At 65.6% G+C, this 56,747-nt stretch carries 50 protein-coding genes and 2 tRNA genes (2 of these 52 only partly in view); 13 read left to right on the top strand and 39 right to left on the bottom strand.

Annotated elements, in window-relative coordinates:
* Positions 1-732: the 3' end of a polysaccharide biosynthesis protein gene (locus ACWCIA_RS00535; protein WP_454159959.1), read on the top strand. The gene continues 1,182 nt to the left of window position 1, outside the view; 732 of the gene's 1,914 nt are visible here — the last part of the coding sequence; its start codon lies beyond the left edge, outside the window; it ends in the stop codon at positions 730-732.
* Between the two features lie 249 nt (positions 733-981).
* Here the strand turns inward: ACWCIA_RS00535 and ACWCIA_RS00530 are convergent, their stop codons facing one another.
* The 3 genes from ACWCIA_RS00530 to ACWCIA_RS00520 all read right to left on the bottom strand — a co-directional run bounded on the left by ACWCIA_RS00530 (position 982) and on the right by ACWCIA_RS00520 (position 4,453).
* A complete protein-coding gene (locus ACWCIA_RS00530) occupies positions 982-1,125 on the bottom strand; it encodes a hypothetical protein (protein WP_454159957.1) in 144 nt (47 codons plus the stop codon).
* Between the two features lie 45 nt (positions 1,126-1,170).
* Complete coding sequence (locus ACWCIA_RS00525) at positions 1,171-2,301, bottom strand: polysaccharide biosynthesis/export family protein (protein WP_454159955.1); 1,131 nt, start codon at positions 2,299-2,301, stop codon at positions 1,171-1,173.
* A 178-nt stretch (positions 2,302-2,479) separates the two neighbouring features.
* Entirely contained in the window at positions 2,480-4,453 is a 1,974-nt protein-coding gene (locus ACWCIA_RS00520) for a TonB family protein (protein WP_454159953.1), read from the bottom strand.
* Between the two features lie 136 nt (positions 4,454-4,589).
* On the opposite strand from ACWCIA_RS00520, the gene ACWCIA_RS00515 reads away from it, so the two are divergent.
* Positions 4,590-5,870, top strand: a complete 1,281-nt coding sequence (locus ACWCIA_RS00515; RefSeq protein ID WP_454159951.1) for a family 1 glycosylhydrolase — start codon at positions 4,590-4,592, stop codon at positions 5,868-5,870.
* A 2-nt stretch (positions 5,871-5,872) separates the two neighbouring features.
* Here ACWCIA_RS00515 and ACWCIA_RS00510 read toward each other — a convergent pair whose 3' ends face one another.
* The gene (locus ACWCIA_RS00510; protein ID WP_454159949.1) at positions 5,873-6,829 is read right to left on the bottom strand and encodes an MBL fold metallo-hydrolase; all 957 of its coding nucleotides are present in this window, start codon (positions 6,827-6,829) and stop codon (positions 5,873-5,875) included.
* 217 nt (positions 6,830-7,046) lie between these two features.
* On the opposite strand from ACWCIA_RS00510, the gene ACWCIA_RS00505 reads away from it, so the two are divergent.
* Positions 7,047-8,147 carry a M28 family peptidase gene (locus ACWCIA_RS00505; protein WP_454159947.1) on the top strand — a complete coding sequence of 367 codons (1,101 nt, stop codon included), beginning with the start codon at positions 7,047-7,049 and terminating at the stop codon, positions 8,145-8,147.
* Between the two features lie 139 nt (positions 8,148-8,286).
* Entirely contained in the window at positions 8,287-8,745 is a 459-nt protein-coding gene (locus tag ACWCIA_RS00500) for a hypothetical protein (RefSeq protein ID WP_454159945.1), read from the top strand.
* Between the two features lie 52 nt (positions 8,746-8,797).
* Here ACWCIA_RS00500 and ACWCIA_RS00495 read toward each other — a convergent pair.
* From ACWCIA_RS00495 to ACWCIA_RS00470, 6 genes are all read right to left on the bottom strand, one after another.
* A tRNA-Arg gene (locus ACWCIA_RS00495) sits at positions 8,798-8,874 on the bottom strand.
* Between the two features lie 66 nt (positions 8,875-8,940).
* A tRNA-Pro gene (locus tag ACWCIA_RS00490) sits at positions 8,941-9,017 on the bottom strand.
* A gap of 78 nt (positions 9,018-9,095) precedes the next feature.
* Positions 9,096-10,433 carry a phosphoglucosamine mutase gene (glmM, locus tag ACWCIA_RS00485; protein ID WP_454159943.1) on the bottom strand — a complete coding sequence of 446 codons (1,338 nt, stop codon included), beginning with the start codon at positions 10,431-10,433 and terminating at the stop codon, positions 9,096-9,098.
* 23 nt (positions 10,434-10,456) lie between these two features.
* Positions 10,457-11,293 carry a dihydropteroate synthase gene (gene folP / locus ACWCIA_RS00480; protein WP_454159942.1) on the bottom strand — a complete coding sequence of 279 codons (837 nt, stop codon included), beginning with the start codon at positions 11,291-11,293 and terminating at the stop codon, positions 10,457-10,459.
* Positions 11,294-11,465: 172 nt separating this feature from the next.
* Positions 11,466-13,352: an ATP-dependent zinc metalloprotease FtsH gene (ftsH, locus tag ACWCIA_RS00475; protein WP_454159940.1), complete on the bottom strand. Its 1,887-nt coding sequence runs from the start codon at positions 13,350-13,352 to the stop codon at positions 11,466-11,468.
* A 238-nt stretch (positions 13,353-13,590) separates the two neighbouring features.
* On the bottom strand, positions 13,591-14,238 hold the full coding sequence (locus tag ACWCIA_RS00470) for an RlmE family RNA methyltransferase (protein WP_454159938.1): 648 nt from the start codon (positions 14,236-14,238) through the stop codon (positions 13,591-13,593).
* Between the two features lie 42 nt (positions 14,239-14,280).
* On the opposite strand from ACWCIA_RS00470, the gene yhbY reads away from it, so the two are divergent.
* Entirely contained in the window at positions 14,281-14,751 is a 471-nt protein-coding gene (yhbY, locus tag ACWCIA_RS00465) for a ribosome assembly RNA-binding protein YhbY (protein WP_454159936.1), read from the top strand.
* Positions 14,752-14,924: 173 nt separating this feature from the next.
* On the opposite strand, the gene ACWCIA_RS00460 is transcribed toward yhbY, so the two are convergent.
* From ACWCIA_RS00460 to alr, 16 genes are all read right to left on the bottom strand, one after another.
* Complete coding sequence (locus ACWCIA_RS00460) at positions 14,925-15,383, bottom strand: DUF4149 domain-containing protein (RefSeq protein ID WP_454159934.1); 459 nt, start codon at positions 15,381-15,383, stop codon at positions 14,925-14,927.
* Entirely contained in the window at positions 15,383-15,862 is a 480-nt protein-coding gene (gene greA, locus ACWCIA_RS00455; protein WP_454159932.1) for a transcription elongation factor GreA, read from the bottom strand. Before greA ends, ACWCIA_RS00460 begins: the two co-directional genes overlap by 1 nt.
* Positions 15,863-16,074: 212 nt before the next feature.
* Positions 16,075-19,305, bottom strand: a complete 3,231-nt coding sequence (gene carB / locus ACWCIA_RS00450; RefSeq protein ID WP_454159930.1) for a carbamoyl-phosphate synthase large subunit — start codon at positions 19,303-19,305, stop codon at positions 16,075-16,077.
* Positions 19,306-20,469 carry a glutamine-hydrolyzing carbamoyl-phosphate synthase small subunit gene (gene carA, locus ACWCIA_RS00445; RefSeq protein WP_454159928.1) on the bottom strand — a complete coding sequence of 388 codons (1,164 nt, stop codon included), beginning with the start codon at positions 20,467-20,469 and terminating at the stop codon, positions 19,306-19,308. It lies immediately after the preceding gene.
* Between the two features lie 319 nt (positions 20,470-20,788).
* A complete protein-coding gene (locus tag ACWCIA_RS00440; protein WP_454159927.1) occupies positions 20,789-21,196 on the bottom strand; it encodes a GlcG/HbpS family heme-binding protein in 408 nt (135 codons plus the stop codon).
* 17 nt (positions 21,197-21,213) lie between these two features.
* Entirely contained in the window at positions 21,214-22,131 is a 918-nt protein-coding gene (locus tag ACWCIA_RS00435; RefSeq protein ID WP_454159925.1) for a patatin-like phospholipase family protein, read from the bottom strand.
* A gap of 65 nt (positions 22,132-22,196) precedes the next feature.
* Entirely contained in the window at positions 22,197-23,489 is a 1,293-nt protein-coding gene (gene phoR / locus ACWCIA_RS00430; protein WP_454159923.1) for a phosphate regulon sensor histidine kinase PhoR, read from the bottom strand.
* A gap of 61 nt (positions 23,490-23,550) precedes the next feature.
* A complete protein-coding gene (locus ACWCIA_RS00425; protein ID WP_454159921.1) occupies positions 23,551-24,234 on the bottom strand; it encodes a response regulator in 684 nt (227 codons plus the stop codon).
* Positions 24,235-24,239: 5 nt separating this feature from the next.
* Entirely contained in the window at positions 24,240-24,932 is a 693-nt protein-coding gene (gene phoU, locus ACWCIA_RS00420; protein WP_454159919.1) for a phosphate signaling complex protein PhoU, read from the bottom strand.
* A 25-nt stretch (positions 24,933-24,957) separates the two neighbouring features.
* Positions 24,958-25,758 (bottom strand): phosphate ABC transporter ATP-binding protein PstB, encoded by an 801-nt coding sequence (gene pstB, locus ACWCIA_RS00415; protein WP_454159918.1) that lies wholly within the window; start codon positions 25,756-25,758, stop codon positions 24,958-24,960.
* A gap of 27 nt (positions 25,759-25,785) precedes the next feature.
* The gene (pstA, locus tag ACWCIA_RS00410) at positions 25,786-26,643 is read right to left on the bottom strand and encodes a phosphate ABC transporter permease PstA (protein ID WP_454159916.1); all 858 of its coding nucleotides are present in this window, start codon (positions 26,641-26,643) and stop codon (positions 25,786-25,788) included.
* Positions 26,640-27,656, bottom strand: coding sequence for a phosphate ABC transporter permease subunit PstC (pstC, locus tag ACWCIA_RS00405; RefSeq protein WP_454159914.1), 1,017 nt, complete (start codon positions 27,654-27,656; stop codon positions 26,640-26,642). Before pstC ends, pstA begins: the two co-directional genes overlap by 4 nt.
* 85 nt (positions 27,657-27,741) lie before the next feature.
* Positions 27,742-28,773: a phosphate ABC transporter substrate-binding protein PstS gene (gene pstS / locus ACWCIA_RS00400; RefSeq protein WP_454160553.1), complete on the bottom strand. Its 1,032-nt coding sequence runs from the start codon at positions 28,771-28,773 to the stop codon at positions 27,742-27,744.
* A gap of 619 nt (positions 28,774-29,392) precedes the next feature.
* Positions 29,393-29,713 carry a PilZ domain-containing protein gene (locus ACWCIA_RS00395; RefSeq protein ID WP_454159912.1) on the bottom strand — a complete coding sequence of 107 codons (321 nt, stop codon included), beginning with the start codon at positions 29,711-29,713 and terminating at the stop codon, positions 29,393-29,395.
* Between the two features lie 78 nt (positions 29,714-29,791).
* A complete protein-coding gene (radA, locus tag ACWCIA_RS00390; protein WP_454159910.1) occupies positions 29,792-31,171 on the bottom strand; it encodes a DNA repair protein RadA in 1,380 nt (459 codons plus the stop codon).
* Positions 31,164-32,273, bottom strand: coding sequence for an alanine racemase (alr, locus tag ACWCIA_RS00385; RefSeq protein WP_454159908.1), 1,110 nt, complete (start codon positions 32,271-32,273; stop codon positions 31,164-31,166). Before alr ends, radA begins: the two co-directional genes overlap by 8 nt.
* A gap of 161 nt (positions 32,274-32,434) precedes the next feature.
* Between alr and lplT the strand changes: the two genes are divergently transcribed.
* Complete coding sequence (gene lplT, locus ACWCIA_RS00380) at positions 32,435-33,697, top strand: lysophospholipid transporter LplT (RefSeq protein WP_454159906.1); 1,263 nt, start codon at positions 32,435-32,437, stop codon at positions 33,695-33,697.
* A gap of 79 nt (positions 33,698-33,776) precedes the next feature.
* Here lplT and ACWCIA_RS00375 read toward each other — a convergent pair whose 3' ends face one another.
* Genes ACWCIA_RS00375 through tsaB form a run of 4 tightly spaced genes read right to left on the bottom strand, consistent with a single transcriptional unit; the run spans position 33,777 to position 36,880 of the window.
* Complete coding sequence (locus tag ACWCIA_RS00375) at positions 33,777-34,760, bottom strand: DUF1853 family protein (protein ID WP_454159904.1); 984 nt, start codon at positions 34,758-34,760, stop codon at positions 33,777-33,779.
* On the bottom strand, positions 34,741-35,658 hold the full coding sequence (locus ACWCIA_RS00370) for a uracil-DNA glycosylase (RefSeq protein WP_454159902.1): 918 nt from the start codon (positions 35,656-35,658) through the stop codon (positions 34,741-34,743). Before ACWCIA_RS00370 ends, ACWCIA_RS00375 begins: the two co-directional genes overlap by 20 nt.
* Complete coding sequence (gene rimI, locus ACWCIA_RS00365; protein ID WP_454159901.1) at positions 35,655-36,137, bottom strand: ribosomal protein S18-alanine N-acetyltransferase; 483 nt, start codon at positions 36,135-36,137, stop codon at positions 35,655-35,657. Before rimI ends, ACWCIA_RS00370 begins: the two co-directional genes overlap by 4 nt.
* Positions 36,134-36,880, bottom strand: coding sequence for a tRNA (adenosine(37)-N6)-threonylcarbamoyltransferase complex dimerization subunit type 1 TsaB (gene tsaB, locus ACWCIA_RS00360; RefSeq protein WP_454159900.1), 747 nt, complete (start codon positions 36,878-36,880; stop codon positions 36,134-36,136). The genes rimI and tsaB overlap by 4 nt, the downstream gene beginning before the upstream one ends.
* A gap of 106 nt (positions 36,881-36,986) precedes the next feature.
* Here tsaB and ACWCIA_RS00355 point away from each other — a divergent pair, with 106 nt between their 5' ends.
* A complete protein-coding gene (locus ACWCIA_RS00355; protein WP_454159898.1) occupies positions 36,987-37,412 on the top strand; it encodes a thioredoxin family protein in 426 nt (141 codons plus the stop codon).
* A gap of 27 nt (positions 37,413-37,439) precedes the next feature.
* Here the strand turns inward: ACWCIA_RS00355 and ACWCIA_RS00350 are convergent, their stop codons facing one another.
* The 4 genes from ACWCIA_RS00350 to ACWCIA_RS00335 all read right to left on the bottom strand — a co-directional run bounded on the left by ACWCIA_RS00350 (position 37,440) and on the right by ACWCIA_RS00335 (position 43,915).
* A complete protein-coding gene (locus tag ACWCIA_RS00350) occupies positions 37,440-39,719 on the bottom strand; it encodes a molybdopterin cofactor-binding domain-containing protein (protein ID WP_454160551.1) in 2,280 nt (759 codons plus the stop codon).
* A 55-nt stretch (positions 39,720-39,774) separates the two neighbouring features.
* Positions 39,775-42,867 carry an EAL domain-containing protein gene (locus tag ACWCIA_RS00345; protein ID WP_454159896.1) on the bottom strand — a complete coding sequence of 1,031 codons (3,093 nt, stop codon included), beginning with the start codon at positions 42,865-42,867 and terminating at the stop codon, positions 39,775-39,777.
* A 279-nt stretch (positions 42,868-43,146) separates the two neighbouring features.
* Entirely contained in the window at positions 43,147-43,368 is a 222-nt protein-coding gene (locus tag ACWCIA_RS00340; protein ID WP_454159894.1) for a DUF1289 domain-containing protein, read from the bottom strand.
* Positions 43,349-43,915 carry a DUF1415 domain-containing protein gene (locus tag ACWCIA_RS00335; protein WP_454159892.1) on the bottom strand — a complete coding sequence of 189 codons (567 nt, stop codon included), beginning with the start codon at positions 43,913-43,915 and terminating at the stop codon, positions 43,349-43,351. The genes ACWCIA_RS00340 and ACWCIA_RS00335 overlap by 20 nt, the downstream gene beginning before the upstream one ends.
* 460 nt (positions 43,916-44,375) lie before the next feature.
* Between ACWCIA_RS00335 and ACWCIA_RS00330 the strand changes: the two genes are divergently transcribed.
* Both ACWCIA_RS00330 and ACWCIA_RS00325 read left to right on the top strand, forming a co-directional pair.
* Complete coding sequence (locus ACWCIA_RS00330; RefSeq protein ID WP_454159890.1) at positions 44,376-45,686, top strand: transglycosylase SLT domain-containing protein; 1,311 nt, start codon at positions 44,376-44,378, stop codon at positions 45,684-45,686.
* Positions 45,687-46,113: 427 nt separating this feature from the next.
* Entirely contained in the window at positions 46,114-47,589 is a 1,476-nt protein-coding gene (locus ACWCIA_RS00325; protein ID WP_454159888.1) for a DEAD/DEAH box helicase, read from the top strand.
* A 51-nt stretch (positions 47,590-47,640) separates the two neighbouring features.
* Here ACWCIA_RS00325 and ACWCIA_RS00320 read toward each other — a convergent pair whose 3' ends face one another.
* Positions 47,641-47,868 carry a hypothetical protein gene (locus ACWCIA_RS00320; protein ID WP_454159886.1) on the bottom strand — a complete coding sequence of 76 codons (228 nt, stop codon included), beginning with the start codon at positions 47,866-47,868 and terminating at the stop codon, positions 47,641-47,643.
* A 248-nt stretch (positions 47,869-48,116) separates the two neighbouring features.
* Here ACWCIA_RS00320 and senB point away from each other — a divergent pair, with 248 nt between their 5' ends.
* From senB to ACWCIA_RS00305, 3 genes are all read left to right on the top strand, one after another.
* A complete protein-coding gene (senB, locus tag ACWCIA_RS00315; RefSeq protein ID WP_454159884.1) occupies positions 48,117-49,082 on the top strand; it encodes a selenoneine biosynthesis selenosugar synthase SenB in 966 nt (321 codons plus the stop codon).
* A gap of 27 nt (positions 49,083-49,109) precedes the next feature.
* Entirely contained in the window at positions 49,110-50,165 is a 1,056-nt protein-coding gene (selD, locus tag ACWCIA_RS00310) for a selenide, water dikinase SelD (protein ID WP_454159882.1), read from the top strand.
* Between the two features lie 153 nt (positions 50,166-50,318).
* Positions 50,319-51,464 (top strand): GGDEF domain-containing protein, encoded by a 1,146-nt coding sequence (locus tag ACWCIA_RS00305; protein WP_454159880.1) that lies wholly within the window; start codon positions 50,319-50,321, stop codon positions 51,462-51,464.
* Positions 51,465-51,470: 6 nt separating this feature from the next.
* Here ACWCIA_RS00305 and ACWCIA_RS00300 read toward each other — a convergent pair whose 3' ends face one another.
* Positions 51,471-51,626 carry a hypothetical protein gene (locus ACWCIA_RS00300; protein ID WP_454159878.1) on the bottom strand — a complete coding sequence of 52 codons (156 nt, stop codon included), beginning with the start codon at positions 51,624-51,626 and terminating at the stop codon, positions 51,471-51,473.
* Between the two features lie 238 nt (positions 51,627-51,864).
* Between ACWCIA_RS00300 and ACWCIA_RS00295 the strand changes: the two genes are divergently transcribed.
* On the top strand, positions 51,865-53,673 hold the full coding sequence (locus tag ACWCIA_RS00295; RefSeq protein ID WP_454159876.1) for a DUF885 domain-containing protein: 1,809 nt from the start codon (positions 51,865-51,867) through the stop codon (positions 53,671-53,673).
* 14 nt (positions 53,674-53,687) lie between these two features.
* On the opposite strand, the gene ACWCIA_RS00290 is transcribed toward ACWCIA_RS00295, so the two are convergent.
* The 3 genes in view from ACWCIA_RS00290 to egtD are tightly spaced (at most 53 nt apart) and all read right to left on the bottom strand, a layout consistent with a single transcriptional unit that may run on beyond the window.
* Positions 53,688-54,623 carry a YihY/virulence factor BrkB family protein gene (locus tag ACWCIA_RS00290; protein WP_454160549.1) on the bottom strand — a complete coding sequence of 312 codons (936 nt, stop codon included), beginning with the start codon at positions 54,621-54,623 and terminating at the stop codon, positions 53,688-53,690.
* A gap of 53 nt (positions 54,624-54,676) precedes the next feature.
* On the bottom strand, positions 54,677-55,915 hold the full coding sequence (gene egtB / locus ACWCIA_RS00285; RefSeq protein WP_454159874.1) for an ergothioneine biosynthesis protein EgtB: 1,239 nt from the start codon (positions 55,913-55,915) through the stop codon (positions 54,677-54,679).
* Between the two features lie 11 nt (positions 55,916-55,926).
* Positions 55,927-56,747, bottom strand: the 3' portion of a protein-coding gene (gene egtD / locus ACWCIA_RS00280; protein ID WP_454159873.1) for an L-histidine N(alpha)-methyltransferase. It continues 91 nt past the right edge of the window; 821 of the gene's 912 nt are visible here — the last part of the coding sequence; its start codon lies off the right edge, out of view — the gene reads right to left on this strand; it ends in the stop codon at positions 55,927-55,929.

Raw genomic sequence — 56,747 nt, 5'->3', positions numbered from 1 at the left:
TGCGTGCTCATTTCAAGCGACAAGGCGGTGCGCCCGACCAACATCATGGGCGCCAGCAAGCGCATCGCCGAGCTGATCTTCCAGGCCGCCGCCGCCAAGCACGGCACCAAGACCACCTTTTGCATGGTCCGCTTCGGCAACGTGCTCGGTTCCTCGGGCTCGGTGATTCCGCTGTTCCAGCGCCAGATTGCAAAAGGCGGGCCGCTGACCATCACCCACCCGGAAGTGTCGCGCTATTTCATGCTCATCCCCGAGGCTGCCCAGCTCGTCATCCAGGCCGGCGCCATGGCCAAAGGCGGCGACGTGTTCGTGCTCGACATGGGCGAGCCGGTCCGCATCGTCGAACTGGCGCGCACCCTGCTGGCCATGTCGGGCCTGACCGAGAAAACGCCGCAGAACCCGGACGGCGACATCGAAGTCAAGTTCGTCGGCCTGTTCCCGGGCGAAAAGCTGCACGAGGAATTGCTGACCGACGGCACCGTGTTCCCCAGCGAGCATCCCCGCATCATGCGCATGAAGGAAAACGCGCTGCGCCCGAGCGTGCTGGAAACCTGCATCACCTGCCTGATGATGGCCTGCGAAACCCACGAGCGCGCCATGATCGAATCGATGGTGAAGGCCATCGTCAGCGAGTACACGCCCCAGATCCCGAGCGCCGCGCCCGCCCAGGTACCCGAACCCGAACCTGCCCGGCTCAGCCTCATCAATAAATTCGTGCCGTTCCGAATCTAAGCGGCCACTCCTAAGCGTATGAAAAAAACTCCAGGGCAAGGCGCATCGTCGAAGAAAGTACGTTAGTACGGCAAGACGAAGGCAACGCAGCCATGGAGAATTTTTTTCAAACGCTTGTAGCACCCACTCCACCACTACTCCACTGTTGGCGAGGATACACATGCGCGACGAACACCAATCGGCCCACCTGCAGCAGCTCACTGCCAAACTGCGCGACCGCACCGCGGTCATCGGCATCATCGGACTCGGCTACAGGGTGTTGAAATGCCCTTTCAGGTCGACCGTGGGCTCGTCGGCGGCGGAGAGCGGCGGACGCGGGTCGAACGGCACACTGAGAACCGGCGGGCTGTGCACCACATGGGTCAGCTGATGGTTGTCGGCGGGTTTGGTCATGGTAGCTCCGGTGGCTCAGGGGCGCTTGGGGACGCTTGGGGACGCTCAGGGACGATTCGTGACGCCGACTGCGGAGGTGAGCGCTCCCGGGAACAGCAGGCTCAGGTGACGGTTCCAGTTCGCCAGCGGCGAGGCGGCGACGTAGACGACGTCCTTCGGGCGCAGTTCGAAGGCTTCGGCCATGGCCAGCGATCCGGTCAGGCGCGCGTCGAGCTGGAACACGCGGGTACGCTCGGGCGTCTTGCGCACGACATAGATCTGGCGCGCGTCGCCGCTCAGCGGGCTGATGCCGCCCGTTTCGCCTAGCGCTTCGTTGAGCGTGAGACGGCCGTTGTGCATGGTGAGGGCCCGGGGCGTGACGACCTCGCCGGAGACGAAGACCTTGCTTTCGTCGCGCGAATGCACGCGGACCACGTCGCCGGGTGCCAGCATGATATTGCCGGGGTTGATGCCTTTCTGGACGAGGTCGCGCAGGTTGATGCTGTAGCGCGCGTCGCCCCGCTCGAGCGCGATGCGGCTCTGGTCGGCCGTGGGCAGCAGGCCGCCGGCGCGGTTCAGCGCTTCGACCAGCGTCATCGGGATGTCGTTGATCGCCTGCAGGCCGGGCTGCTTGACTTCGCCGTCGATGTAGACGCGTTTGCTGCGGTAGGCCTGCACGCGCAGGGTGATGTTGGGGCTCTGGATGTAGCGCGCCAGCTTTTGCGTCAGCAGTGCGCGGGCGCCCTCCTCGGTCAGCCCCTCGACCGGCAGCAGCCCGGCGAAGGGAAACTGGATGCGTCCCTGGTGGTCGACGACGAAGCCCGGCTGCGGCGCATTGGCAGCTGCCGCGACATTGGAGCCGGCCGCATCGGCCGCGGCGGTGGCGGCCGTCATGCCGCCGCCGGCAAGCTCGGGATGGTCCCAGACGACGATCGAGAGAACGTCGCCGCGCCCGATCGTGTAGGGAGACGGATTGGTCACGATCAGTTTCGACAGGTTCTGCTCGCCCTGCCGGGCCATGGCCTGCTTCTCGGCCGCGATCAGGCGTTCCGTGATCATTTCGGTGGGCGGCGGCGGTTCGGCGGTACCGCCCACCGTTTCGGAGCGGAACTGCAGGCCGGTAGTGCAACCTGCGAGCGCCAATGCACATGCCGCGGCGATCCAGCCGCGGCGCAAAATTTCTTTTGGAAAATTCATGAGCTTGCCTGTGAAATGGGCTGCCGTTTTACGGCTGACCAAGTCAGCGTACGGTGTCCGTCGTCCGCGGCTTTGGCGCATATCAAACGGCAAGCTCAGGCAAATTGCGCCTGCCCCACAGGGCAAGCGTACCCCAAGTTATTAATTTCCTAACGTAAAAGAACGGCCTGGAGCACCGTCAGCGCACTTCCTCCAGCAGCTTCAGGCTTTCCTCAAAACGCCAGATGCGGCGGATCTCGATCACATCGAAACGGGCCGCCACATTCGGCGGGAAGGCGGCGTAACGTGCGTTCAGGCGGACGATGCGGCGCACCGCCTCGTCGGTATCGGCGCGTCCGCTCGAGCGCACGATAGTGACGTCGTCGACGCTGCCGTCGCTGCGCACGGCAACGCTGACGAGCGGGCTCGATTGCGCGGGCTCGCCGGATAGGCGCATCTGGATGAGCGCGGCATTGCGTTCGATTTTCTGACGGAAGCTGTCCACGTACAGGCGCAGCGGCACATCGCGCTCGGCCGTGTCGACGACGCGGCGGCGCGCGTCGAAGGCCTGCGCCGGACGCAGGGCTGCGGGCGGCGCACCGGGGAGGTCGATTCCGCGCATCAGCTCGCGGGCACGGTTTCCTGCGTTGCTGCCGAGCATATCTCGCGGCAGCGTACCGCCGCCGCCGGAACCCGGACCCGCGCCAGGGCCCATCCCGGTGCCAGCCACCGGACCCGGCATGCCGGCTGCTTCCCCGCCCTGCCTGTGCCCGGGACTGCCCGCCAGCGCCGCCTGCCGTGCACGCTCCATGCGCGCTGCCTCTTCCGCTTCCTGCTGCCGGGCCAGCGCCTCGGCGCGCCGGTGTTCGGCCAAGGCCTGCTCCGCCTGTTGCCGGGCCAGCGCTTGCGCACGGCGCTCGCGTTCCGCCTCGATCTCCGCCTGCTGCCGCGCCAGCTGCTCGGCGCGCTGGCGCGCCGCTTCCTCGTCGATGCGACGCTGGCGTTCGGTTTCGATGGCAAGGCGTCGCGCAGCCTCGTCGATGTCGCGCTGGCGTTCCGCGGCGAGCTGGCGGGCACGCTCCTCGGCGGCCAGGCGCTCGGCGGCAAGCGCCGCGGCCTCGCGCGTCCGCCGCTCCTCATCGGCCCGCTGCTGCGCCAGCAGGCGCGCCCGGCTTGCTTCCTCGTTTGCGGCCTGGGCCTTGCGCTCGGCCAGCAGCCGCTCCTGCTCCTGTGCCGCGACTCGTAACTGCTCGGCCTGCTGCGCCGCTTCCAGAGCCTGCTGCCGGGCCGCTGTGCGCTCAGCCTCGCGCTCAATTTTACGTTCCGCCGCCAGGCGCTGCGCCTCGTCCAGCCGTTGACGCTCCTGATCTGCGCGCAGGCGGTCCTGCTCGGCCCGCTGCGCAGCCAGCTGTTCCTCCTGGCGCAAGCCCTCGTCAGCCTGCCGCGCCTGATCTTCTTCATCCCGACGTCGCGCCTGCGCTTCCTGCGCCAGCCGCTGCGCGGCAAGCCTCTCCGCTTCGGCCTGCGCCAGGCGCGCCTCTTCCTCGACGATGCGCTCGCGTTCCCGCGCCTGCTCCTCTTCTTGCGCGAGCCGGTCCGCCTCCTCGGCAAGCTGCTCGTCATTAGCCTGCTCGGCCTGGGCGACTTCGACCTCTTCAGGCACATCGGGCTGAACATCGGGCACCGGCTCGACCGGCACCTCGGCCAGCGGAACCTTGAAAATTGCGTCGGGATCGTTCTCCTGGGCGATGACGGGCGTAGCCGCCTCACGCAGCGGCGCGGGCGGACGTGCAGTGCGCCGACGCCGGGCCGCGGGCTGGGAAGCGGGTTGCGCGGGTGCAGGCGGCGGCGCGATGGGGACCGGGTCGAGCAGGCGGAAGCCGGAGCCGGGAACAGGCCGGTCCGGCAACGCCGGCGGCGGGTTGCCTGCGATGGGGGGCACAGGTACAAGCTCAGGCGCCGGCAGCGGCGGCACAAGAGCCGGGTCAAGCGGCGGCAACGGCAGCGGCGTCAGGCTTACGGTGATCGGTCCGGCGCTGCCTGCGAGCTTCCCGGGCACACCAAAATGGATGGCCAGGATCAGCGCATGCAGCGCCATCGAGACGAGCAGGCCGATCCCCAGGCGGCGGTTTGCAAGGTCGGGCGCGTGCGAACGGGCTGAAGCGGACGGCATGCTGGCGGGCCTGGTATGGATGAGTTGACAGCATAACGTTTACTTAACAGGCGCAAGCGCACGCTAGCAATCCTGGCGCACGTGGACAATACTGGTGGAGCCTATTGGAGACAGCGCGGCCCATGGAGGTGTGCATATGCATCCAGGTTTCATTTTTGCGACAGGTATCGAGAACAGCAATCCGACGATTGAGGGCGGCCGCGTCCGCATGGATGAGTTGGAGAAATGCGGCCATTACCGTCATTGGCAACTCGATTTCGACCTCGTCCAGGAACTCGGCCTGCGCGTGCTGCGCTACGGTCCGCCGCTGCACCGGACCCTGCTCGGACCCGGGCGTTTCGACTGGGAGTTTGCCGACCTGGCATTCAATGACCTGCGCCGCAGGAATATCGCCCCCATCGTGGACCTCTGCCATTTCGGCGTACCCGACTGGATCGGCAATTTCCAGAACCCGGATTTCCCCGAGCTCTTCGCCGATTACGCCAGCGCCTTTGCCCAGCGCTATCCCTGGGTGCAGCTCTACACGCCGATCAACGAGATGTGGATCTGCGCGGTATTTTCGACGCTCTACGGATGGTGGAACGAACAGTTGCGTACCGACGCTGCGTTCGTGACCGCGATCAAACACCTGGTCAGGGCAAATATCCTGGCGATGCACGCCATCCTGAAAGTCCGGCCCGACGCCTTGTTCATCCAGAGCGAATCGACCGAATACTTCCACGCCGAGTCGCCCGAGGCCATCGGTCCGGCCGAGGTCAACAACGCGCACCGCTTCCTCGCGCTCGACCTGAACTACGGGCGCCGCGTCGATTCCGACATGTACGAATACCTGCTCGACAACGGGATGAAGCGGGAGGAATACCATTTCTTCCTCCAGCACAACCTCAAGCACCACTGCATCATGGGGAACGACTACTACCAGACCAACGAGCATTACGTCTCGGCGGACGGGATGACGCGCGCCGCCGGTGAAATCTTCGGCTACGCGGTCATTACCCACCAGTACTACAACCGCTACCGGCTGCCGGTGATGCACACGGAAACCAACCTGTGCCAGGGGCCGCTGGGCGACGAGGCGGTGCACTGGCTGAAGAAGGAATGGGCGAACGTGCTGCGGGTGCGCAACAACGGTGTGCCGCTGATCGGCTTCACCTGGTACTCGCTGACCGACCAGGTCGACTGGGACAGCGCGCTGCGCGCCAACAACGGCAACGTCAACGCCCTCGGCCTGTTCGACCTCGACCGAAAGATCCGGCCGGTCGGCACGGCCTACAGGGAACTCGTCAGGGCCTGGGAAGCCGTGCTGCCGACCAAGAGCATCTGCCTGCAGGTGCCGGTCGTGATGCCGCATGAATTCGGCGGCGAGGTGACATCGATCGATCCGGAGTCACCCGCAAGCGGCGCGATACAAGGATAGCGTTATGGGGTGGCCGGCTTGCGCGGCGTGAACGTATAAGTGTCGCCGTGCGCCAGGTAGACGACCCCCTCCTCCAGGCCGGCCGCTTTCACTTCGCGCGCGAAATCGGCGAGCGGCGACTTGAAGACGTCGTAATCGTTGTAGTGGATCGGAATGGTTTTCTTGGGCTTGACGATCTGCATCATCTGCACCCCATCCTTGCCGTCCATGGTGACCTTGAACACGCCGAGGATGCGGGTACCGCCCAGGTGCAGCAGGGCCAGGTCGATGCCGGGGAAACGCTGCGGGATGCTGCGGATGTCGTCATAGACGAGCGTGTCGCCGCTGATGTACATGCGGTAGTCGGGCGTATCGGCATTTGCTCCGAAGTCGAGCACGCTGCCCATCACCTTCGGCAGCAGGACCGACACCCCGGCGGCGCCATGGCGGCCCGGCACGGATGTGACGCGCAGCTTGGTGCTGCCTTTCGTCACTTCCAGGCGATCCCATTCGCTCAGGGCGAATCGCTGGCGGAACCCGAGGCGCTTGAGCTTTTCGCCGGCCTCGCGCGTCGAGACGATGGGCGTATTGCGGTTCAGGCGTTCCTGTACCAGCTTGTCGAAGTGGTCGTCGTGCATGTGCGACAGGATGACCAGATCGATCGGGGGTAGCTTGTCGAATTCGATGGCGGGATTGGTCTGGCGTTGCGAGGTCAGGCCGTAGCCGAGGTGGACGTGGTCGCCCTTGTGCAGGAAATTCGGGTCGGTAAGGATGGTCAGGCCCGCGTAGCGGATCAGTACCGTGGCCGTGCCGATGAACTGGACCGTACCAGTGTCTTCGGCTGCAGGGGTCTCGCTGCCTGCCAGCTTGAGCGTAAAAGTATCGCCCTGCGTAGCTGTTTGCGCCAGGGCATTGCCGATGGACGCCATACCGAGCGCGGCCAGCAATGCCGCGCCTCCCAGCCAACGATGAACACGCATACAGACTCCGTTATGGTCGAGCCCGCCAAGCGGACCTTTGTGATGTCAGAACATTATCATGGGCCTCAGGTCTACGGCGTTCGTTTGCAAAAATACAAGAACAATGAGTAGCCCGCCAGGCCAGGCCCAGCAATTTCCCCCGCAGTGCGCCAGGGACGGCGCTATACTTTCCCGGCTTTGCTACTTGATCAACTTTCGAACGCTCACGCGAATGCCCATGCCCCTGACCCGACGCCCCCTGCCACGCGCCACCCGAGCCATCCACGCACTGCTTGGCCTGTCCCTTGCCCTCCCCCTCGCCTGCAGCGCCGCCGCCGTGCCGCCCGAGGCTGCACCGGTGCTCGAGCGTATCTCGGCCGCTTCGATGCGCGGCAACCTGTCCTTCCTGGCCTCGGACGCACTGGAAGGCCGCGGCACGCCTTCGCGCGGCCTCGACATTGCCGCGGAGTTCATCGCCTCGCAGTTCCGCGCCGCAGGCCTGGAACCGCTTGGCGACGACGGCTATTTCCAGACGGCCGACTGGAACCTGATCGATCCGAAACGCAGCAAGACGGCGCCAGCCCAGGCGGCGGCACCGGTGAAGGTACGCAACGTGGTGGGCATCCTGCGCGGCTCCGACCCTGTCCTGAAAGACAGCTATATCCTGGTCACCGCGCACTATGATCACGTGGGCCTGAAGCCCGGCCAGGGCGACGGCATCTTCAACGGCGCCAACGACGACGGCAGCGGCACCGTGTCGGTCATCGAATTGGCGAAAGCCTTCGCGTCGAACAAGGTGCGCCCGAAGCGCAGCATCGTCTTCATGACCGTCTTCGGCGAGGAGCACGGACTGGTCGGCTCGCGCTATTACGGCAAGAATCCGCTGGTCCCGATCGAGAAGACGATTGCCGGCATCAACCTCGAGCAGGTCGGCCGCACCGACGACAACGAGGGCGCCCAGGTGCGCGCCTTCGGCGTGACCGGCTTCGATTTCTCCGACGTGGGCGCCATCCTGAAAGCGGCCGGCGACGACACCGGCATCCGCGTCTGGAAGCACCCGGTCAACAGCGACAAGTATTTCGCGCACAGCGACAACCAAGCACTGGCCGACCAGGGTATCCCCTCCCACACCGTCAGCGTCGCCTACGCCTTCCCGGACTACCACGGCGCCGGCGACCACTGGGACAAAATCGACTACGAGAACATGGCGCTGGTCGACCGCACCGTCGCGCTGGCCATCTGGAAGATCGCCAACGGCACGGAGACGCCGAAGTGGAACGTGCAGAATCCGAAGGCCTCGAAATACCTCGGGATCTGGCAGCAGCGCAACACGAAATAAGGCAGCACCCGGGGGCGCCCCGGCGCCTCCGCCCTTCCCTGAAACACTCTTGCCGAAAGTTCCCGAACTGCGACCTGGCGAACGGAACAACCTCCTGAAGCCATCGACAATAGGAGAAACGAACCAAGGCGAGGCCAGGATGAAGACCGTACGACTGACATTCAAGACCGAAGTACCAGCACCCGTCGCGGACGTCTGGTCATGGTCGACTTCCATCCGCGGCATCAAGTCGGAGATGTGGCCTATCCTGAAGATCACTTTTCCCAAGGGGATGACGGGGATCGACAAGGACACGACGCTGGCCAAACCGCTGTGCCGCTGCCAGTTCCTGCTGCTGGGCGTGGTGCCGATCGACATGTCGAAGCTGACCTTCGTCGAATTCGAGCCGGGCCACCGCTTCGTCGAGCAATCCCCGTTGCTGTCGATGCGCTTCTGGCGCCACGAGCGTGTCGTCACGCCGTCGGCAGACGGCGAGGCCGGCACGACGGTCACCGACAACCTGGAGTTCTCGCCGCGCTTCGGGACGCCGATGGTGCGCTTCTTCATGAAGAAGTTTTTCGAGCACAGGCATGAGGTGCTGGCGCGCTCGTTTCGCTAGCGCGAACGGTCTGCAGGGCAATCAGCTGGAAGGGTGCGGCACGTGAGGTGCGTGGCCTGCCCAGCTGGGTTCGAACCAGCGACCCTCAGCTTAGAAGGCTGATGCTCTATCCAACTGAGCTATGGGCAGTCGACGCCGGCGAAACTGCCGGCAGAATGGAAAACGGGCCGTCGAAGACGGCCCGTTTGTAATGCGTGGTCGGAGTACAAGGATTCGAACCTTGGACCCCCTGGTCCCAAACCAGGTGCGCTACCGGGCTGCGCTACACTCCGAATGCCTTCATCATACTCGCCAAGCGGGGGCGCGTCAATGTGCGCACCGCCCTCACCGCGAGGATTGGTGCTTCAGGCTCAGGCTGCGAGCTTGTCGGCGATGCGGCGCGCCATGCTTTCGGCCATCTCCGCGTTCTTGGCCTCGACCATCACGCGGATCAGCGGCTCGGTACCCGAGGCGCGGATCAGGACGCGGCCGTTGTCGCCGAGCTCGCGCTCGACCGCTTCCTTCTCGGCCATCATGGCCGAATCCTTGGTCCAGTCGAACCCGGGGGCAACGCGCTTGTTGATCAGGGTTTGCGGATAAAGGGTCAGCGCGCCGCAGCAGGCTTCGAGCGACTTCCCGCTGCGCTTGAGTGCGGACAGCACTTGCAGCGCGGACACGATGCCATCGCCGGTCGTGTGCTTGTCGAGTGCCAGCAGGTGGCCCGAGCCTTCGCCGCCGAACAGCCAGCCGCGCTCCTGCATCACTTCCAGCACGTAACGGTCGCCAACTTTCGCGCGGGCGAAACCGATGCCCATTTCCTTGAACGCCACTTCGAGGGCCATGTTGGTCATCAGCGTGCCGACGGCGCCGGCCACCGGGCCGGTCGACATGCGGTCGCGCACCATGATGTAGAGCAGTTCGTCGCCGTTGTAGACGCGGCCGGTGGCGTCGACCATGATCAGGCGGTCGGCGTCGCCGTCGAGCGCGATGCCGAGGTCGGCCTTGTGCTCGACGACGGCGGCGGACAGCGCCTTCGGTGCGGTGGCGCCGAAGCCGGCGTTGATGTTGAAGCCGTCCGGCGTGGCACCGATCGAGATGACTTCCGCGCCGAGTTCGTGGAAGACGTGCGGTGCGATGTTGTAGGCGGCGCCGTGTGCGCTGTCGACGACGATCTTCAGGCCGCGCAGGTCCAGTTCGTTCGGGAAAGTGCTCTTGCAGAACTCGATGTAGCGGCCCTGGGCGTCGCGCAGGCGCGTGGCGCGGCCGAGCTTATCGGACGGGACGCAATCCATCGGCTGGTCGATCGCTTCTTCGATCGACAGCTCGACGCTGTCGGGCAGCTTGGTGCCATGTTCGGAGAAGAACTTGATGCCGTTGTCCTGGAAAGGATTGTGCGATGCCGAAATCACGACGCCGGCCTGCAGGCGCAGCGCGCGCGTCAGGTAAGCGATCGCCGGGGTCGGCATCGGGCCGGCCAGCATCACGTCGACGCCGGCGGCGGAGAAACCGGCTTCCAGCGCCGCTTCAAGCATGTAGCCGGAGATGCGGGTGTCTTTGCCGATCAGAACGGTCGGACGGGTGCCCGTGGCATTGTCCTTGGCCAGCACCTTGCCGGCCGCGTAGCCCAGGCGCATGACGAAGTCAGGCGTGATTGGAGACATGCCAACCTGACCACGGATGCCATCCGTACCGAAATATTTACGTGCCATGCTTCTTCTCTTTTATTGTGGGTTTAATCAATGGTGGCCGCGCGCCAGACCTTCAGCGCGTCGACCGTCTCTGCAACATCATGCACTCGTACAATTTTAGCGCCATGCGCGAAAGCAGCCAACGCGCCTGCGATGCTACCCGGCAAGCGCTCTTCCACTGGGCGTCCAGTAACGGCGCCGATCATGGATTTGCGCGACAGGCCGATCAGGACAGGCAGGCCCAATTCGTCGCCAATCCGGCCTGTCGCGCGCAGCAAGGCATAGTTTTGCTCGACGGTCTTGCCGAAGCCGAGCCCGGGATCGACGCAGATCCGCTCGCGCTCGATGCCGGCCGCCGTCAAGGCGGCGACGCGCTCGCGCAGGAAATCGATGACTTCACGCACCACGTCGGTGTACACGGGCTGGGCCTGCATGTCCTGGGGCGTGCCCTGCATGTGCATCACGCACAGCCCGCAATCGCTCCCCTGCACCGCTTCGATGGCGCCTGGCGCACGGAAGCCGTTGATGTCGTTGATCATGTCCGCGCCGGCAATGATCGCCTCGCGCATCACGGCGGGCTTGCAGGTGTCGACCGACAGCGCGCGGCCCAGGCCCTGCAGCGCATACAGGGCCGGCATCACGCGGCGCAGCTCTTCTTCGAGCGGAACGGAAGGCGAGCCCGGACGGGTCGATTCGCCGCCGATGTCGATCAGGTCGACGCCACCCGCGACCATCTGCTCGGCATGGGAGACGGCAAACTCGAGCGCACCATAGCGGCCGCCATCGGAGAAGGAATCGGGCGTGACATTCAGGATGCCCATGACGAGCGGTCGCTGCTCCAGCCGGAAGCTGAAACGTCCACATTGCAGGAGTTGACGCATAAATAGGAAAGCGGTTGGAGGTAAAGGCAGGCACGGGGCGCAGCGCTCAGGGACCCCGGACAAATCGTGGGGGACGCTGTTAACGAGCAAAAGGCATCCGCAGGGATGCCTTTTGCTCAGTGATGCTACGTGAACGACACGTGCCGGAACTCAGGAAGTTTCAAGCAGTGCGTCAGGCCGGTGCCGGGGCGTTGGTCGCCACGCCGCCCGAACCGCTGTCGCCAGGCGGGTTGCGCTTGGTCAGCAGGCCCGCTTTCGGCGCCTTCGGCTCGCGGCCGGCCATGATGTCGTTGATCTGCTCGGAATCGATGGTTTCCCAGTCGAGCAGCGCCTTGGTCATCATTTCGACCTTGTCGCGGTTCTCTTCCAGCAGGCGGCGCGCCAGCGCGTACTGCGTGTCGAGGATCGCACGGATTTCCGCATCGACCTTCTGCTGCGTCGCTTCCGAGATGGTCTTGGTGGCGCCGCCGAAGAAGCCTTCGTTCTCGCTGTCTTCGTAGACCATCACGCCCATGCTCTCGGACATGCCGAAGCGGGTCACCATCGAGCGCGCCAGCTTGGTGGCACGCGAGAAGTCGTTCGAGGCGCCGGTCGACATCTGGCCGACGAAGATTTCCTCGGCAATACGGCCGCCGAACAGGATCGAGATCTCTTCCAGCATCTTGTCCTTGTAACCCGACAGCGCGTCGTGCTCGGGCAGCTGCCAGGTCAGGCCCAGCGCGTAACCGCGCGGCATGATCGTGACCTTGTGCACCGGATCGGCCTTCGGCAGCAGCTTGGCGATGACCGCGTGGCCCGACTCGTGGTAGGCCGTGTTGCGGCGCTCTTCCTCCCGCATGACCATCGACTTGCGCTCCGGCCCCATGTAGATCTTGTCCTTGGCGTCCTCGAAGTCGCCCATCTCGACCAGGCGCTTGTTGCGGCGTGCCGCGAACAGGGCGGCCTCGTTCACCAGGTTGGCGAGGTCGGCGCCCGAGAAGCCCGGGGTACCGCGCGCCAGGATGTCGGCCTTGACGTCGGCGCCGATCGGCACCTTGCGCATGTGCACGTTCAGGATCTGTTCGCGGCCGCGGATGTCCGGCAGGCCCACCATCACCTGGCGGTCGAAACGGCCCGGACGCAGCAGCGCCTTGTCCAGCACGTCGGCGCGGTTGGTCGCGGCGATCACGATGACGCCCGAGGTGGCTTCGAAGCCGTCCATCTCGACCAGCAGCTGGTTCAGCGTCTGCTCGCGTTCGTCGTTGCCGCCGCCCATGCCGGCGCCGCGGTGACGGCCGACCGCGTCGATCTCGTCGATGAAGATGATGCAGGGCGAATGCTTCTTCGCGTTCTCGAACATGTCGCGCACGCGGGAGGCGCCGACGCCGACGAACATCTCGACGAAGTCGGAACCGGAGATCGAGAAGAACGGCACTTTCGCTTCGCCGGCGATGGCACGCGCCAGCAGGGTCTTACCGGTGCCCGGAGGACCGACCATCAGCACGCCGCGCGGGATGCGGCCGCCGAGTTTCTGGAACTTGGTCGGGTCTTTCAGGAAGTCGACGATTTCGCTGACTTCTTCTTTCGCTTCGTCGCAACCGGCGACGTCGGCGAAGGTGACGCTGTTGTTCGTTTCATCGAGCATGCGCGCCTTGGACTTGCCGAACGAGAACGCCCCGCCCTTGCCGCCGCCCTGCATCTGGCGCATGAAGAAGACCCAGACGCCGATGAGCAGAAGCATCGGGAACCAGGAGATGAAGACTTGCTGCAGGAACGATGGCTCTTCCGGCGGCTTCACGTCGAAGCGCACGCCGTTTTCGCGCAGGTCGCCGATCAGGCCGCGGTCGAGGATGGTCGCGGTGGCGCGCACCTTGGTGTCGTCCGAGCGCGTGGCCGTGATGTTCTGGCCCTCGATGACCACATCCTTGATGCGGCGCGCTTTCACATCGTCGAGCAGCTCGGAATAAGCGATGGTCTTGCTGCCACCGGCAGGGCTATGGTTGTCGAACTGCTTGAACAGCATGAACAACAGCAGTGCGACTACCACCCAGATGGCAGATTTGGAAAACATATTATTCACGAAAACTCCTCCGATGCGGATCGCACCAATACTGATTTGAGACTGCAGATTTTACTCGGGATTTTACTCGCAACGAGCGGGCCGTGCTACGCACAGGCCGACATGATGCCATATTGCCACTTTCCACCCCATTTCTGGAGGCGTTCACGACATTTCAACACCTGTTGCAGGGCATCACGCCGTCCATGTGCGGCTGCGATCTCAAATATCAAGGGCCGCGTTGGATAAGGACGCCGATTTATTCCACTGGATTCTTCAGACCACGCCCAAGCAGGAAAATTTCCGACGACTTGTCTCGGCTCGCTTTCGGTTTGATTTGCTTGACGGTCTTGAATTCGGTGCGGAACTTCTCGACGATCTGGGTAAAGCCCATATCCTTGAAGCACTTCACCAACAATGCTCCCGGCGGCTTTAAATGCATTTGAGAAAACTCAATCGCGAGATCGATCAAATGTTCCATCCGCGCAGCGTCCGCCGTCGGAATCCCTGACAGATTGGGCGCCATGTCGGAGAGCACGAGGTCGGCCTTGCGGCCTTCCAGCACGCCGGCTAGTTGGTCTAGTACAACATCTTCGCGGAAGTCGCCCTGGATGTAATGCACATCGGCGACCGGCTCCATCGGCAGGATGTCGAGGCCGATGATGGTGCCGTTGATGCCGCCGCCTTCCTTGCCGGCCAGCTTGCGCCGCGTGTACTGGGCCCAGCTGCCGGGCGTGCAGCCGAGGTCGACGATGACCTGGCCCGGCTTGATGAGTTTTTCCGCTTCGTCGATTTCTTTCAGCTTGTAGGCGGCGCGTGCGCGGAACCCGTCTTTTTGCGCCTGTTTCACGTACGGGTCGTTAATATGGTCGTGTAACCAGTTTTTGTTTAATTTGTTCTTGGCCATTCGCGTAGAATACTGCTTTTATAGGTACATCAAAAAATTATTATGCTTACACTTACTCCCGTCGAGCGCAGCGCACTGCGCGCGGAAGCCCATGGTCTGAAACCTGTGGTCATGATCGGCGAATCGGGCCTGACTGAGTCCGTGATGAAGGAAATCGCGGCCAGCCTCGACGCGCACGGCCTGATCAAGGTCCGCGTGTTCGGCGACGAGCGCGAAGAGCGCGTCGCCATGTACGAACAGATCTGCGAAGAACTCGGCGCCGCGCCGGTCCAGCACATCGGCAAGCTGCTGGTCCTGTACCGCCCGAAAAAGGAAGTCGTCAAGGAACGCAGCAGCAAGGCCGGCAAGGGCATGCGCGAAGTCACCATCGTCAAGGCCAGCGCCAGCGGCACCAAGAAGCCGAGCGTCACCAAGGTCATGATCAAGGGGAACGAGCGGGTCACCGCCGGCGGCAACATCAAGCGCGCGAAACCGCGCCAGGCCAGCACCAAGAAGAATGCGCTGAACAAGTAAGCGCTACGTACAGCGATCAAAAAACCGAAGCGAGTCTTCGGTTTTTTTTGATCTGTCGATTTGGCCGAATACGGCGCGGCATCCTTCGCCGCGGTTCTGGCTGTCAGACGGCGTGGGCAGTGGGGATGGCTAAATGCCGGCACCACGAATGCCCACCCTACCCGCACCCGCCATCAGCGCGACTTCACCAGCAGCACCGCCGCCAGTACGCTCTCGATCAGGTGGAACAGCTGCGACACCCCATGCATGATTGCGAACTGCGTCCACAGCGGCGAGGCGCGCACGCCCGCCGGGCCGGCCGCTTCGCGCAGCGCGACCATCGCCGGCTGCAGGCCGACATACATCACCAGCGCGCAGGCCAGCATGGCCAGCACCAGCAGGTTCAGGAAACGCTTGCGGCCCGCCTGCAGGTCGGGCGAAACACGCACCAGCACCAGCATCAGCGCCGCGCAGGCAAAGCTGATCCAGGCCAGGCGGCGCAGGAACGCGCCGACGATGTCGCCCGCCACCGGCCCGCCCACGCTGGCAAACACCGCCGGCGCGGCGATGTAGCCCAGCACCCACAGCGCACCGGCCCACAGGCCGGCGACCAAGAGGCGAGCACCCGGCAGGCGGCCGGCGAGCGCGCCCATCAGACGTAACGCACTTCGAGGATTTCGTATTCGCGCGGGCCGGACGGCGCCTGCACTTCGACCACGTCGCCGGCAAACTTGCCGATCAGGGCGCGCGCAATCGGCGAGGTCACCGACACCTTGTTCAGCTTGATGTCCGCTTCGTCGAGGCCGACGATCTGGTAGCTCACCTTCTGGCCCGACTCCAGGTCCTCGAGGTCGACGGTGGACGCGAAGACCACGCGGCCTTCGGCGTCGAGCGTGGCCGGGTCGATGATCTGGGCGGCACTCAGCTTGCCTTCGAGTTCGGCGATGCGGCCCTCGACGAAGGCCTGGCGCTCCTTGGCCGCGTCGTATTCCGCGTTCTCCGACAGGTCGCCGTGCGAGCGCGCTTCGGCGATCGCGTCGATGACGATGCGGCGCTCCTTGGTCTTGAGCTGGTGCAGCTCTTCTTTCAGGAGTTGGGCGCCGTACTTGGTCAGTGGGATCGTGTTGTTCATTTCTCTGCTTTTACAAAACTGAAAACCTGCCGCAAGCGGTTGCATGCGGCTGCATGCGGCCCATGGCAGGTTCCCTGGTTATCGGTGGACGCCCCAAGCGTGGACGTACCAAGTGAAAACCACAGAGGCGCACGACGCAAGCCGCGCGAGCTCTGTGGTTTGACGGTACTGCTAATGCTTATCTACTGCTTACTTGGTGCTGCTTGCTGCGCCTAGTTTAAGGCGTTATGCAGCCCTTGTAAATCGTAGACCCGAATCGCGTCCAGATGGCGCATGCCCTGGATCGCCGCTTCGGCGCCGGCGATGGTCGTGTAGGTCACCACGCGCGAGGCCAGGGCCGAGGTGCGGATGGTGCGCGAGTCGACGATCGCACTGCGCTTTTCCTCGACCGTGTTGATGACCATTTCGATCTCGTGGTTCTTGATCATGTCGACCACGTGCGGACGGCCTTCGATCACCTTGTTCACGGCCAGCACCGGCAGGCCCGCGGCCGCGATGACGGCGGCCGTGCCCTTGGTCGCCGCCAGCGTGAAGCCGAGGGCCACCAGGTCGCGCGCCACCTGCACCGCGCGCGGCTTGTCGGAGGCCTTCACCGACAGGAACACGCGGCCCGAGGTCGGCAGCTTGATGCCGGCGCCGATCTGCGATTTGACGAAGGCTTCGCCGAAGGTTTCGCCCACACCCATCACTTCGCCGGTCGACTTCATTTCCGGTCCGAGGATGGTGTCGACACCCGGGAACTTCACGAACGGGAACACGGCTTCCTTGACGCTGTAGAACGGCGGCGTCACCTCTTGCGTGACGCCCTGGGCGGCCAGGCTCTGGCCGACCATGCAGCGCGCCGCGACTTTCGCCAACTGGATGCCGGTAGCCTTCGACACGAACGGCACGGTACGCGAAGCGCGCGGGTTCACTTCCAGCACGAACACGGTATCGACCGTCTTGCCGTCGACTTCCTTCTGCTGGATCGCGAACTGCACGTTCATCAGGCCGACCACGTTCAGGCCCTTCGCCATCAGCGCGGTCTGGCGCTTGAGTTCGTCGATCGTCTCTTGCGAGAGCGAATACGGCGGCAGCGAGCAGGCCGAATCGCCCGAGTGCACGCCGGCCTGTTCGATGTGCTCCATCACGCCGCCGATGAAGGTGGTCTCGCCGTCCGAGATGCAGTCGACGTCGACTTCGATGGCGTCGTTCAGGAAGCGGTCAAGCAGCACCGGCGAATCGTTCGAGACCTTCACCGCTTCGCGCATGTAGCGCTCGAGGTCGCGCTGCTCGTGGACGATTTCCATGGCGCGGCCGCCCAGCACGTAGGACGGGCGCACGACCAGCGGGTAACCGATTTCCTGGGCCAGTTCGAGGGCCTCGGCTTCGGTGCGCGCGGTGCGGTTCGGCGGCTGGCGCAGGTTCAGCTGCTGCAGCATCTGCTGGAAGCGCTCGCGGTCTTCGGCCGCGTCGATCATGTCGGGCGAGGTGCCGACGATCGGCACGCCGTTCGCCTCGAGGTCCAGCGCCAGCTTCAGCGGCGTCTGGCCGCCGTACTGCACGATCACGCCGACCGGCTTTTCCAGGTCGACGATTTCCAGCACGTCTTCCAGCGTCAGCGATTCGAAGTACAGGCGGTCCGAGGTATCGTAGTCGGTCGACACGGTCTCCGGATTGCAGTTGACCATGATGGTCTCGTAGCCGTCTTCGCGCATGGCGAGGGCCGCGTGCACGCAGCAGTAGTCGAACTCGATGCCCTGGCCGATGCGGTTCGGGCCACCGCCCAGCACCATGATCTTCTTCTTGTCGGTCGGCGCCGCCTCGCATTCCTCGTCGTAGGTCGAGTACATGTAGGCGGTGTCGGTCGAGAACTCGGCGGCGCAGGTGTCGACGCGCTTGTAGACCGGGCGGATGCCCAGCGCGTGGCGGCGCTCGCGCACCGCGGCTTGCGTCGTGTGCATCAGGAAGGCCATGCGCGCGTCCGAGAAGCCCTTCTGCTTCAACTTGTACAGCGTCGGCTTGTCGAGGTTCTCGAGCTTCTGGTGATCCAGCCACAGTTCGATGTCGACGATTTCCTTGATCTGGATGAGGAACCACGGATCGATCCTGGTCAGCGCGTGCACTTCTTCCAGGGTGAAGCCCTGGGCAAAGGCGTCGCCCACGTACCAGATGCGCTCAGGGCCCGGCTCGCCGAGTTCTTCTTCGATGACTTCGCGGTCGCGGGTCTTTTCGTTCAGGCCGTCCACGCCCACTTCCAGGCCGCGCAGGGCCTTCTGGAAGGATTCCTGGAAGGTGCGGCCCATGGCCATGACTTCACCGACCGACTTCATCTGGGTGGTCAGGTGCTTGTCGGCGGCCGGGAATTTTTCGAAGGCGAAGCGCGGGATCTTGGTGACGACGTAGTCGATCGACGGCTCAAACGAGGCCGGGGTCGCGCCGCCGGTGATCTCGTTGCGCAGTTCGTCCAGCGTGAAGCCGACGGCCAGCTTGGCCGCCACCTTGGCGATCGGGAAGCCGGTCGCTTTCGAGGCCAGCGCCGAGGAGCGCGAGACGCGCGGATTCATCTCGATGACGATCATGCGGCCGTCGTTCGGGTTGATCGCGAACTGCACGTTCGAGCCGCCGGTGTCGACGCCGATTTCGCGCAGCACCGCGATCGACGCGTTGCGCATGATCTGGTATTCCTTGTCGGTCAGCGTCTGGGCCGGCGCGACCGTGATCGAATCGCCGGTGTGCACGCCCATCGGATCCAGGTTCTCGATCGAGCAGATGATGATGCAGTTGTCGGCCTTGTCGCGCACGACTTCCATCTCGTACTCTTTCCAGCCGAGCAGCGACTCTTCGATCAGCAGCTCGTTGGTCGGCGAGGCTTCCAGGCCGCGCTTGCAGATGGCCTCGAATTCCTCTTCGTTGTAGGCGATGCCGCCGCCGCTGCCGCCCATCGTGAACGAAGGACGGATGATGGTCGGGAAGCCCAGCTCGCGCTGCACGGCGCGTGCCTCGTCCATGCTGTGCGCCACGCCCGAGCGTGCCGAACCCAGGCCGATCTTGGTCATCGCGTCCTTGAACTTGGAGCGGTCCTCGGCCTTGTCGATCGCTTCCGGCGAGGCGCCGATCAGTTCGACCTTGTACTTGTCGAGGATGCCGTGGCGGTGCAGGTCGAGCGCGCAGTTGAGCGCGGTCTGGCCGCCCATGGTCGGCAGGATCGCGTCCGGACGCTCCTTCTCGATGATCGCTTCGACGACCTTCCAGGTGATCGGCTCGATGTAGGTGACGTCGGCCATTTCCGGGTCGGTCATGATGGTCGCCGGGTTGCTGTTGACCAGGATGACTTTATAACCCTCGTCGCGCAGGGCCTTGCAGGCTTGCGCGCCCGAGTAATCGAATTCGGCCGCCTGGCCGATGATGATCGGACCGGCGCCGATGATCAGGATGCTTTTGATATCACTACGCTTTGGCATTTATTTCTTCTCCTGCGCTTGCATCAGGCCGATGAAGCGGTCAAACAGATAGGCGACGTCGGTCGGGCCAGGGGACGCTTCCGGGTGGCCCTGGAAGCAGAAGGCCGGCTTGTCGGTACGGGCGAAGCCCTGCAGCGAACCGTCGAACAGCGACACGTGGGTCACGCGGCAGTTGGCCGGCAGGGTTTCCGGATCGACGGCGAAACCGTGGTTCTGCGAGGTGATGAGCACCTTCTTCGAGTCCAGGTCCTGCACCGGGTGGTTGGCGCCGTGGTGGCCGAACTTCATCTTCATCGTCTTCGCACCGGAGGCGAGCGCCATGATCTGGTGGCCGAGGCAGATGCCGAAGGTCGGGTAGCCCTCTTCGATCAGTTCGGCGGTGGCCTTGATCGCGTAGTCGCAAGGCTCCGGGTCGCCCGGGCCGTTGGCGAGGAAGATGCCGTCCGGGTTCAGGGCGCGCGCATCTGCGGCGGTGGCCTGGGCCGGCAACACGGTCACCTTGCAGCCGCGCTCGGCCAGCATGCGCAGGATGTTGCGCTTGACGCCGTAGTCGAAGGCGACGACGTGGTACTGGGGATTGTCCTGCTTGCCGAAGCCCTCGCCCAGCTTCCATTCGGTCTCGGTGAACTCGTACGGCTCCTTGACCGAGACGACCTTCGCCAGGTCCATGCCGGCCAGGCCGGGGAAGGAACGCGCCAGTTCCAGCGCCTGCGCTTCGGATGGCTGGTTGCCCTGGGTGCCGGTCAGGATGGCGCCGGCCTGGGCGCCCTTCTCGCGCAGCAGGCGGGTGAGCTTACGCGTGTCGATGCCGGAGATGGCCACGACGTTCTCGGCCTTCAGGTAATCGGACAGGGATTGGGTGGAGCGGAAGTTCGATGCGATGAGCGGCAGGTCACGGATGATCAGGCCTGCGGCGTGGACTTTGCTCGCCTCGACGTCGGCGCCGTTGACGCCATAGTTGCCGATGTGCGGGTACGTCAGGGTGACGATCTGACGCGAATAGCTGGGGTCGGTCAGGATTTCCTGGTAGCCGGTAATGGCGGTATTGAACACCACTTCACCGGTCGTGTGGCCGGCGGCACCGATGGAAACACCTCGAAAAATCGTTCCGTCTGCGAGGGCCAGGATGGCCGGGACGGCTGGGCCAGAAAAAAATGGCGGCAAGGGTAACTCCCAATAAAGTTACCGTAGCTGCGCCACGTCAGACCGGCATCCAAAACCTGCGCACGCGTTAAGCGTTCATAGGGTGGAAGTCGTTTTTGAATGAGGAATGGATGGTAGGCGCTACGGCAAGTAAATGAATGGCTAAACCTCTCAATTATAGCGCGGAATACGCTTTGCGGCAATGCACCATCGGCGCTTAGCGGGGCAACATGCTGTTTTTTGCTTACCGATGAGCAGAACTATCCGCGCCCGAATTGACTTGCAGCGGCCATCATACGACGCCTGAACGCGTGCATGGCGCACGCGTTCAAGCAGCGCATCAGGCCCCCAGCGCGGCGATACCCGCCTTGGCGATCTGCGCATCCTCATTCGACTTTACGCCCGACACCCCGACTGCGCCAATGACGTGGCCGTCGACGATGATCGGCACGCCGCCCTCGAGCATGCCCTGGATCGCCGGCGCCGACAGGAAGGACACGCGGCCACCGTTGATGACGTCCTCGTAGACCTTCGATTCGCGCCGGCCCAGCGCGGCCGTGTTGGCCTTGGCCGGGGCGATGTGGCTCGACACGGGCGGCGCGCCGTCCAGGCGCTGCAGCCACAGCAGGTGGCCGCCGTCGTCGACGATGGCGAACGTCACCGCCCAGTTGTTCTTGAGCGCTTCGGCTTCGGCGCCGGCCGCGATGATCTTCACGTCGTCCAGGGTCAGCATCGGTTTGGTTTTCATGGTTTTCTCCTGTGGCGTTATGGCTGTTGTTTGGCCTTGAGTTTGGCTTTGATTTGAGGCATGACTGCGGCGGCGGCCTGCTCGCCGGCCAGGATCGCCAGGTTGCGGCCGTTGAAGTCGGCGCTGCCCATCTTGCCCAGCGCCGGCGTGATGACGATGTCGGCGTCCTTCAGTTCGAAGTGGTTGATGCGCTGGCCCATGATGCTGAAGGTCTGCATCAGCACGTCGAGCGAACTGTTGGTGGCTTGGGTGTCGGCCTGGGTCGAGATGTTGACCGCGATGATGAAGTCGGCCCCCATCTCGCGCACGAATTTCACGGGCACGGGCGCCACCAGGCCGCCGTCGACATAGGTCTTGGCGCCGATTTTAACGGGCTGGAACACACTTGGCACGCTCGACGAGGCACGCACCGCCAGGCCCGCATTGCCCTTGTTGAACAGGACCGATTCGCCGGTCTTGAGGTCGGTGGCGACGGCGCCGAAGCGGATCTTGAAGCGCTCCATCGGCACGTTGTTGACCGCCTTGTTGACGTAGTTCTGCAGGGCCTCGCCCTTGAGCACGCCCGAGGATTTGGAAAACAGCGGCAGCGCCCAGTCGGAGATGGTCGCCTCGTCCATGTCCATGGCGGTACGCTGCAGCGTGAAGCCGTTGTAGCCCGACGCGTAGAGCGCGCCGACCACCGAACCAGCGCTGGTGCCGACCACGATCTCGGGATGGATGCCCTGCGCCTCGAGCGCCTTGATGACCCCGATGTGGGCGAAGCCGCGCGCGGCGCCGCCACCCAGGGCCAGGCCGATCTTGACCTTTTTGGGAGGCGGTGGCGGGGCCTGGACGGCGACCGGGGCTGGAGCGGGAGGCGGCGTGGAGCCGCAGCCGGAAATAGCAACCCCGGCCAGTGCGGCAAGGGCTATGAGAGAAGTGCGTCGAGAGAACATGGTCGGGAGTGGGTGGAGAATCCCCGATTGTAACGCGCATCGATGCGCCGTGGATGAGGCCGGGCTTAGCCCGGCAGCGAGGTATTCGGCAGCACCGCCGTAAAGCTGCTCCCCTCCCCCGGCGTCGAGCTGATCTTCAGGCGGCCGCCATGGCGCAGCAGCACGTGCTTGACGATCGCCAGGCCCAGCCCGGTGCCCTGGGTGTCGCGCGAGCGGCTCTTGTCGACGCGGTAGAAGCGCTCGGTCAGGCGCGAGATGTGCTGGGGGTCGATGCCGATGCCGGAGTCCGTCACCGAGAACTGCAGGTCCGATTCCGATCGATGCCAGGCCAGCACGATCCTGCCGCCCTCCGGCGAATAGCGCACCGCATTCGAGGCCAGGTTGGCAAACGCGCTGCGCAATTCCTCCATGCTGCCCATGACGTCGGGGCCGTCCACCTGCACCTCGATCTGGTGCCGGCCGCCCGACAGCGCGCGCGCCTCGAGCGCCACCGATTCGACCAGCGCCGCGATATCGACCCGCTCGCGCCGCAGCGGGAACTCGTCGGACTCCAGGCGCGACAGCGTCAGCATGTCCTCGATCAGGCGCTGCATGCGCTGGCCTTGCTCCGTCATCAGCTTCAGGTGCGCTTCGCGAGTGGCCGCGTCCATGCAAGGGTCCGACATCGCGATCTCCAGGAAACCGACGATCACCGTCAGCGGCGTGCGCAGTTCGTGCGAGGCGTTGGCGATGAAGTCGCGGCGCATGGCCTCGATGCGCTCGGTGTCGGTGGCGTCGTGCGTGACCAGGATCTGGCGCCGGTTCTCGAAGGGGATGATGCGGCATTCGATCTTGCGGCCGCGCAGCGAGAGCGTCAGCGGCTGCTCGTAGCGCCCGAGGATGATGTAGTCGATGAAGTCGGGATGGCGCACCAGGTTCGTCACCCGCAGGCCCTTGTCGCGCTCGAGCGTCAGGCCCAGGTGGCGTTCGGCCGCCGGGTTGCACCACTCGAGGAACAGCACGTCGTCCATGATCGCCACGCCTTCGGGCAGCAGGCGCATCGCCTGGCGAAAGCGCGCCAGCCATTCGGTCAGCTCGTTCTGGTTGCGCTCGTCCTCGCGGCGCAGGCGGTACAGGCGCGCGAAGACGTCGGTCCAGGCGCCCCAGCCGTCGGGCAGGCGGTTCGATGCCGGATCATCGAGCCACTGGCCCAGCTGGTGCAGGTAGGACAGCTGGACGAACAGCGCGACGATCGCGCCGGCCAGGGCCAGGGCCAGGCCGGCGATCGGTCCGCCCAGCCACCAGGCAAAGGCGGCGGCCACGAACACGGTGGCCAGGCGCAGCAGCGCCGGCACCCAGAACAGCAATTTGGGATTCATCGAAACCTGATTTTGTTGTTTAGAGCGTCGAACGCAGCCATGGCGCTTGTGTTCGGCGCTCTTATTTTTCGGAGAGCATGTAGCCGACGCTGCGCACGGTGCGGATCAGCCCTTCGGCGCCCTTCAACGCCTTCCTCAGGCGCAGCACGTGCACGTCCACCGTGCGCTCCTCGATGACGGCGTGGTCGCCCCATACTTTATCGAGCAGCTGGGCGCGCGAGAACACGCGCTCGCGGTGCGCCAGCAGGAATTTCAGGAGCTTGTATTCGGCGTTGCCGATGTCGACCCCGTTGCCGTCGATGGTGACCGTGCAGCTGGCCGGGTCGAGCACCACGCTGCCGGCGCGCAGCGGCGCCTCGGCCAGGTGCGGGCTTTTCCGGCGCAGCAGCGCGCGCGACCTGGCCAGCAGTTCGCGCGGCGAGAACGGCTTGGTGACGTAATCGTCCGCGCCCGTGTTCAGTCCCGCCAGCTTGTCCTCTTCCATGCTTTTGGCGGTCAGCATGATGACCGGGATGTCCTGGAAATCGCGGTCGGCGCGCAGGCGCGAGAGCAGGCGCAGGCCGCTCTGGTCGGGCAGCATCCAGTCCAGCAGCAGCAGGTCGGGCTTGCCGTGGCTGATGCTGTCCCAGGCCGCCGCCGTGCTGCCGACCGAGGTGATTCCCCACCCCGCCTCGCGCAGCGAATAGCTCACCAGCTCGACGATCGCGGGCTCGTCTTCCACTACCAGTACGCGCGTCGTGTGCATGGGGTTCAGCCTTCCTGCACGGTCGGTTTGCTGTGGCGGATGTCGCGTCCCTCAACCACGTAGATCACGTATTCGGCGATGTTCTTCGCATGGTCGCCGATGCGTTCGATGGCTTTCGCCACCCACAGCGTGTCCAGCGCCGAGGAGATCGTGCGCGGGTCTTCCATCATGAAGGTGATCAGGTTGCGCAGGATGGTGCGGAACTCGTGGTCGATGAGCTCGTCGCCGGCGATGATTTGCAGCGCCTGCTTGCCGTCGAGGCGCGCGAAGGCGTCCAGCGAGTCGTGCAGCAGGTCGGCGGTGCTCTTGCCGATCGAGCGGATCATGTCGTAGTGGGCGAAGCTGGTCGCGCCGCGCTCGTGCAGGCTCTTCGCGGTGCGCGCGATCTTGCTGGCCTCGTCGCCGATGCGTTCCAGGTCGGTGATGACCTTGATGGTGGCCATCACGGTGCGCAGGTCGTTGGCGGTCGGCTGGCGCTTGACGATCAGGTGGCTGCAGGCGTCGTCGAGCTGCACTTCGAGCTGGTTGACCGCGTGGTCGTCGGCCATCACCTTGTCGGCCTTGGCGGAGTCGCCGACGCGGAAGCAGTTCAGGGCCTCCTCGAACTGGGTTTCCACCATGCCGCCCATCAGGAGCACTTTCGAGCGGATCGCTTCGAGTTCGTTGTCGTACTGCTTGGAAGAGTGTTCGCCAATCATGGTGCTTTCCCTAGTTATTCTGTAATTAACCGAAACGACCGGTGATGTAATCCTGAGTCTCTTTTTTTGCCGGGTTCATGAACAGCTGGTCCGTCTCGCCGAATTCCACCAGTTCGCCCAGGTACATGTAGGCAGTGTAATCCGAGCAGCGCGCAGCCTGCTGCATGTTGTGGGTCACGATGGTGATCGTGTAATCCTGCTTCAGTTCGCTGATCAGTTCCTCGATCTTCGCCGTCGAGATCGGGTCGAGCGCCGAAGTCGGCTCGTCGAGCAGCAGCACGTCGGGCTTCACCGCCACGCCGCGCGCGATGCACAGGCGTTGCTGCTGGCCGCCGGAGAGCGACAGGCCGCTCTTGTTCAGCTTGTCCTTCGCCTCTTCCCACAGCGCCGCCTTCTTCAGGGCCCATTCGACGCGCTCGTCCATCTCGCCCTTCGAGAGGTTTTCGTAGAGGCGCACGCCGAAGGCGATATTGTCGTAGATCGACATCGGGAACGGGGTCGGCTTCTGGAACACCATGCCGATCTTCGCGCGCAGCATGTTGACATCGACGCCGGGCTCGAGGATGTTGCGGCCGCGGTAGACGATCGAGCCTTCCGCGCGCTGCCCCGGGTACAAATCGTACATGCGGTTCAGGGTGCGCAGCAGGGTCGACTTGCCGCAGCCCGACGGGCCGATGAAGGCGGTCACCTGCTTCTCGTGGATGTCGAGCGAGACCTTCTTCAGGCTCTGGGTCTTGCCGTAGTAGAAATCAAGGCCCGAGATTTCGATGGTCTTGTTTTTCTGCGCGGCGGCCGCTGGACTCATGGTTGGCATCGGTTGGGTCATGGATCGGTCGTGATTCGTCAGTATGGATTAACGCGGGGTCTTCTGGGTGAAGACGGTACGCGACAGGATGTTCAGGAACAGCACGGTGAAGGTCACCAGCAGCGCGCCACCCCAGGCCAGCGAGCGCCAGTCGTCGTAGGGGCTCATCGCGTAGGTGTAGATCACGACCGGCAGGTTGGCCATCGGCGCATTCATGTCAGTGCTGAAGAACTGGTTGTTCAGGGAGGTGAACAGCAGCGGCGCGGTCTCGCCCGAGATGCGGGCCAGGGCCAGCAGCACGCCGGTCACGACGCCCGCCTTGACGGCGCGCAGGCGCACCAGCATTGCCACCTTCCAGCGCGGCGCGCCGAGGGCAAAGGCGGCTTCGAGCAGGCTGTTGGGCACCAGGCGCAGCATGTTGTCGGTCGAGCGCACCACCACCGGCACCGCGATCAGCGACAGCGCCAGGCTGCCGGCCCAGCCGGAGAAGTGGCCGGCATTGGCGACGTAGAGGGCGTAGACGAACAGGCCGATCACGATCGACGGGGCCGACAGCATGATGTCGGTGACGAAGCGCGTGACCTGGGCAAACTTGTTGCCCTCGCCGTACTCTGCCAGGTAGATGCCGGCGAGGATGCCGACCGGGGTGCTGATCAGGGTCGACAGGCCGACCATCAGCAGGCTGCCGACGATGGCGTTGCGCAGGCCGCCGGGGCTGCCCGGGGCCGGGGTGTCGGCGCTGAACATCGAACCGGACAGCGCTCCAAAACCGTTGACCAGCAGGGTGAACAGAATCCAGGCCAGGAAGGCCAGGCCGATGGCCATGGCGCATACCGACAGCACGATGCCGATGCGGTGCGCCAGCAGGCGCCGGCGGTACACAGGGTTCTTGACGACGCCCTTCATTTCACACCTTCCTTGCGGGACATGCCCAGCAACATCAATTTGGCAGCCGCCAGCACCACCAGGGTGATCGCGAACAGGATCAGGCCGAGGGCGAACAGCGAGGACGAGTGCAGGCCCGGGGTCGCTTCGGCGAATTCGTTGGCCAGGGTCGAGGAGATCGAGTTACCCGGCATGAAGAGCGAGGACGACAGCTCGTGGGCGTTACCGATGACGAAGGTGACCGCCATCGTTTCGCCCAGCGCCCGGCCCAGGCCCAGCATCACGCCGCCGACCACGCCGTTGCGGGTGTAGGGCAGCACGACCTTGCGCACCACTTCCCACTTGGTGCAGCCCAGGCCATAGGCCGATTCCTTGAGCACGCTCGGGACGATCTCGAACACGTCACGCATCACCGAGGAAATGAAAGGGATGATCATCACGGCCAGGATCAGGCCGGCGGTGAGGATGCCCATGCCCATCATCGGGCCCTGGAACAGCTGGCCGATGATGGGCAGCTCGCCCAGGGTGCTCTGCAGCAGCGGCTGCACGTGGTCGGCGAACAGGGGCGCGAACACGAACAGGCCCCACATGCCGTAGATGATCGAGGGCACGCCGGCCAGCAGCTCGACCGCGGTGCCCATCGGGCGGCGCAGCCAGGCCGGGCAGATTTCGGTGAGGAAGAGCGCGATGCCGAAGCTGATCGGGAAAGCGACCAGCAGCGCGATGACGGAAGTGGCAACCGTGCCCCAGATCGCGATCAGGGCGCCGTAGCGGTCTTCGACCGGGTCCCATTCGGCGCTGGTGAGGAAGCCGGGGCCGAATTCCTTGAGCGCGGGCGCGGCGCCGATGGCCAGCGAGACGATGATGCCGACCAGGGCCAGCAGCACCGTCACCGCGAACAGCAGCGTGATCTTATGGAAGAGGAAGTCCTGGATGCGCTGGTTGCGCATGGTCTTGCGCAAGGCGGCCTGGCTGGGGTCAAGCACGGCCGCGCCGGCCGGTTCCTGGATGACGACGGAAGGATGTGCGCTCATGTGGTGTTCTTATCGTATGTACGGCAGTTCTGCTGCGCTGAGTAGCAAGCCGCCGGAAACGAGTCCGGCGGCGCTTTTCTCTTCCTTACCAGACCGGCTTGCCCGCACTGTCCTTCAGGTTCGCGCGCCAGGCGTCCTGGACCAGCTTGGTGACGTTGTCCGGCATCGGCACGTAGTCGAGGTCGGCCGCGGCAGCATCGCCGTTCTTGTAGGCCCAGTCGAAGAACTTCAGCACTTCCTTGCCCTTGGCGGCATCGGCCTGCGCCTTGTGCACGATGATGTAGGACGCGCCGGTGATCGGCCAGCTGGCCTTGCCCGGCTGGTCGGTCAGCACCACGGCGAAGCCCGGGGCCTTGGCCCAGTCGGCGCTGGCGGCGGCGGCCTTGAAGGCGGCGTCGTCCGGCTGGAGGAAGGCGCCGTCGCGGTTTTGCAGCTGGGTGTGCGACATGCGGTTCTTCTTGGCGTAAGCCCATTCGACATAGCCGATCGAGCCCTTGATGCGCTGCACGTAGGCGGCCACGCCTTCGTTGCCCTTGCCGCCGACGCCGGTCGCCCACTTGACCGACGTGCCAGCGCCGATCTTGAGCTTCCAGTCCGGGCTGGCCTTCGACAGGTAGTCGGTGAACAGGAAGGAGGTGCCCGAGCTGTCGGCGCGGCGCACGACGGTGATGTTGTCGGCCGGGAGCTTCACGCCCGGGTTCAGCGCGGCGATCGGCTGCGCGTTCCACTTGGTGATCTTGCCCATGAAGATGTCGGCCAGCACGGCGCCGGTCAGCTTGACCTGGCCCGGGGCGACGCCCGGCAGGTTCACGACCGGCACCACGCCGCCCATGATGGCCGGGAACTGGAACAGGCCCGCCTGGTTCAGCTCGTTGGCCGGCAGCGGCATGTCGGACGCGCCGAAGTCGACGGTCTTCGCCTTGATCTGCTTGATGCCCGCGCCCGAACCGACCGACTGGTAGTTCAGGCCGTTGCCGCTGGCAGCCTTGTACATTTCCGCCCATTTGGCGTAGATCGGATAGGGGAAGGTCGCGCCGGCGCCGGTGATGTTGACGGCCTGGGCATTCGCAGCGAAGGCCGAGGCTGCCACTGCGATCGAAATGAACAGGTGCTTCATACGCATATCAGATCCTTTCAAGGTGTGCGCCTCGGGTGTCCCATCCGGCGCTGCCGGGGTTCCCCGACGAATGAGGCGCAGTCTAACGGCCGAATATGACAAGTTCATGACATGGCAACAGCCGGATGTCATCGAATCGATGACACGCGTTTTTTGGCTGTCATATCTGTGTTTCAAACGCGTTTCAAATCGGTGAATGCGGGGCGTAGCCCGCCGATGCTGGCGTCATCCTGCCGCGATCCCTTGTTTGGAAGCACACGATTGGCTTTATGACATCGCCTGCGCCCCCACCCTGCCGTCGCGCGAACCCGGCTGCAAAATAGGGCTTGCCGCCCTTGCAAATACACCACTGGCTGCTATGCTCAAAGTGTAGTCATTGCATGGAGGGGATGCTGAAAAGCGTCTGGCAATTATGTGGAATGTGTTTGTATTCGCAATATTAAGTGGCATGGTCGGTCTGATTGCCTACGAAATCTTCCAGGAAGTCGGCGGCAGTTCGGGCGCCCTGCACGACCGCTATCACGAATAGCGTATTGCCCGTTCGACGGGCACATGTAAAAAGCGGCGAGGCCCACAAGGCGCTCGCCGCTTCGCATTTCGATTACCCGTTTGTCCGGTCCTAGCGCAGGAAACGCGAGATCGCCGTCATGACGCCCAGTTCCAGGTGCAGAAATTGCAGCCCGACCTTGAATTCGCCGCTGCTGAGGATGCAATACAGGGTCTTGCCGCGCGTATTGACCGGCACCACCGTCCCGTCGACCAGCATGTCGAAACGCACCTGCACCGTCTGCCCGCTGGGGACCGGATGCGGCACGTTCAGGCTGACGCCGCTGGCGCTGATGTCGGTGGTGCGGCCTAGCACCGGGGCCGCGCCCTCGGCGGCCAGCATGGCCCTCGTCTTGAATACCTTGCGCGGGGACTGCCTTTGTTCTGTCTGCACGAATCACACTACTTGGTTACCAATGAGTTGTGATTATATGCAATGCAAATAAAACCCGCAGGCGGTCTCCCCGTTTTTTCAGTCCAGCTCGCGCAATTTCGTAAACGCCTGGTCGATGCGCTCGACCGCGATGATGGTCATGCCTTCGATCTTTTGCTTCGGCGCGTTGCCTTTTGGCACCAACGCGATCGAGAAGCCGAGCTTGGCCGCCTCCTTCAGGCGCTCCTGGCCGCGCGGCGCCGGGCGGATCTCGCCGGCCAGGCCGACTTCGCCGAACACGACCAGGCCACGCGGCAGGGGCTTGTTGCGCATCGACGAGTTAATCGCGAGCAACACCGCGAGGTCGGCCGCCGGCTCGGCAATCTTCACGCCGCCGACCGCGTTGATGAACACGTCCTGGTCGAAGGCGGCGATGCCGGCGTGGCGGTGCAGCACCGCCAGCAGCATCGCCAGGCGGTTCTGTTCCAGGCCGACGGAGAGCCTGCGCGCGTTCGGCAGGTGGCTGGCGTCGACCAGGGCCTGGATTTCGACCAGCAGCGGGCGCGTGCCTTCCTGGGTCACCATCACGCAGGAACCAGGCACCTGGTTGTCGTGTTGCGAGAGGAACAGCGCCGACGGGTTGGAGACGCCCTTCAGGCCCTTCTCCGTCATCGCGAACACGCCCAGCTCGTTGACGGCGCCGAAGCGGTTCTTGATCGCCCGCACCAGGCGGAAGCTGGACTGGGTGTCGCCCTCGAAATAGAGCACGGTGTCGACGATGTGTTCCAGCACGCGCGGGCCGGCCAGCGCGCCCTCTTTCGTCACGTGGCCGACCAGGATGATGGTCACGCCGGTCTGCTTGGCCACCCGCGTGAGCTGGGCCGCGCACTCGCGCACCTGCGACACCGAACCCGGCGCCGCGGTGAGCGCGTCCGAGTACAGGGTCTGGATCGAGTCGATCACCGCCACTTCAGGCTTCAGGTCGGCCAGGGTGCCGAGGATTTTTTCGAGCTGGATCTCGGCCTGCAATTTGAGGTCCTTGGCTTCGACCTGCAGCCGGCGTGCGCGCAGGGCGATCTGGGCGCCGGATTCCTCGCCGCTGACATATAAAGTACTGCGCGTGGCGGCCAGGTTGCTGAGCGCCTGCAGCAGCAGGGTCGACTTGCCGATGCCGGGGTCGCCGCCGATCAGCACCACGCCGCCCGCCACCAGGCCGCCGCCCAGCACGCGGTCGAATTCCTCGATGCCGGTGCCGAAGCGCGGGACGTCGACCGCCTCGATGTCGGCCAGCGACAGCACCGGCGCGGTCTGCGCCAGCGCCTTGTGGTTCACGGTCTGCGACATGCGGTTCACGCCGGCCGACTCCACCGTGGTCTCGACCATCGTGTTCCAGGCCTTGCAGTCGGCGCACTGGCCGGTCCAGCGGCTGGTGACGCTGCCGCACTCGCTGCAGACGAATTGTGTTTTAGCCTTAGCCATGGGTGCCCAGCCTTCCTTCCGTGACGCGCACGCGCGGCGCGAGTGCGCACATCAATTCATAGCCGATGGTGCCGGAGGCGGTGGCCACCTCGTCGATCGGCAGGCCGTCGCCCCAGAGCGTGACCTTGCTGCCGATGCGCGCATTGCGGATCGGCGTGAGGTCGACCGTCATCATGTCCATCGACACGCGTCCGACCACCGAGGTGCGCACGCCGTCGACGATCACCGGGGTGCCGTGCGGCGCGTGGCGCGGGTAGCCGTCGGCATAGCCACAGGCGACCACCCCGACCTGCATCGGGCCACTTGCTTCGAACCGACTCCCGTAACCCACCGTGTCGCCGGCCACCAGGTCCTGGATCGCGATGATTTCCGAGGTGAGCGTCATCGTCGGACGCAGGCCGAAGTCGTGCGCGGTGCGCCCGCCGCCCGGCGTGCCGCCGTAGAGCATGATACCCGGGCGGACCCAGTCGTTGTGCAGCTCGGCCTGCAGCACGGCCTGGTGCAGCACGCCGGCCGAATTCGACAGGCTGCGCTCGCCCTCGAGGCCTCCCGCCCCCGCCTGGAAGCGCCGCACCTGCTCGCCGATGGCCAGGCGCGGATGTTCGAGCTCGTCGGCATTGGCGAAGTGGGTCATCAGGGTGATGTTGCGGATGCCGGGAATCGCGCGCAGGCGTTTGTAGGCGGCCGCGTATTCCTCGGGCTTGAAGCCGAGCCGGTTCATGCCGGTGTTCATTTTCAGGTGGACGTCGATCGGCCGATACAGCTGGGTGTACTCGAGCATCTTGATCTGCTCGAGGGAGTGGACCGTGCTGTTGATGTTGTGCTCCGCCAGCAGCGAGACGTCGCTCGCATCGAAAATCCCTTCCAGCAGCAGGATCGGCTTGATCCAGCCGAGTTCGCGCAGGCGCAGCGCGTTCTCGGTCTCGATCAGGGCCAGGCCGTCGGCCAGCGCGAAGCCGCGCATGCCGCGTTCCAGGCCGTGCCCGTAGGCGTTGGCCTTGACGACGGCCCAGGCCTTGGCGTCGGGCGCGCAGCTGCGGGCACGCGCGAGGTTATGCTGCATCGAGTCGAGATGAATGGTGGCGCAGAGCGGGCGTGGCATAGTTAGATAGTGGGAAATACGGTCGAAAACGGGCTGGAACGAACGGTCCGGCCGAAAGGCGCTATTTTACCGGACAGCCCCCTGTCCTGCGCGGCCGTTTCTTTGGGCGTACCCTCCTTTCATGGTATAAAGCAACCCACACTAGTTTCCAGACTCTTCGAATGAATCGTGGTTTTTACACCATCATGGCAGCGCAGTTTTTTTCGTCGCTGGCAGACAATGCGCTGCTTTTTGTAGCCATTGACGTGCTGGTCAGGATGAGCGCCCCGGCTTCGCTGACTCCCCTGCTCAAGCTCTCATTCGTGCTGTTCTATGTGCTGCTGGCCGCTTTCGTGGGCGCTTTTGCCGATTCGCTGCCGAAGGGCCGCGTCATGTTCATCGCCAACCTGATCAAGATCTTCGGTTGCGCCCTGATGTTCCTGACCGTGCATCCCCTGCTCGCCTACGCCGTCGTCGGCTTCGGCGCCGCCGTGTATTCGCCGGCCAAGTACGGCATCCTGACCGAACTGCTGCCGCCCGAAAAACTCGTCGTCGCCAATGGCTGGATCGAGGGCCTGACCGTGATGTCGATCATCTTCGGCACCGTGCTGGGCGGCGCGCTGGTCAGCAATGCCGGCTCGGCGCTCATGCTCGGCTTCGATTTCCCCCTGTTCGAGACCGGCATCGACACCACCAGCGAAGCGGCGATGGCCGTGGTGGCCGCGATCTACGTGATGGCCTCGCTGTTCAACCTGCGCATTCCCGATACCGGCGCACGCTACGAGCACCAGGAGCGCAATCCGGCCAAGCTGATCGCCGACTTCGCCAACTGCTCGGCCACGCTCTGGAAGGACAAGCTGGGCCAGATTTCGCTGGCCGTCACCACCCTGTTCTGGGGCGCCGGCGCCACCTTGCAGCTGATCGTCCTGAAGTGGGCCGAGCGTTCGCTGGGCATGACGCTCGACAAGGCGACCGGCCTGATCGGCGTGGTCGCGGTCGGCGTGGCGCTCGGCGCAGTGCTGGCGGCGCGCATGGTCCCGCTGCGCAAGTCCCTGACCGTGATCCCGATGGGCATCGTCATGGGCCTGGTCGTCACCATCATGGTGTTCGTGCACGACGTGATCATCGCCTACCCGCTGCTGGCCCTGATCGGCTTCCTGTCGGGCTTCTTCGTGGTGCCGATGAACGCGCTGCTGCAGCACCGCGGCCACGTGCTGATGAGCGCCGGCCACTCGATCGCGGTCCAGAACTTCAACGAAAACCTGTCGATCCTGACCATGCTGGCGCTGTACGCGATCATGATCACGCTGAACCTCGACCTGAACATCATCATCGTGCTGTTCGGGCTGTCGATCGCGGGGATTACTTACCTGATCCTGAGGCGGCACCAGGCGAATCAGAAGCAGCACGATTCGCTGGCGCTGATCGGCGAGCACAAGCATTAATTGGCGTCGTGTTTTTAGGGTGAACGGGTTTCCCGTCCACCCCACCCCTATGCAAACGATATTTGCATGATTGACAATATTACCAAATAATATTGCGCCCCAAATCCTTGCTGCGCTTCGCCTCCGCCCGCTCGCGCCAGTCGTTCGGCACGATGAATCCCCGTTCCACCTCCTCCACCAGCCCCGGCGTCTCGCGCACCACGGCCACCAGCACCGGCGAGGCGTTCGTTTCGAACTGGGCCTCGAGTTCCGCATGCAGCTGGGCGCGGTTCAGCAGCCAGGCGGCCTGCGCGGCGCGGAAAGGCGCCAGCCATTGCAGCTTCGGCAGGATGAGGAAGGCATCGGCGCCGAGCGCGTCGAGGTCCTGCAAGGCGCACCAGAAGCCGCGGCAGTGGCCGGCCGTGATGCCGCTCATCGCCGGCCAGCTGCCGGCTGGATAGAACAGCCAGCCCTTCACCAGCGCCCGCGCCGACACGACCGGGCGCGGCAATAAACTTTGCGCGGCCGGGTGCGCACCCAGCTCCAGCTGGCGCTCGAAGATCTTGCGCATCTTGGCGCCCAGGCTGTCGGCGAGGTTGGGGCCGACCAGGGTGTCGAACTGCGGTGCATCGGGCTGCGACCCGGCTTCGCCCTGCAGCAGGTAGAACTTGGTGGCGAATTCGATGTGCTCGACCGCGTCCGGGCCGGCATCGAGCAGGAAGTCGAATTCGCCGACCGTGTCGGTGCGGCTGGCGCGGATCTGCAGCCCGTGCGCGACCAGGCGGCCCTGTTGCTCGTAATAGAAGGCCATCAGCTTTTCGGCATACAGGCCGAGGCGGGTATAGACGCGGGTGCCGAGGGCGGCGTCGAGCGGGGCCGGGTCGCGGTCGAGGGCGGCGAGCCAGCGCTCCACCTCCGGCGTGACCGGGCCGGTCGATGCGATGCGGCCCTGCCAGTGCGGGGCGGCGGCGTCCAGCAGATCCGGCGAGTCGAGCAGCCAGGCCAGGGCGCGCACCCGGGCGCGCCGCAGGTGGCCCCAGCGGCGGTGGAAGGACAGCTGGTAGCTATCGGCTCCGTCGCGCATGGCTGGCTCGGGCGCGGCACAGGTCGGCCCAGGCGAGCGCCTTGTCCAGGCCGCGCCGCAGCAGTTCGCCCGGGTGCAGGGTGGCCACCAGGGCGGCGTCCTGGTACGCGTGCTCGCCGCCGCGGCTGCCGGCCAGCGGCGCCGAGAGCGGCTTGCCGAGCAGGCCGTTGGCGGCGATCTGGCCCAGCGTCAGCACGGTTGTCGCGCCCGTCAGGGCCAGCTCGCGCTCGAGGAAGGGACGGCAGGCGGCCGCTTCGTCGGCGGTCGGTGCCCGGTCGCCGCCGTTGGCGCTGGCCGGGCGGCATTTGACGAGCTGGGTCACGTAGACATTCTTCTCGCGCGACAGCCCGACCGCGGCCAGCATGTTGTCGAACAGCTTGCCGGTGTCGCCGGCCAGCGGCTGGCCGGCCTGCTCGTCTGCAGCGGTGGCGGCGCCGGCGGCCACGAACCAGCGCGCCTGGCGGCTGCCGGCGCCCAGCACGGGCTTGCGGCCGGCGCAGGAACCGCAGCGCTCGCAGCGCGCGATGGCCGCGTGCAGCTCCTCCCAGTCCATGCGGGCGATGGCGTCCAGGCTGTCGGCCGGTTCCGCTTCCTCGACCGGTGCGGGCGCGGGCGGCGTCCAGGGAGCCGGCGCGGGCGCGGAAGTGAGGGGAATCTCGCCCCAGGCCGGGTCGCGCGGCGGTGGCGGCACGAAGCCGGGTTCAGGCGTGGCCGGGGCCGGGGCCTCGGCAGCCGGCGCTGTTTCTGCAAACTCGGCGGCTGCCTCTTCGGCCGCCCCGACGCCAGGTTCGACAGCAGCTTCAGCCTCCGCCGTTTCAGTCGGTTGACGGCGCAGGCGCCACAAGGGCGTAATGCCCATCTCGGCGAGGAAGACCTCGTCGCGGTCGCTGACGTTCATAGTGTGTGCCTCATCACGATGGCATCCTCGCGCTTGCCTTCATGGGCAGGATAATACCCCTTGCGGCGGCCGATCTCGGCGAAGCCGAAGCGTTTGTAGACCGCCAGGGCGCGTTCGTTGGTCGGGCGCACCTCGAGCAGCACCGATTCGGCGCCCATCTCGCGCGCGCGTCCGCACAGGGTGTCGAGCAGGTAGCGGCCGAGGCCCTTGCCATGGCGCTCGCCGGCGACGGCCACATCGAGCAGGTGGGCCTCGTCGAGCGCGTACATCAGCAGGAAGTAGCCGGCCAGCTTGCCGGCGCCTTTCCCATCCACCTCGCGTAAAACCCAGGCGTCGTAGCCGGCCGCCAGCGAGTCGGCGAAGTTCGCGCGGCTCCACGGATGCGGGAACACGCTGCATTCGAGCGCGTGCACCTCGTCCAGGTCGGCAGCCGTCATCGGCACCAGCACCAGGCCCGCGCTGGCGGGAGCGTTCATCATGCGTCCACCTTGGTGACCGCCTTGGCCGCGTTGATCGCCTGGCGCTCGGCGCTGGTGAAGGCGACCTTGTTGCGCAGGTAGAGCGGCTGGGCCTGGGCGGCCGGCACCCCCTGCCCCGCCGCCAGCGCAGCCGCGCCGATCGCAACCATGTCGCGCGCGTGCGGCACGATCGCCGTGTCGGCCGCGGCGGCGAAGGCCTTGCCGGCGAAGGCGTCGGGATAGGCGGCGAAGCCGTTGCCGCAGGCGGCCAGGCCTTCCACCGGCTGCGGCTGCACTGCCGCCGGATCCGACAGGGCCGGCTCGAGCACGGCCTGCCAGGCGCCGCCGGCGTAGCGGTACTGGGCCCAATAGACTTCGCCCATGCGCGCGTCGAGCACGGCCAGCACCTCGGTCGCGCCGCTGCGCGCGCGGCAGGCCTCGGCCATCGCTTCGAGCGTGACGAGCGGGATCACCGGCAGATTGGCGCCGAAGGCCAGCCCCTGGGCCACGCCGCAGGCGGTACGCACGCCGGTGAACGAACCGGGACCGGCGCCGAAGGCGATGGCGTCGACCTGCGCCAGCGCCAGGCCGGCTTCGCGCAGCAGCTCCTGCACCATCGGCAGCACCGATTGGGAATGGGTGCGCACGCCGTCCGACTCACGCGAGAGGACAGTGGCAGCTGCACTGGCGCCGGCAGTGGGACCGGTATGCAGCGCGCACGAAGCGAGTTCCGACGAGGTTTCGATGGCAAGAATGGTAGGCATACCGTATTTTAACCCGGCGCGGCCGCTCCTATCCATGGCCCGGCGCGCGCCGCGGCAGTGCGACACGGCCGTTGTGGGGGACTTGCGCCAAGGGTAGAATGCGCCCATGCATAGCCTAACGCTCGAGTCAGACAACCGTGACGACATCCAGGCCGCCATCAGCGGCGGTCGCTGGATCGTCGCCTGCCTGTGCGCCGCCTGGTGCGGCACCTGCGGCTCCTACCGCACCGCTTTCGAGGCGCTGGCGGGGCGCCATCCCGACATGACCTTCGTCTGGATCGACGTCGAAGACCAGGCCGACGTCGTCGGCGACCTCGATGTCGAGAATTTCCCGACCCTGCTGGTGCAGCGCGAGGATACGGTCGCCTTCTTCGGCACCATGCTGCCCGATGCGACCGTCGCGGAGCGCCTGGTGCTGGCGCAGGCGGAACTGGCGCCGGAAGAGCTGGCGCGCCTGGCCGGATCGAACGAGGAAAGGCGCGGCTGGCAGCGCGACTGCAACCTGCGCACCCTTCTGCGCGACGCGGCCTAGCCTGGTATTGCCGGCTGGCCGGGCGCCTCAGGCCAGCCGCAACGGCAAACTGCGCAGCCTTTGCCCGGTCAGCTTGAACACGGCCGCCGCCACCGCCGGCGCCAGCGGCGGCACGCCCGGCTCGCCCACGCCTTCCGGCGGCTCGGCGCTGGGGACAATGACCGTCTCCACGTGCGGCGTGCGGTCCAGGCGCAGCACCGGGTAGTCGCCGAAGTTCGCCTGCTCCACCCGTCCGCCCTTGATGGTGATTTCGCCCCCGAGCGCGGCCGACAGCGCGAACACCACCGACGACTCCATCTGCTGGGCGACGATGTTCGGGTTGACGACGATGCCGCAGTCGATCGCGCACACGACGCGGTGCACGCGGATCTCCCTGCCCTGGGCCGACACCTCGATCGACACCTCGGCCACCTGGGCCACGATGCTGCCGAAGGACTGGTGAACGGCAAGGCCGTGCGCGCGTCCGGCAGGAACCGCGCCTGCAGCCTTGAGCGCCGCATCGAGCACCGCCAGGTGGCGCGGATGCTCCTTCAGCAGCGCGCGCCGGTAAGCGACGCCGTCCTGCCCCGCCGCGTGCGCCACCTCGTCGAGGAAGGCTTCCTTGAAAAAGGCATTGTGCGAGTGGCCGACCGAGCGCCAGTAGCCGAGCGGCACCGCGCTGTCGACGATCACGTGGGCGATGCGGCGGTTGGCGATCTCGTACTGCATGTCGTACTCGCCCTCGGCCGTGGTCTTGTCCGGTCCCATCATGGGCATGCCCATGTTGCGCGGGAAGTACTGGTGGCCGATGGCGCCGCTGGCGGACTTGTTGTCCCAGGCCAGCAGCCGCCCGCGCGCGTCCAGGCGCGCGGTGAAGCGCGCCAGCGCCGCCGGGCGGTAGACGTCGTGCCGGGTGTCGTCCTCGCGCGTCCAGATCAGCTGCACCGGCTGGCCCTGGGTACGCAGCGCCACCGCCACCGCCTGCGCCACCATGTCGGTTTCCAGGCGGCGCCCGAAGCCTCCGCCGAGCAGCATCACGTCGATCGCGACGTCCTCGCGCGCCACGCCGGCCACCTTGGCCGCGACGTCCACGGCGATGCTCGGCACCTGGGTGGACGCCCACAGGCGCACCTTGCCGCCCGCGACCTGGGCGGTGCAGTTGACCGGCTCCATCGCCGCATGCGCCAGGAAAGGCGCGCGGTATTCGGCGCTGACCACCTGCGCCACGCCCTCCACGTCCTGGCTGCCGGACTCGAAATAGGCGTAGCCCGATTCCCTGTCGAGCGCCTCGGCCAGGCCGGCGAAGACCGATTCCGTCGAAAGGCTTGCCGCATCGTGGTCGTGCCAGCGCACCAGCAGCGCCGCGGCCGCCGTCTTCGCCTGCCACCAGCTGCGCGCCACCACGGCCAGGCCGGCCCCGGCGCCGGTGTGCGGCCCCAGCGAACTGGAAAGATCGACGACACCTAGCACGCCCGGCATCGCCTTCACGTCCTCCGCATCGAAGTAAGCCACCGTGCCGCCGATCACGGGCGACATCCGCACCGCCGCATACAGCAGGCCGGGCGGGCGGGCGTCGATGCCGAACAGCGCCGAGCCGTCGACCTTGGCCGGCGTGTCGCGCCGCGCCGCCGGCTTGCCGATCAGGCGGAAGGCCGCCGGCTCCTTCAGGCGCACGTCGGCCACGGCTATGCCGGCGCCGGCTTGCGCCGCGCGCGCGGCGAGGCTGCCGTAGGACGCGCGCCGGCCGTCGCGATGGAGTACGAAGCCGTCCTCGGTGCGGCACTGCGCGGGCGGGCACTTCCACTCGTCGGCAGCGGCCTGCACCAGCATCGCGCGCGCCACGGCGCCGGCTTCGCGCATCGGCTGCCAGGCATCCCTGATGCTGCTCGAGCCGCCCGTGAACATGACGCCCAGTTCGCGCCCGATCTTCCCCAGCACCCACTGGGTGCCGTCCTTCACGTTGCCGCGCTCGTCCGGATGGAAAGGCAGGTTCTCGCGCATCATCGTCATGTTGCCGAAGATCTTGTCGATCGGCGCGGCCATGATGGCGACATCGGCCAGCGGCACGTCGAGCTCCTCGGCCACCAGCATCGGCAGCGCCGTGTGCACGCCCTGCCCCATTTCGCTGCGCGGCACCACCACCGAGACCCGCCCGTCGGGAGCGATCGCGACCCAGCCGTTGAGGGCGACGGCGCCCTGCTCCACCGGCAGCGGGGAAGCCGTGTGCAGGCGCTGGCGCGGCGGGCGCAGGCCCCAGCCGACCAGCAGCGCGCCGCCCGCAACCAGGCCGCCGAGCAGGAAGCGGCGGCGCCTGCGCGACGGCGGCACGGCGCCGCTGCCGGCTACCTCGTTTGCCGGCTCGCTTGGCGGCACATTCACTGGCTCATTTACTGACAATACTGCGGCCTGCGTGTCTCTCATCCTGTTCCCATTGCTGCAGCAGCTCGTCCGGCGCCACCGGGCGCCCGTACAGGTAACCCTGCGCGCGCGTGCACCCGTGGCGCAGCAGGAAGGCTGCCTGTTCTTCCGTTTCGACCCCTTCGGCGATCACCGAGAGGTTCATGCTTTTCCCCAGCTGGATGATGGCGATCGCGATCGCCTCGTCGTTCGAGTCGAGCGCGATGTCCTTGATGAAGCTGCGGTCGATCTTGAGCACGTCCACCGGCAGCTGCTTCAGGTAGGCCAGCGAGGAGTAGCCGGTGCCGAAGTCGTCGATCGCCAGGCCCACGCCCATCGCGTGCAGCTCGTGCACGAAGGCCAGCGCGTCGCCCGTGTTCATGATGACCGACTCGGTCACTTCCAGCTGCAGGCGCCGCGGCGCCAGCCCGGTTTCGGCAAGTACCCGCGCCACCTGCGGCGCCATCGCCCCACGCTCGACCTGGCGCACCGAGAGGTTGACCGCCATCTTCGGCACCGCCAGGCCGGCCTCGTCCCAGCGCCCCATCTGGCGGCAGGCTTCGAGCAGCACCCACTCGCCGATCTGGTTGATGAAGCCGGTGTCCTCGGCCATCGGGATGAAGCGCACCGGGCTCACCAGTCCCAGCTCGGCATTATGCCAGCGCACCAGGGCCTCGACCCCGATCAGGCGCCCGTCTTCGATGTCGACCTGGGGCTGGTAGTGCAGGAAGATTTCACCGCGCTCGATCGCGCGCCGCAGCAGCGCTTCCATGCGCAGGCGCTCGACGCCCTCGCCGTCCATGTCGCGCGCATAGAACTGGTAGCCGTTGCGCCCGCGCGACTTGGCCTGGTACATCGCCACGTCGGCATTCCGCACCAGCAGGTTGGCGTCCAAGCCGTCTTCCGGGAACAGGCTGATCCCGATGCTGCCGGTGACGAACAGCTCGTGGCCGGCCACCTCGAAAGGCTGCTCGAACATGCCCATCATCTTGTCGGCCACCTGGCGCGCGCCGTGGGCCCCGGTCACGTTCTCGAGCAGGACAATGAATTCGTCGCCGCCCAGGCGCGCCAGCGTGTCGCCTTCGCGCAGGCGCTTGCCCAGGGCCGCCGCGACCTGTTTCAGCAGCTCGTCGCCGACATGGTGGCCGAGGGTGTCGTTGACGTTCTTGAAGCGGTCGAGGTCGATGAACATGACGGCCAGCTGCTGGCTCTCGCGGGTGGCGCGCCCGATCGCATGCAGCAGGCGATCCTGGAACAGCAGGCGGTTGGGCAGCCCGGTCAGCGGGTCGTGGTGGGCCAGGTAGTCGAGCTTGTCCTGCGATTCCTTCAGGCGCGTGATGTCGCTGAAGACGCCCACGTAATGCGCGACCTTGCCGGACGCGTCGCGCACCGTCGACACGGTCAGCCACTCGAGATAGGTGCTGCCGTCCTTGCGCGTGCTCCACAGCTCGCCGCGCCAGAAACCGGTGTCGCTGAGCTGGCGCCACATGGTCCAGTACAGGTCCTGGTCGTCGCGGCTGGTGCGCGTGACGCTCCAGGGGCGGCCCGTGACCTCTTCCTCGGTCCAGCCGGTGATGTGGGTAAAGGCGGGGTTCACGGCGACGATGGTGCCGTGCACGTCGACCACCATCACGCCGTCGGCGATGTGTTCGAGCACGGTACTCGACAGGCGCAGCTTCTCCTCGGCTTCCTTGCGCTCGGAGATGTCGGCGAACACCCAGATGTTGCCCGCTTCCGGATGGCCGGGATCGACCGGGCTGCCGCTCACCAGGCACCACAGCAGGCTGCCGTCGCTGCGCCGGAACTGGCGCTCGTGGCTGGGGTCCCCGCCCTCGGCCAGCACCGGGAAGTAACGGTCTTCGGCGGCGGCATGTTCGCGGCCGCTGGCAAACAGGATCGATGCGGGCTTGCCGACCAGGGCGGCGCCGGGGTAGCCGAACAGTTCTTCAGAGCGGCGGTTGACCGAGACGATGCGCCGTTCGCGGGTGAACACGACGCCGAACATCACGTTGTCGAGGATGGCGCCCTGCTCGGCCAGCAAGGCGGCGATGCGCATTTCGTTGTGCTTGCGCTCGCTGATGTCGGAGATGATGCCGTCGACCCAGAAGCCGTCGGCGCCCGGCACCCGCTGCGGCTGGCCGCTCTCGAGCACCCAGCGCTCGTTGCCCCGGGCGTCGTTGATCCGGTATTCAACCTGGTAGCTGCTGCCGGACAGGAGGGCGTCGCGCGTCACCTGGCGCTGCAGGCGCCGGTCCTCAGGCACGACCAGGTTGGACCAGTCCTCGGTGGTGCCGCGCATCAGCTGCGCGGCCGGCACGCCGGAGATGTCCTCGATGGCGTCGCTGACGAAATCGATGGCGCCGCCCGGCCGCGCGCGGAAAACCGCGCCCGGCACCTGGGTGACGATGGTGCGGAACTGTTCCTCGCGCCGCGCGACGTCGACGAACAGGTCGCGGATCGCCACCCGCATGCGTTCCATCTGGGTGCCGAGGCGGCCGAGTTCGCCCGGTGCTTCCAGCACCAGCGGCGTGTCGAAGTCGCCGCGCGAGAGGCGGTCGGAAAAGCCGCTGAGCGTCTGCAGGGGCACGCGCAGCCGGCGCCGCAGGAAAGCGAGGATCAGCGCCAGCGACACCAGCACCTGCACCGCCAGCACCAGCGCGTAGTTGCGCTGCTTGCGGTGCAGGGCCTGGGCGCGCAGCAGGTCGTCCATCTCGATGCGCACCTGGCCGATGCGCTCGCCCTGGACCTCGATGTCGCGCGTGGCGTGCACCACCCTGCCCAGCGGGCGCGGCGCCGCGCGCACGTCCATGAAGGTGGAGTATTGCGGCGTGTCCTGGGCGCCCGTCACCTGGACCCGCACGACCGAGGGGTCGCGCATGACGGCATGGACCAGCGAGCGCGCGGCGTCGGTATTCATGTCCCAGAGCGACTCCTGCATGCCGAGCGAGAGGATGTCGGCGTTGCGCTGCAGGGTGTCGTTCAGTTCGGCGACGGTCGATTCGCGTTCCTGCACCACGAGCAGGAAGTAGCCGGCCACCAGCACCGGGATCACCAGCCCGCCGACGATGACGACGAGCATCGCGCCGTATACCGACCGGGCATGGAACCGGGTCAGTCTCGACGTGAATCCGCGCAGGTCAATCCGGGGCATAGTCTGGCTGCATTGGTTGGCGCCGGCGCTGCCGGCCTGGGGTGACAGGATCCTGCCACGCATTATGCATGCAAAAATTGCTGTGAGTTACCAATTTCGGGCTGTGGCCGGGCGGCAACCGCCGGTAGCAAGCCTGGAGCGCCTGCCTGTCACAGCCCTATCATCGCACAGCACCACCCAGTCCGGCGGCGGCGCTTCCAACCGTGCTCAGGTGTTGCGGCGGGGGTAGCCCTGGGCGAGGATGCGCTGCCACACGACTTCCTTCTGCGCCGCGTCCATCGAGACCCAGTGCGCCACCTCGGCCACGGTACGCCCGCAGCCGCGGCAGACGTCGTCGAAGGTGGTCGAGCAGACGGCGACGCAGGGCGTGTCCGGCCGTACGGGAATGCTGGGCGCAGCGGCGCCCGGATTATCGTGCTGGTCCGACATCGAGCTTGTCCCAGCCTTCGTGGCCGAGCTGTTCCATGGTTTCGATGTTCTTCTCGAAGATCGCCTCGGCGTCCGGGAAGGCGTCGACGGCGCGCTCGATGCTGTCCTCGCGCAGCAGCTGCAGGATCGGGTAAGGCGCGCGGTTGGTGTAGTTCGAGATGTCGTTCTTGTCGGTGTCGGCGAACTGGTATTCCGGATGGAAGCTGGCCACCTGCAGCTCGCCGTCCAGGTGCATGTCCTCGACCGCGGCGTCGGCCACGTCGAGGAACTCGTTGTAGTCGAGGAAATCGTCAAGCACGAAGGGATGGATCAGCAGCGTGGTGTCGACCTTCTCGGCCGGGGTGTCGGACAGCAGCTGCAGCTCGTCCATCAGCTGCTCGAGCAGCGCTTCGGGCGTGGTCGCCGAAGAGACGACATAGCGCACCTGTTCTTTTACGTAGACGGCCTTGGCGAACGGGCACAGGTTCAGGCCGATGACGGCCTTTTCCAGCCAGCGGCGGGTGGCGGCGACGATCGCGTCGTCGTCGGCATTGAGATTGGTGTTCATGAGCTGCTTTCGATATAAAGACGCCGCCATGGGTTTCGTTCGGCGCGACCCGGATTGTACGCACAGTTTGCGTGTGCTCATAGGTCAGCCATTCGCCGGAGGTAAGTTAAAAGCCGGGCAGGAATAGCCGTACCGGCCTGGTTTGTTATCTGATGGATAACGCCATCCGCTGAAGGTTTTGTTTCTTAAGAGAAGCTACGTTTGGTAAAATGTTTTTGATACTCCCACTGGGTATAACATTTCCTGCCGAGTTCGCTCCTATGACATTCTGTCTGCGTCATGCCATACCCCCTGCTGAAATTGTTAAAAATATTACGTATTAGCAAAAAGGATAGACAGGAAAATTTGTAACCGTTCTGGATTATTGCTTGACTGTCTCAACAGTGGCTACTTACACTCCCCTGATCGTCAGTCCCGTAGTTCCTGGACGCAACACTGGAAGGCCAAGTACGACATGACCATGACCCGCCCTACCTCCATCGCTGCCGCACTGGCGCTGCTGCTCTCGGCGTCGTTCGCCCAGGCCATCGACACCGCCCCGGTCAGCGCGCTGCAAGGCGCCGCCGTCACGCGTCCCGCGACCGCCCCCGTGTCCCTGAAAGTGGACGAGTACAAGGAAACCGACGTCTGGGGCCGTATCCGCAGCGGCTACGCGATTCCCGACATCAACAACAGCCTGGTCGAGCGCCATACCCGCTCCTACAGCCTCAAGCCCGACTACATGGCGCGCATCTCCGGCCGCGCCTCGCCCTACCTCTACCACGTGGTGCAGGAACTCGAAAAGCGCGGCATGCCGACCGAACTGGCGCTGCTGCCCGTGATCGAGTCCGCCTTCAACCCGCAGGCCCTGTCGCACGCCGACGCGGCCGGCCTCTGGCAGTTCGTGCCGGGCACGGGCAAGGACTACAACCTGAAGCAGAACATGTTCAAGGACGAGCGCCGCGGCGTGCTGGCCTCGACCGACGCCGCCCTGACCTACCTGCAGCGCCTGTACACGATGTTCGGCGACTGGCAGCTCGCCCTGGCCGCCTATAACTGGGGCGAAGGCAATGTTCAGAAGGCGATCAAGAAAAACCAGGAACTGGGCAAGCCGACCGACTTCGAAAGCCTGGCCGACCTGATGCCGGCCGAGACCCGCAACTACGTGCCGAAGCTGCAGGCGGTGAAGAACATCGTCGGCAACCCGAGCCAGTACAACGTCACCCTGCCGGTGATCGACAACCAGCCCTATTTCACGACGATCGACAAGACCAGCGACATCGACCTGGCCATCGCCGCCCAGCTGGCGGAAATGTCGGTCGACGAATTCAAGGCGCTCAACCCGCAGTTCAAGCGTCCGGTGATCACCGGCGGACCAAAGACCAAGATCCTGCTGCCGCAGAAAAACGCCGAGAAGTTCCACCTGAACCTGGCGTCCTGGGGCCAGGCCCTGTCGACCTGGACCACCCACAAGATCACGGGCGCCAAGGAAAGCATCGCCTCGCTGGCCTCGAAGTTCGGCACCACGCCGGAAGTCATCCGCCAGGCCAACAACATCCCGGCCCAGACCCGCCTGAAGGCCGGCTCCACCATCCTGGTGCCGAAGACCTCGGCCTCGATGCACTCGGACATCGCCGACAACATCGTCGACAGCGCCGTGATGGCCCTGGAAGCGGACCGCGGCGAGAAAAAGCGCAGCGGCACGCGTACCCAGCGCTTCAAGTCGAAGGCAGTGACGTCGTCGAAGTCGCGCGTCTCGCGCAACACCAATAGCCGCCGCAAGCACCGGTAATTCGACCGACCGGTCGGCTTCGACACACGGCACCTGCCCCGGCGGGTGCCGTTTGTTTTTTATCGATGACCTCTCTATTCCGGCACCATCCTTTGCGCTGCATCAAAAAGACGGGCTCGTGCAAGCATTTCCAAACTAGGGTATAGTGTCGTTTGTGCGCTGCAATAAGACCCCGTCATAAGACCTCTTGTCGCCGCAGCAGCAAGCAGTACAACAAGCAGCATCGCAACCCCAGGCCTGCCATTTCGGGCAGCCCTCCATAAAGCCCTCCCGCCCTGCGTGTCGAACCTTTGACACCGTCCCGGCGCAAAGCTTTTGTGCCGAAATTTCTTTCATTTCTGAGTCATTTCGTTCTGTTGGTTCGCGTTGCTATTTCGCGCCCGTTCATACTGACGAGCGCTGATCACTACCGAAAGAAAAGCAAACAATGAGTTTTGAAGCACTAGGCCTCCACGCCACGATCGTCAAGGCAGTCAACGAAGCCGGCTACACCACGCCGACCCCGGTCCAGGCGCAAGCCGTGCCGGCCGCCATCGAAGGCCGCGACCTGCTGGTCTCGTCGCAAACCGGTTCGGGCAAGACCGCGGCATTCATGCTGCCTGCCCTGCACAAGCTGGTCAGCGCCGAGCCGGCCGCCCCGGCACGCACCCCTGCGCAGGAAGCGCAGTCGGCCCGTGCCCGTGGCGAGCGCGTCCGTTTCACCGCAGCCAAGCCGAAAATGCTGGTGCTGACCCCGACCCGCGAACTGGCCCTGCAGGTGACCACCGCGACCGAAAAATACGGCAGCTACATGCGCCGCATCCGCGCCGTCTCGATCCTGGGCGGCATGCCTTACCCGAAGCAGATGCAACTGCTGTCGAAGAACCCTGAAATCCTGGTGGCGACGCCGGGCCGTCTGATCGACCACATGGAATCGGGCAAGATCGACTTCTCCCAGCTCGAAATCCTGGTGCTGGACGAAGCCGACCGCATGCTGGACATGGGCTTCATCGAAGACATCGAAAAGATCGTCGCCGCCACGCCGGATTCCCGCCAGACGATGCTGTTCTCGGCCACGCTCGACGGCGTCGTCGGCAACATGGCACGCCGCATCACCAAGGATCCGCTGACGATCCAGATCGCCAGCGGCACCAAGCGTCACGAGAACATCGTGCAGCGCGTGCACTTCGTCGACGACCTGTCGCACAAGAACCGCCTGCTCGACCACCTGCTGCGCGACGAGTCGATGGACCAGGCCGTGGTCTTCACCGCCACCAAGCGTGACGCCGACACCATCGCCGACCGCCTGAACATCGCCGGCTTCGCAGCCGCCGCGCTGCACGGCGACATGCACCAGGGCGCGCGCAACCGCACCCTGGACAGCATGCGCCGCGGCCAGGTGCGCGTGCTGGTGGCGACCGACGTCGCCGCCCGCGGCATCGACGTGCCGACCATCACCCACGTGGTGAACTACGACCTGCCGAAGTTCCCCGAGGACTACGTGCACCGTATCGGCCGTACCGGCCGCGCCGGCCGCAACGGCGTTGCCGTGTCGCTGGTGAACCACGCCGAAGGCATGAACGTCAAGCGCATCGAGCGCTTCACCAAGCAGACCATCCCGGTCGACGTGGTGGAAGGTTTCGAGCCGAAGCGTTCGGCGCCGGCAACCCGCAGCAACAGCCGTCCGGGCGGCTGGAAGCCGGGCGACGGCCGCAGCGCCGCCAAGCCAGGCCAGCGCAGCTTCAGCAAGCCATCGGCTCCACGCGAAGGCGGCTACAACCGCGACGCGGCCCCGCGCGAAGGCTTCCGCACCGGCCCGAGCAGCGGTGCACCACGCCGCGAAGGCAGCGGCGGCGGCTACCGCGGCAGCAATCCACACCCACGCTCCTTCGAGGGCACCCGCCGCACCTTCGGCGACAACTGATCGCTGAGATCGGATGAGAAAACGGCTGCCTCGGCAGCCGTTTTTTTTCGCCTAGGCCTGCAGCCTTGCAAGCAACAGGTTTTCCCGGATCACCAGCCACGCGGCAGGAAGTACAGCCAGGGCGCCTGCCGCCATGCTGGGGGAGCCGAGGAAGCGCTGCCAGTCGATCCTGAAGAAGGCGTGCAGGAAAGCGAGGCCGAGGGCCAGCAGGTGCGACACCAGGGCGGCCAGCGCCGCCAGCATCGCATCCACTTCTATCCTGTCATCCCAAATGCCCATCGCCTGCTCCCTACCGATTCGTCCATTCGAGTTGTCATTAAACCGCAGCCGTGCTCTTCTCCGACATGGGCGTCTTCCTACGTTGATGTCAGCCGGCATCCCAGCCTGGGATCGGATTCGGATGGCCGGAGCTGCCGGAACACACGCCGCGCACCCGGCGCCTGCACTGGAGCCGCACGCTGGCCTCGCGCCCTGACCGCTGCCATGACCTTATAATCGCGCACCAGCCATTCCCCCTTATCGCCCCGATGGACCGCCCCCATATCGTCATCGCCAGCCCCGCAGCCGCAGCGGACAACAACGGCAACTGGCAAACTGCCAGCCGCTGGGCGCAGTTCCTCGAAAACAAGTACACGGTCGAGGTTTGCCATGCCTGGCTGGCCGACGCCAGCGCACCCACGCCCGACCTGATGATCGCCCTGCATGCGCGCCGCTCGGCGGCGTCGCTGGCCGCGTTCACCGACGCTTTTCCCGGCCGTCCGTCCATCCTGGTCCTGACCGGAACCGACCTCTACCGCGACATCGAGACCTCGCTCGAGGCGCGCGCGTCCCTCGAACGTGCCGACGCCCTGATCCTGCTGCAGGAAGCCGGGCTGGCGCGCCTGCCGCCCGCGCTGCGGGCGAAAGCCCGCATCATCTACCAGTCGGCCCCCAGCCTGGCGCCGGCCGCCCGCGAGGCCGATCATGTCGATATCTGCATGGTCGGCCACCTGCGCGCCGAAAAGGATCCGCTGACCTTCATGCGCGCCGCCGAGCTGGTCACGGCGCCCCGGGTGCGCCTGCTGCACATCGGGCGCGCGCTCGACCCGGCGCTGGAAGTGGCGGCGCAAGCGGCGATGCTGGCGACGCCCCGCTACCGCTGGCTCGGCCCCCTGCCCCACGCCGAAACGCGCGCGCGCCTGGCCGCATCCAGCGCAATGGCGATCGCTTCCACCATGGAAGGCGGCGCCAACGTCATCATCGAGGCCGTCACCAGCGGCGTGCCGGTGCTGGCCTCGGACATCGAGGGCAACGTCGGCATGCTGGGCGCGGAGTACGCCGGCTACTTCCCCGTCGGTGACGCGGCCGCGCTGGCGCGCCTGATCGACCGCATCGCCGGCGACGCGGACTTCGACGCCCTGCTGCGCCGCCAGTGCGCGGCGCGCGCGCCGCTGTTCGCGCCAAAGGCCGAGCAAGCGGCATTGAACGACTTGGTGGATAATCTGCTGTCTTGAGAAACCGATACGAACGTGGAACCGAACATGAATGCCCCTGACCAGACCATCAAACTGACTTCCTTCTCGCACGGCGGTGGCTGCGGCTGCAAGATCGCGCCCGGCGTGCTGGCCGAAATCCTGAAGAAGTCGAGCGGCTTTCCCGTGCCGCCGCAGCTGATGGTCGGCATCGAGACCGCCGACGACGCCGCCGTCTACAAGCTCAACGACGAACAGGCGCTGATCGCCACCACCGACTTCTTCATGCCCATCGTCGACGACCCGTTCGACTTCGGCCGCATCGCCGCCACCAACGCCATTTCCGACGTCTACGCGATGGGCGGCACCCCGATCATGGCCCTGGCCCTGGTCGGCATGCCGATCAACAAGCTGCCCCTGGAAACGATCGGCGAGATCATCCGCGGCGGCGAGTCGATCTGCGCCGAGGCCGGCATCCCGATCGCCGGCGGCCACACCATCGATTCGGTCGAGCCGATCTACGGCCTGGTCGTGATGGGCCTGGTGCACCCAAGCAAGGTCAAGCGCAATGCCGACGCCAAGGCCGGCGACGTGCTGATTCTGGGCAAGCCGCTGGGCGTGGGCGTGCTCTCGGCCGCGCTCAAGAAAGACGTGCTCGGCGCCGACGGCTACGCCGCCATGATCGCCAACACCACCAAGCTCAACAAGCCGGGCAAGGCGCTGGCCGACATGGCCGGGGTGCACGCGCTGACCGACGTCACCGGCTTCGGCCTGCTCGGCCACCTGCTCGAGCTGGCGCGCGGCGCCGGCGTCACGGCCGAACTCGATATGACCTCGATTCCCCTGCTCCCGGGCGTGCTGCAACTGGCGCAGGATGGCTACATCACCGGCGCATCGGGCCGCAACTGGGCCGCCTATGGCGGCGAAGTCGTGCTGGCGGAGGCGGTGACGCCGGCCCAGCAGGCCCTGCTGACCGACCCGCAAACCTCGGGCGGTTTGCTGGTGTCGTGCAAGGCGGCCGTCGCCGACGAGGTGCTGGCCCTGTTCGCCCGCGAAGGCTTCGGCGACGCGCAGGTGATCGGCCGCATGGCCGCGGGTGCGCCGCGCGTCGTCGTCCAGGCCTGAGGAATGGCAGCGTGGCGGCCCTGCGCCGCCCGTTTTTTGCATCTTTAAAGCAACATTTAAATGAGCATCTTGTCTTCTTGAGAATTGTCGGTTGTATAATGACGGACTGCCGGCGCAGACCGGTCCATAACAACATTCTCAGAGACAATGCACATGCAACAGGCCGCCCTTGCGGCTACCGATCCCGGTCCACAGCCCGGCCTGTGGACCCGCCTGGCCAATCTCCTCCTCGGCAGCGACAGCCTGCAGCGCCTGACCCTTAGGCTGCTGGGCCTGGCCGCGCTGGTGACAAGCACCGTCGTCATCCTGCTCATCTATGCGGCCGCCATCGGCGTGGCCGACGTACGCCAGGTGGCGGTGCTCTCCAGCTCCTTCTTCGTGTTCATCGCGGGCTTCTACGTGCTGATCCGTAGCGGGCTCAACCGGCGCTTCGCCGACCCGACCCTGGCCATGCCGCAAGCCATCATGGCGCAGACGCTCATTGCGTGCGTCTATGCGATGACCGGCCCCATGCACGGCGCGACCGTCATCATGCTGGGGCTGGTGATGGTGTTCGGCATGTTCAGCCTGCGGGCGGCCGCGGTGCGTGTGGTCAGCCTGTACACGGTCGTGGTCATGGGCGCGGTCATGTACTGGTGCACCCAGCACCAGCCGGCGTATTACCAGCCCCAGCGCGAACTCTTCAATTTCGCGCTGATGGCGATCGTGATGCTGGCCATTTCCCAGCTCTCGGGCCAGCTGATGGACATGCGCACCCGCCTCAAGACGCAGAAGATCGCGCTCGAGCAGGCCCTGGCCCACATCAAGGAAATGGCGGCGCGCGATGAATTGACCGGCCTGCCGAACCGGCGCCGCATGATGACGCTGCTGCAGGAACACGCCACCCGCCACGCGCGTGGCGGCCCGCGCTTCTACGTCTGCATCATCGACCTCGACCACTTCAAGAACATCAACGATACCCACGGCCACGCCGCCGGCGACGCCGTCCTGCGCGCCTTCGCGGCCCAGGCGCGGGTGATCTTGCGCACGGTCGACATCATCGGCCGCTGGGGCGGCGAGGAATTCCTCGTGCTGCTGCAGGAAACGCCGCCGGGCGAGCCGACGCTGGGGGTGGCGCGCCTGCGCGAATCCCTGCGCGACATGGCAGCAAGCCCGGCATTGCCGGACGTGCGGGTACGGTTTTCGGCGGGGTTTGCCAGGTACGAGGAAGGGGAACCGATCGACCAGGCCATTGAACGCGCCGACCGCGCGCTGTATGCGGCGAAGTCGGCGGGACGCAACTGCAGCGTCGTTCTGTAGGGACGCTCAGTCCTTGCCGGGCTGGCGGCGCCCGGCCCCATCGGCGCTGCGGCGCACGACGGCAGGTTTATACAGGTGGTGCAGCTGGCGCGCCACCAGCGCCAGTCCGAACAGCAGTGCGACGAACGCCACCAGCACCCGCAGCGGCAATCCCAGGAACACGCCTCCCTCCATGACACCTCCCGTTCTCACGTTAAAGCCCAGCGTTGTGCCGGCGCAAGAACGTACTGTGCCATTGCGTTTCGTTAGAGAAATTGCGGTAACGCAAGACCTGCGCGCCGTCTGGGCTCGGCGCTTCCGCGAATGACGGTGAACGGACCTGCAAACGGCACGTTGACGCTATCGGCGTGATTGTCTTAGTATCAAGTTCTACCCATCTTTGTTGCGAAAGAAATTGATCATGATGCGATATTCCGTGACCGCCATGTGTGCGGCCTGCCTTTTGGCCTACGCCCCACTGACACACGCGGAAGTTGCACAGCAGCCTGCGCGCGCCAGTACCGCCACCACAGCCGACGCGGCGAAATTGACGCAACTGGGAGACGCCTACTATGCCGCGGTGGCCGCCAATACCCCATTGATGACCACCTTCACGGGCGATGCGCGCTACAACGACAAGCTGGGCCTGGCGATCAGTCCAGTACAGCGCGCCCGCCATGCCGCGACGATCCGAAACCTGCAAAAACGGCTGGAGCGTGTGGACCGGGCAAAGCTGGGCACCTCAGACCAGACCAGCTACGATATTCTTGCTTATGAACTCAAACGGGAAATCGCAGCCGGGGCCTTCCCCAATCACTTGCTGCCGATTGACCAGATGATGTTCACGACGCCCTTGCTGCTCGCCAGCCTGGCGAACGGGCAGTCTTCCCAGCCCATTTCGACGCCAAAGGAATACAGGGACTTCCTGGCACGGGTGAAGGAATTGACGCCCTGGCTCGACCAGGCCGTCGTCAACATGCGTGCCGGGATCCAGGCTGGGATCGTGCTGCCGAAAGCCCTGGTCCTCGCCGCAATTCCGCAGTATCGCAAACTCGCCAGCGCCACGCCTGAGGCGAACCTCTTCTACGCGCCGATCGACAACCTGCCGGCGGGTTTTTCCGAGGCCGACAAACGCACGCTGACTGCGCAATATCGCCAGGAGATCGAGAAGCGGCTCAACCCTGCGGCACGGCGCCTGGCTGACTTCCTTGAAAAAGAATATTTGGCCGCCGCGCGCACCAGCGCCGGCTGGAGCGCGCTTCCCAACGGTCGTGCCTGGTACGACGCCAAGGCAGCCGAATCGACCACGACGTCGCTCACTCCCGACGACATCCACGAGATCGGCCTGCGGGAGGTCGCACGCATCCAGGCGGAGTTCGCGGTGGTGGGGCCAAAAATGGGCTATACCGGGGCGCCGGCAGGCCTTGCCAAATGGGCAGGGTCGCAGGAGAAATACCGTCCCTTCAAAACTGCCGACGAGATCCTGGCGTTTTACCGCAAGCTCAACCTGGAAGTCGAACCGAAGCTTGCTGCCCTGTTCACGCTACGCCCGAAAGCGCCGCTGGAACAGCGCCTGGAACCGGAACTGACCCGCGCGACGGCATCGGACCATTATTCTCCACCAAGTCTGGATGGGAAACGTCCAGGCATTTTCTGGTCTGTCGTGAACGACCCGACGCAGTATCAGAGCACCAAGATGACCACGCTGTTGCTGCATGAGGGGAGCCCCGGCCATCACTTCCAGTTGGCCCTGCAGCAGGAAATGCCGCTGCCGGACTTCCGCAAGTTCGCCTTCCAGTCGGCCTTCTCCGAAGGCTGGGCCCTGTATGCGGAAACGCTGGGCAAGGAAATGGGCTTGTTCGACAAGCCCGACCAGTATTTCGGCCATCTGAATGACGAGCTGCTGCGTGCAGCCCGCCTGGTCGTCGATACAGGCCTGCATGCCAAGGGCTGGACGCGCGAGCAGGCAATCGCCTATCTGATGGAGACCAACGGCTACACCCAGGCGGTGGCGACCAATGCGGTCGAACGTTATATGGCGTGGCCCGGCCAAGCCCTGGCGTACAAGATCGGCGGCCTGAAAATCGCCCAGTTACGGCAGGAGGCGCAACAGGCTCTCGGAGCCAAATTCAGCCTGCCGGCATTCCATGCAGTGATCCTGGGAGGCGGCAGCCGGCCGCTGGCCGTCGTCGAGTCGGACGTCAAACGCTGGATCGCACAGACGCGTTAAGCTGGACAGCTTCGTCAGGCGCTTGCAGGCGGCGCGGTGGTCATCGGCGGATGCCGCTCCGGCTTCCCCTTTCCTACCCGCTCGTATTCGGCAATCACCTGGGCGCCGAACAGCAGCAGCGTGGCGGCGATCTCGAGGCTGAACATGACGACGATGGCCGTCGTCATCGAGCCGTACACCACGTTCACCTGCGACAGGGTCGAGAAATACCAGACCAGCACGTGGCGCGCCGCCTCCCACAGCAGCGCCGCCGTGATGCCGCCGACCAGCGCATGCGACAGCGAGAGGCGCCCGACCGGCATCACCAGGTAGATCGAAGTCAGCACCAGGATCTCGCCGGCCAGGCCCAGCAGGTAGAGCAAGGCGCCCGAGACGCCGCCCAGCGACCAGTCGGACCCGAGCAGGTGCACGCTTTCCGTCCCCAGCACCTGCAGGGTGCCGGCCACCACCGTGACCAGCATCACGCCAATGCCGAGCGCCAGCATGTAGCAGTACGGCAGCAGGGCCGAGACCAGGAAGTGGCGGCGCCGCACCAGGACCCGGTGCACGAAGATCACGCTCATCGCGTTCTCCAGCACGGTGAAGGCGAAGGAGCTGAAGAACAGCATGGTCCCGCCCAGCACCCAGGTGATGAGCCCGCGGTTGTCGAGGAAGTTCGCGACCTCGGCCACGATCGAGGCCGACTGCCCGGGCATCAGCAGTTCGAGGTAGCGGCGCAGCGTAAAGAGCAGTTCGGCCTGGTCGATAAAGTGGGAGGCGCCGACGACGACCAGCATCAGGAAGGGCACGATCGACAGCAGCGCGTAATAGGCGACGGCGCCGGCCAGCAGCAGGCCCTGGTTGGCGCGGAAGCCCTTGAGCACGCTGAGCGTGAAGGCGAGCGGATGCTTCAGGATGTAGGCGTTGGCGCGCCGGTTCAGGATCCGCACGCGCTTGCGCCGCTTGCGCATGCGGTGCAGGCGCAGGCGGTGCACGCCCAGGCGTCCCAGCCGGCTCGCGGCCTTCATCGTGCCAACCTGATTCCGGAGAACTGCCAGCGCGCGCCGGCCGGGAAGAAGTTGCGGTAACTGGCGCGGGCGTGGCCGGCCGGGGTCGCGCAGGAGGCGCCGCGCAGCACGTACTGGTTGACCATGAACTTGCCGTTGTATTCGCCGATGGCGCCCGGCGCGGGGGCATAGCCGGGATACGGCGCGTAGCTGCTGCTCGTCCATTGCCAGCAGGCGCCAAACAGCTGGGACAAGCCATCGTCGACGGCGCCGCCCGGGTGCAGGTGGCCCGCCTCGATGCTGGCGTGGCGGGCGGCGAATTCCCATTCGGCCTCGGTCGGCAGCCGGGCGCCGCACCAGCGCGCGTAGGCGTCGGCCTCGTACAGCGAGACGTGGGTGACGGGACGGTGCGGGGCTAGCGGCTGCAGGCCGTGCAGGGTGAATTCCTGCCACTCGCCCTGTTCACCTTGATGCCAGTAGAGAGGCGCGGCCAGCTCGCCGGATGCGACCCGGTCCCAGCCCTCGGCCAGCCACAGGCTGGGATCGCGGTAGCCGCCGGCCTCGATGAAGGCGCGGTATTCGCCGTTCGTCACCAGACGCGAGGCGAGCGTAAAGGGGGCGACCCAGGTCCAGTGGCGCGGCAGCTCGTTGTCGAAGCAAAAGCCGGCGCCGGCATGGCCGATCTCGGCCAGCCCGCCCTCGAAGGGCAGGAAGGCCAGCGCCGGCGGCGGCATGCCCGGTTCGAGCGGCCCCTCGGCATAGGCGGGCGCAAGCGGATTCTGGGCCAGCAGGTGCTTGAGGTCGGTGAGGATCAGTTCCTGATGCTGCTGCTCGTGCTGCAGGCCGAGTTCGACCAGCGCGGCGAGCTCCGGCTCCCCTGCGCGCTCTTGCAGCAGGCGTACCATGCGGGCGTCGACGTCGGCCCGGTAGGCCAGCACTTCGGCCAGCGACGGCCGGGTCAGCAGCCCGCGCTGCGCGCGCGGGTGTTTGGCGCCGACGCCGTTGTAATAGGAATTGAACAACACCCGGAACTGCGGATGGTGCGGTTCGAATCCGGCTTCGTGGGTTTCGAGGATGAAGGTCTCGAAAAACCAGGTCGTGTGCGCCAGGTGCCATTTGACAGGGCTGGCGTCCGGCATCGACTGGGCGCAGCAGTCTTCCGGCGACAGCGGCGCGGCCAGCTGCAGCGAACGCTGGCGCACCAGCGCGAAGCGGCTGTCCAGGCCGTGTGCGGAAACTTGTCCCTGCGCCTCCATGCCCTGCCCCGTCAGTTGGACGCCTGCGCGTGGATCACGGCGAACGGGCAGCGCGCATCGAGCCAGACGCGGGTCGCTTCGAAGCCGGCCTGCTCGAGCAGGGCAATGGCGTCGGCCTGGCGGTACTTGTAGCTGTTTTCGGTGTGGATGCGTTCGCCCGCGGCGAAGTCGCGCACGCCGCCCGGCCAGCGCACGGTTTGCGCGCTGCGCGCCTCCAGGTGCATCTCGACCCGTCCCATGGCCTCGTTGTAGAAGGCGACGTGGCGCCAGCTGCGCACGTCGAAGTCGGCGCCGAGCAGGCGGTTGACGTGGCGCAGCACGTTCAGGTTGAAGGCGGCGGTGACGCCGAGCGCGTCGTCGTAGGCGGCGTCAAGCACGGCCTTGTCCTTGACCAGGTCGATCCCGATGAGCAGGGCGCCGTCCGGCCCGCAGCTCTTGCGCAGGCGGCGCAGGAAGGCGCGCGCCTCGGGCGGCGTGAAGTTGCCCAGCGACGAGCCGGGATAGAAGAACAGGCGGCGCTTGTCCGGGACGGACTCGGGCAGCACCAGCCCGTTCGAGAAATCGAGCCCCAGCGCTTCCATGGCGATGTGCGGGAAACGCGCGCGCAGGCGCACCAGGGCGTCGCTGACGAAATCAGCCGAGATGTCGACCGCGACATAGTGTGCCGGGCACAGGCGCGGGAACAGCGAAGCGGCCTTGGCGCAGTTGCCGGCGCCGAGGTCGATCATCGTCGTGCCGATGCCGCAGGCGCGCCCGATTTCGGTCCCGTAGCGCTCGAAGAGCGCGGCCTCCGTGCGGGTCGGATAATATTCCTGGAGCTCGCAGATGGCCT

This window comes from Massilia sp. SYSU DXS3249, assembly GCF_053668055.1.
This window is presented reverse-complemented; position numbering and strand designations above follow the sequence as displayed.

Bases quoted from the DNA above. Each gene is read 5' to 3' on its own strand.
- ACWCIA_RS00290 (WP_454160549.1), bottom strand. From the start codon at position 54,623: ATGCGCAAGCGGCGCAAGCGCGTGCGGATCCTGAACCGGCGCGCCAAC.
- greA (WP_454159932.1), bottom strand. From the start codon at position 15,862: ATGAACAACACGATCCCACTGACCAAGTACGGCGCCCAACTCCTGAAA.
- yhbY (WP_454159936.1), top strand. From the start codon at position 14,281: ATGCTTACACTTACTCCCGTCGAGCGCAGCGCACTGCGCGCGGAAGCC.
- ACWCIA_RS00370 (WP_454159902.1), bottom strand. From the start codon at position 35,658: ATGAACGTCAGCGACCGCGACGAGGTCTTCCTCGCCGAGATGGGCATT.
- egtB (WP_454159874.1), bottom strand. From the start codon at position 55,915: ATGGAGGCGCAGGGACAAGTTTCCGCACACGGCCTGGACAGCCGCTTC.
- ACWCIA_RS00375 (WP_454159904.1), bottom strand. From the start codon at position 34,760: ATGCGCGACGGAGCCGATAGCTACCAGCTGTCCTTCCACCGCCGCTGG.
- pstC (WP_454159914.1), bottom strand. From the start codon at position 27,656: ATGAGCGCACATCCTTCCGTCGTCATCCAGGAACCGGCCGGCGCGGCC.
- ACWCIA_RS00325 (WP_454159888.1), top strand. From the start codon at position 46,114: ATGAGTTTTGAAGCACTAGGCCTCCACGCCACGATCGTCAAGGCAGTC.
- pstS (WP_454160553.1), bottom strand. From the start codon at position 28,773: ATGAAGCACCTGTTCATTTCGATCGCAGTGGCAGCCTCGGCCTTCGCT.
- ACWCIA_RS00345 (WP_454159896.1), bottom strand. From the start codon at position 42,867: ATGCTCGTCGTCATCGTCGGCGGGCTGGTGATCCCGGTGCTGGTGGCC.
- glmM (WP_454159943.1), bottom strand. From the start codon at position 10,433: ATGGCACGTAAATATTTCGGTACGGATGGCATCCGTGGTCAGGTTGGC.
- ACWCIA_RS00435 (WP_454159925.1), bottom strand. From the start codon at position 22,131: ATGTTCTCTCGACGCACTTCTCTCATAGCCCTTGCCGCACTGGCCGGG.
- ACWCIA_RS00320 (WP_454159886.1), bottom strand. From the start codon at position 47,868: ATGGGCATTTGGGATGACAGGATAGAAGTGGATGCGATGCTGGCGGCG.
- folP (WP_454159942.1), bottom strand. From the start codon at position 11,293: ATGCGTCAACTCCTGCAATGTGGACGTTTCAGCTTCCGGCTGGAGCAG.
- ACWCIA_RS00520 (WP_454159953.1), bottom strand. From the start codon at position 4,453: ATGCCGTCCGCTTCAGCCCGTTCGCACGCGCCCGACCTTGCAAACCGC.
- ACWCIA_RS00515 (WP_454159951.1), top strand. From the start codon at position 4,590: ATGCATCCAGGTTTCATTTTTGCGACAGGTATCGAGAACAGCAATCCG.
- tsaB (WP_454159900.1), bottom strand. From the start codon at position 36,880: ATGCCTACCATTCTTGCCATCGAAACCTCGTCGGAACTCGCTTCGTGC.
- ACWCIA_RS00530 (WP_454159957.1), bottom strand. From the start codon at position 1,125: ATGACCAAACCCGCCGACAACCATCAGCTGACCCATGTGGTGCACAGC.
- ACWCIA_RS00305 (WP_454159880.1), top strand. From the start codon at position 50,319: ATGCAACAGGCCGCCCTTGCGGCTACCGATCCCGGTCCACAGCCCGGC.
- ACWCIA_RS00340 (WP_454159894.1), bottom strand. From the start codon at position 43,368: ATGTCGGACCAGCACGATAATCCGGGCGCCGCTGCGCCCAGCATTCCC.
- ACWCIA_RS00355 (WP_454159898.1), top strand. From the start codon at position 36,987: ATGCATAGCCTAACGCTCGAGTCAGACAACCGTGACGACATCCAGGCC.
- ACWCIA_RS00425 (WP_454159921.1), bottom strand. From the start codon at position 24,234: ATGCACACGACGCGCGTACTGGTAGTGGAAGACGAGCCCGCGATCGTC.
- alr (WP_454159908.1), bottom strand. From the start codon at position 32,273: ATGCCACGCCCGCTCTGCGCCACCATTCATCTCGACTCGATGCAGCAT.
- ACWCIA_RS00295 (WP_454159876.1), top strand. From the start codon at position 51,865: ATGATGCGATATTCCGTGACCGCCATGTGTGCGGCCTGCCTTTTGGCC.
- rimI (WP_454159901.1), bottom strand. From the start codon at position 36,137: ATGATGAACGCTCCCGCCAGCGCGGGCCTGGTGCTGGTGCCGATGACG.
- pstB (WP_454159918.1), bottom strand. From the start codon at position 25,758: ATGACCCAACCGATGCCAACCATGAGTCCAGCGGCCGCCGCGCAGAAA.
- ACWCIA_RS00525 (WP_454159955.1), bottom strand. From the start codon at position 2,301: ATGAATTTTCCAAAAGAAATTTTGCGCCGCGGCTGGATCGCCGCGGCA.
- pstA (WP_454159916.1), bottom strand. From the start codon at position 26,643: ATGAAGGGCGTCGTCAAGAACCCTGTGTACCGCCGGCGCCTGCTGGCG.
- lplT (WP_454159906.1), top strand. From the start codon at position 32,435: ATGAATCGTGGTTTTTACACCATCATGGCAGCGCAGTTTTTTTCGTCG.
- carB (WP_454159930.1), bottom strand. From the start codon at position 19,305: ATGCCAAAGCGTAGTGATATCAAAAGCATCCTGATCATCGGCGCCGGT.
- ACWCIA_RS00440 (WP_454159927.1), bottom strand. From the start codon at position 21,196: ATGAAAACCAAACCGATGCTGACCCTGGACGACGTGAAGATCATCGCG.
- phoR (WP_454159923.1), bottom strand. From the start codon at position 23,489: ATGAATCCCAAATTGCTGTTCTGGGTGCCGGCGCTGCTGCGCCTGGCC.
- radA (WP_454159910.1), bottom strand. From the start codon at position 31,171: ATGGCTAAGGCTAAAACACAATTCGTCTGCAGCGAGTGCGGCAGCGTC.
- senB (WP_454159884.1), top strand. From the start codon at position 48,117: ATGGACCGCCCCCATATCGTCATCGCCAGCCCCGCAGCCGCAGCGGAC.
- ACWCIA_RS00500 (WP_454159945.1), top strand. From the start codon at position 8,287: ATGAAGACCGTACGACTGACATTCAAGACCGAAGTACCAGCACCCGTC.
- ACWCIA_RS00460 (WP_454159934.1), bottom strand. From the start codon at position 15,383: ATGGGCGCGCTCGCCGGCCGCCTGCCGGGTGCTCGCCTCTTGGTCGCC.
- ACWCIA_RS00505 (WP_454159947.1), top strand. From the start codon at position 7,047: ATGCCCCTGACCCGACGCCCCCTGCCACGCGCCACCCGAGCCATCCAC.
- ACWCIA_RS00335 (WP_454159892.1), bottom strand. From the start codon at position 43,915: ATGAACACCAATCTCAATGCCGACGACGACGCGATCGTCGCCGCCACC.
- ACWCIA_RS00510 (WP_454159949.1), bottom strand. From the start codon at position 6,829: ATGCGTGTTCATCGTTGGCTGGGAGGCGCGGCATTGCTGGCCGCGCTC.
- phoU (WP_454159919.1), bottom strand. From the start codon at position 24,932: ATGATTGGCGAACACTCTTCCAAGCAGTACGACAACGAACTCGAAGCG.
- ACWCIA_RS00470 (WP_454159938.1), bottom strand. From the start codon at position 14,238: ATGGCCAAGAACAAATTAAACAAAAACTGGTTACACGACCATATTAAC.
- ACWCIA_RS00330 (WP_454159890.1), top strand. From the start codon at position 44,376: ATGACCCGCCCTACCTCCATCGCTGCCGCACTGGCGCTGCTGCTCTCG.
- selD (WP_454159882.1), top strand. From the start codon at position 49,110: ATGAATGCCCCTGACCAGACCATCAAACTGACTTCCTTCTCGCACGGC.